The organism is Paenibacillus sp. 01T442 (assembly GCF_056398345.1).
The window spans coordinates 57,672-115,342 of the sequence record NZ_JBFTPF010000001.1; the positions used below are offsets into that span (position 1 = coordinate 57,672).

44 protein-coding genes (2 of these 44 cut by a window edge) are annotated in these 57,671 nt (G+C 46.5%); 38 read left to right on the forward strand and 6 right to left on the reverse strand.

Translation table 11 applies throughout. From position 1 onward, the window contains the following. The 3 genes in view from AC1DLM_RS00325 to AC1DLM_RS00335 are tightly spaced (at most 13 nt apart) and all read left to right on the forward strand, a layout consistent with a single transcriptional unit that may run on beyond the window. Positions 1-359: the final stretch of a LutB/LldF family L-lactate oxidation iron-sulfur protein gene (locus AC1DLM_RS00325; RefSeq protein WP_477568715.1), read on the forward strand. The gene continues 1,156 nt to the left of window position 1, outside the view; the window shows 359 of its 1,515 coding nt (coding positions 1,157-1,515); its start codon lies beyond the left edge, outside the window; its stop codon occupies positions 357-359. Then, the gene (locus AC1DLM_RS00330; protein WP_477568716.1) at positions 352-1,092 is read left to right on the forward strand and encodes a LutC/YkgG family protein; all 741 of its coding nucleotides are present in this window, start codon (positions 352-354) and stop codon (positions 1,090-1,092) included. The genes AC1DLM_RS00325 and AC1DLM_RS00330 overlap by 8 nt, the downstream gene beginning before the upstream one ends. 13 nt (positions 1,093-1,105) lie before the next feature. Further along, positions 1,106-1,813 (forward strand): FadR/GntR family transcriptional regulator, encoded by a 708-nt coding sequence (locus AC1DLM_RS00335; RefSeq protein ID WP_477568717.1) that lies wholly within the window; start codon positions 1,106-1,108, stop codon positions 1,811-1,813. A gap of 246 nt (positions 1,814-2,059) precedes the next feature. Here the strand turns inward: AC1DLM_RS00335 and AC1DLM_RS00340 are convergent, their stop codons facing one another. Genes AC1DLM_RS00340 through AC1DLM_RS00350 form a run of 3 tightly spaced genes read right to left on the reverse strand, consistent with a single transcriptional unit; the run spans position 2,060 to position 5,595 of the window. After that, positions 2,060-3,145, reverse strand: a complete 1,086-nt coding sequence (locus AC1DLM_RS00340; RefSeq protein ID WP_477568718.1) for a Ger(x)C family spore germination protein — start codon at positions 3,143-3,145, stop codon at positions 2,060-2,062. After that, positions 3,142-4,251, reverse strand: a complete 1,110-nt coding sequence (locus AC1DLM_RS00345) for a hypothetical protein (RefSeq protein WP_441987529.1) — start codon at positions 4,249-4,251, stop codon at positions 3,142-3,144. The genes AC1DLM_RS00340 and AC1DLM_RS00345 overlap by 4 nt, the downstream gene beginning before the upstream one ends. A gap of 3 nt (positions 4,252-4,254) precedes the next feature. Continuing rightward, the gene (locus AC1DLM_RS00350) at positions 4,255-5,595 is read right to left on the reverse strand and encodes a spore germination protein (RefSeq protein WP_477568719.1); all 1,341 of its coding nucleotides are present in this window, start codon (positions 5,593-5,595) and stop codon (positions 4,255-4,257) included. Positions 5,596-6,199: 604 nt separating this feature from the next. Between AC1DLM_RS00350 and AC1DLM_RS00355 the strand changes: the two genes are divergently transcribed. The 10 genes from AC1DLM_RS00355 (at position 6,200) to AC1DLM_RS00400 (ending at position 29,124) form a co-directional block, all read left to right on the forward strand. Beyond that, on the forward strand, positions 6,200-7,705 hold the full coding sequence (locus AC1DLM_RS00355; RefSeq protein ID WP_477568720.1) for a malate:quinone oxidoreductase: 1,506 nt from the start codon (positions 6,200-6,202) through the stop codon (positions 7,703-7,705). Positions 7,706-8,110: 405 nt separating this feature from the next. Continuing rightward, on the forward strand, positions 8,111-9,004 hold the full coding sequence (locus tag AC1DLM_RS00360) for an ABC transporter permease (RefSeq protein WP_477569053.1): 894 nt from the start codon (positions 8,111-8,113) through the stop codon (positions 9,002-9,004). A gap of 23 nt (positions 9,005-9,027) precedes the next feature. Next, positions 9,028-9,912 (forward strand): carbohydrate ABC transporter permease, encoded by an 885-nt coding sequence (locus tag AC1DLM_RS00365; protein WP_477568721.1) that lies wholly within the window; start codon positions 9,028-9,030, stop codon positions 9,910-9,912. Positions 9,913-9,967: 55 nt separating this feature from the next. Next, positions 9,968-11,515 (forward strand): extracellular solute-binding protein, encoded by a 1,548-nt coding sequence (locus AC1DLM_RS00370; RefSeq protein ID WP_477568722.1) that lies wholly within the window; start codon positions 9,968-9,970, stop codon positions 11,513-11,515. 117 nt (positions 11,516-11,632) lie between these two features. Then, complete coding sequence (locus AC1DLM_RS00375; protein ID WP_477568723.1) at positions 11,633-13,918, forward strand: helix-turn-helix domain-containing protein; 2,286 nt, start codon at positions 11,633-11,635, stop codon at positions 13,916-13,918. A gap of 428 nt (positions 13,919-14,346) precedes the next feature. Further along, complete coding sequence (locus AC1DLM_RS00380; RefSeq protein WP_477568724.1) at positions 14,347-15,999, forward strand: S-layer homology domain-containing protein; 1,653 nt, start codon at positions 14,347-14,349, stop codon at positions 15,997-15,999. A 2-nt stretch (positions 16,000-16,001) separates the two neighbouring features. Further along, on the forward strand, positions 16,002-20,393 hold the full coding sequence (locus tag AC1DLM_RS00385) for a 3-keto-alpha-glucoside-1,2-lyase-like domain-containing protein (RefSeq protein ID WP_477568725.1): 4,392 nt from the start codon (positions 16,002-16,004) through the stop codon (positions 20,391-20,393). Between the two features lie 170 nt (positions 20,394-20,563). Further along, positions 20,564-21,625, forward strand: coding sequence for a glycoside hydrolase (locus AC1DLM_RS00390; protein ID WP_477568726.1), 1,062 nt, complete (start codon positions 20,564-20,566; stop codon positions 21,623-21,625). Further along, entirely contained in the window at positions 21,610-21,987 is a 378-nt protein-coding gene (locus AC1DLM_RS00395; RefSeq protein ID WP_477568727.1) for a hypothetical protein, read from the forward strand. Before AC1DLM_RS00390 ends, AC1DLM_RS00395 begins: the two co-directional genes overlap by 16 nt. 213 nt (positions 21,988-22,200) lie before the next feature. Beyond that, positions 22,201-29,124, forward strand: a complete 6,924-nt coding sequence (locus tag AC1DLM_RS00400) for an Ig-like domain-containing protein (RefSeq protein ID WP_477568728.1) — start codon at positions 22,201-22,203, stop codon at positions 29,122-29,124. Positions 29,125-29,286: 162 nt separating this feature from the next. Here AC1DLM_RS00400 and AC1DLM_RS00405 read toward each other — a convergent pair whose 3' ends face one another. After that, complete coding sequence (locus AC1DLM_RS00405) at positions 29,287-29,559, reverse strand: hypothetical protein (RefSeq protein ID WP_477568729.1); 273 nt, start codon at positions 29,557-29,559, stop codon at positions 29,287-29,289. 612 nt (positions 29,560-30,171) lie between these two features. Between AC1DLM_RS00405 and AC1DLM_RS00410 the strand changes: the two genes are divergently transcribed. Then, positions 30,172-30,657, forward strand: coding sequence for a DUF2798 domain-containing protein (locus AC1DLM_RS00410; protein ID WP_477568730.1), 486 nt, complete (start codon positions 30,172-30,174; stop codon positions 30,655-30,657). Positions 30,658-30,754: 97 nt separating this feature from the next. On the opposite strand, the gene spoVB is transcribed toward AC1DLM_RS00410, so the two are convergent. Then, positions 30,755-32,305, reverse strand: coding sequence for a stage V sporulation protein B (gene spoVB, locus AC1DLM_RS00415; RefSeq protein ID WP_477568731.1), 1,551 nt, complete (start codon positions 32,303-32,305; stop codon positions 30,755-30,757). Positions 32,306-32,507: 202 nt separating this feature from the next. Between spoVB and AC1DLM_RS00420 the strand changes: the two genes are divergently transcribed. The 11 genes from AC1DLM_RS00420 to AC1DLM_RS00470 all read left to right on the forward strand — a co-directional run bounded on the left by AC1DLM_RS00420 (position 32,508) and on the right by AC1DLM_RS00470 (position 42,450). Beyond that, entirely contained in the window at positions 32,508-33,086 is a 579-nt protein-coding gene (locus AC1DLM_RS00420; protein WP_477568732.1) for a TetR/AcrR family transcriptional regulator, read from the forward strand. A 26-nt stretch (positions 33,087-33,112) separates the two neighbouring features. Continuing rightward, entirely contained in the window at positions 33,113-33,448 is a 336-nt protein-coding gene (locus AC1DLM_RS00425) for a DMT family transporter (protein WP_171631668.1), read from the forward strand. After that, complete coding sequence (locus AC1DLM_RS00430; protein WP_441987543.1) at positions 33,448-33,762, forward strand: DMT family transporter; 315 nt, start codon at positions 33,448-33,450, stop codon at positions 33,760-33,762. The genes AC1DLM_RS00425 and AC1DLM_RS00430 overlap by 1 nt, the downstream gene beginning before the upstream one ends. 353 nt (positions 33,763-34,115) lie before the next feature. Further along, positions 34,116-34,751, forward strand: a complete 636-nt coding sequence (gene hxlA / locus AC1DLM_RS00435) for a 3-hexulose-6-phosphate synthase (protein ID WP_441987544.1) — start codon at positions 34,116-34,118, stop codon at positions 34,749-34,751. Between the two features lie 4 nt (positions 34,752-34,755). After that, a complete protein-coding gene (gene hxlB, locus AC1DLM_RS00440) occupies positions 34,756-35,316 on the forward strand; it encodes a 6-phospho-3-hexuloisomerase (RefSeq protein WP_477568733.1) in 561 nt (186 codons plus the stop codon). 68 nt (positions 35,317-35,384) lie between these two features. After that, positions 35,385-35,756, forward strand: coding sequence for a winged helix-turn-helix transcriptional regulator (locus AC1DLM_RS00445; protein ID WP_171631661.1), 372 nt, complete (start codon positions 35,385-35,387; stop codon positions 35,754-35,756). Between the two features lie 141 nt (positions 35,757-35,897). Next, the gene (locus AC1DLM_RS00450) at positions 35,898-37,709 is read left to right on the forward strand and encodes a sensor histidine kinase (RefSeq protein ID WP_477568734.1); all 1,812 of its coding nucleotides are present in this window, start codon (positions 35,898-35,900) and stop codon (positions 37,707-37,709) included. Further along, positions 37,706-38,794, forward strand: a complete 1,089-nt coding sequence (locus tag AC1DLM_RS00455) for a response regulator (protein WP_477568735.1) — start codon at positions 37,706-37,708, stop codon at positions 38,792-38,794. Before AC1DLM_RS00450 ends, AC1DLM_RS00455 begins: the two co-directional genes overlap by 4 nt. Before the next feature lie 148 nt (positions 38,795-38,942). Further along, positions 38,943-39,926 (forward strand): ABC transporter permease, encoded by a 984-nt coding sequence (locus AC1DLM_RS00460; RefSeq protein ID WP_477568736.1) that lies wholly within the window; start codon positions 38,943-38,945, stop codon positions 39,924-39,926. A 10-nt stretch (positions 39,927-39,936) separates the two neighbouring features. Beyond that, entirely contained in the window at positions 39,937-40,815 is an 879-nt protein-coding gene (locus tag AC1DLM_RS00465) for a carbohydrate ABC transporter permease (RefSeq protein ID WP_477568737.1), read from the forward strand. A 63-nt stretch (positions 40,816-40,878) separates the two neighbouring features. Then, the gene (locus AC1DLM_RS00470; protein ID WP_477568738.1) at positions 40,879-42,450 is read left to right on the forward strand and encodes an extracellular solute-binding protein; all 1,572 of its coding nucleotides are present in this window, start codon (positions 40,879-40,881) and stop codon (positions 42,448-42,450) included. A 547-nt stretch (positions 42,451-42,997) separates the two neighbouring features. Here AC1DLM_RS00470 and AC1DLM_RS00475 read toward each other — a convergent pair. Then, positions 42,998-43,708 (reverse strand): polysaccharide deacetylase family protein, encoded by a 711-nt coding sequence (locus tag AC1DLM_RS00475; protein ID WP_477568739.1) that lies wholly within the window; start codon positions 43,706-43,708, stop codon positions 42,998-43,000. A gap of 150 nt (positions 43,709-43,858) precedes the next feature. Here AC1DLM_RS00475 and AC1DLM_RS00480 point away from each other — a divergent pair, with 150 nt between their 5' ends. The 13 genes from AC1DLM_RS00480 to AC1DLM_RS00540 form a co-directional block, all read left to right on the forward strand. Further along, positions 43,859-44,455 carry a stalk domain-containing protein gene (locus AC1DLM_RS00480; protein ID WP_477568740.1) on the forward strand — a complete coding sequence of 199 codons (597 nt, stop codon included), beginning with the start codon at positions 43,859-43,861 and terminating at the stop codon, positions 44,453-44,455. Between the two features lie 363 nt (positions 44,456-44,818). After that, positions 44,819-45,601, forward strand: coding sequence for an ABC transporter ATP-binding protein (locus tag AC1DLM_RS00485; protein ID WP_477568741.1), 783 nt, complete (start codon positions 44,819-44,821; stop codon positions 45,599-45,601). After that, positions 45,598-46,359 (forward strand): ABC transporter permease, encoded by a 762-nt coding sequence (locus tag AC1DLM_RS00490; RefSeq protein WP_477568742.1) that lies wholly within the window; start codon positions 45,598-45,600, stop codon positions 46,357-46,359. The genes AC1DLM_RS00485 and AC1DLM_RS00490 overlap by 4 nt, the downstream gene beginning before the upstream one ends. A 179-nt stretch (positions 46,360-46,538) precedes the next feature. Further along, positions 46,539-47,507, forward strand: a complete 969-nt coding sequence (locus tag AC1DLM_RS00495; RefSeq protein ID WP_441987556.1) for a lysylphosphatidylglycerol synthase transmembrane domain-containing protein — start codon at positions 46,539-46,541, stop codon at positions 47,505-47,507. Between the two features lies 1 nt (position 47,508). Next, positions 47,509-48,969: an alkaline phosphatase family protein gene (locus tag AC1DLM_RS00500; protein WP_477568743.1), complete on the forward strand. Its 1,461-nt coding sequence runs from the start codon at positions 47,509-47,511 to the stop codon at positions 48,967-48,969. Beyond that, positions 48,962-49,711: a glycosyltransferase family 2 protein gene (locus AC1DLM_RS00505; protein WP_441987558.1), complete on the forward strand. Its 750-nt coding sequence runs from the start codon at positions 48,962-48,964 to the stop codon at positions 49,709-49,711. The genes AC1DLM_RS00500 and AC1DLM_RS00505 overlap by 8 nt, the downstream gene beginning before the upstream one ends. After that, entirely contained in the window at positions 49,708-51,237 is a 1,530-nt protein-coding gene (locus AC1DLM_RS00510) for a hypothetical protein (RefSeq protein WP_477568744.1), read from the forward strand. Before AC1DLM_RS00505 ends, AC1DLM_RS00510 begins: the two co-directional genes overlap by 4 nt. A 125-nt stretch (positions 51,238-51,362) precedes the next feature. After that, on the forward strand, positions 51,363-52,403 hold the full coding sequence (locus AC1DLM_RS00515) for a hypothetical protein (RefSeq protein WP_441987560.1): 1,041 nt from the start codon (positions 51,363-51,365) through the stop codon (positions 52,401-52,403). A 47-nt stretch (positions 52,404-52,450) separates the two neighbouring features. Beyond that, positions 52,451-53,941 (forward strand): copper amine oxidase N-terminal domain-containing protein, encoded by a 1,491-nt coding sequence (locus tag AC1DLM_RS00520; RefSeq protein WP_477568745.1) that lies wholly within the window; start codon positions 52,451-52,453, stop codon positions 53,939-53,941. Between the two features lie 89 nt (positions 53,942-54,030). Then, complete coding sequence (locus AC1DLM_RS00525) at positions 54,031-54,954, forward strand: FTR1 family iron permease (RefSeq protein ID WP_441987562.1); 924 nt, start codon at positions 54,031-54,033, stop codon at positions 54,952-54,954. A 54-nt stretch (positions 54,955-55,008) separates the two neighbouring features. Continuing rightward, the gene (locus AC1DLM_RS00530) at positions 55,009-55,773 is read left to right on the forward strand and encodes a Rossmann-fold NAD(P)-binding domain-containing protein (RefSeq protein ID WP_477568746.1); all 765 of its coding nucleotides are present in this window, start codon (positions 55,009-55,011) and stop codon (positions 55,771-55,773) included. Between the two features lie 328 nt (positions 55,774-56,101). Beyond that, positions 56,102-57,037 carry an ABC transporter permease gene (locus AC1DLM_RS00535; protein ID WP_477569054.1) on the forward strand — a complete coding sequence of 312 codons (936 nt, stop codon included), beginning with the start codon at positions 56,102-56,104 and terminating at the stop codon, positions 57,035-57,037. Positions 57,038-57,050: 13 nt separating this feature from the next. Next, positions 57,051-57,671, forward strand: the 5' portion of a protein-coding gene (locus AC1DLM_RS00540; protein WP_441987564.1) for a carbohydrate ABC transporter permease. The gene runs 261 nt beyond the window's last position; 621 of the gene's 882 nt are visible here — the first part of the coding sequence; its start codon is at positions 57,051-57,053; its stop codon lies off the right edge, out of view.

The following is a 57,671-nucleotide window of genomic DNA, read 5'->3' on the forward strand; positions in this document are numbered from 1 at the left end:
CGCTGCGCCGCCGCAAGGTCGAAAGCGGCCATGGTGATAAAATCGAGGCCGCGGGGATGAAGGGCTTTGCTGCCTTGATGGGGAACTCGAAGCGTATGAACGCTGTGCTCAAGCTGGGCAGAATTGGTCAAAAGCTCGTCGTTCGTGACGGCGGCATTCGTCTGAAAGTAGGACCTCTCAAAGGGTGGAACTCTTACCGCGTGACGCCAAGCCTGCCGAAGGCATCTTTCCGAGATGGCTGGAAAACACTCGAGCAGGAAATTCGCCATKGGCTTACAGAGGCAGACCCTGCCATTCAAGCAAGGTTAGCAGAAGCGCTGGCGGCACGAGGCAAAAAGGGAGGACATCATCATGGCTAAACGCGACATAACGCCAGAGTGGCAGGAGAAATTAACGAAGCTTGACCAGCAATCGCTGGCCCAGCAGGAGCGTTTTATCCAGGGCATCGCCCAGAAGCTGGGGCGTGCACGTGTAACCGAGAAGCCGGCCCATCCTTTTCAAGGGGCTTCGGATAGCTGGAAAGCGTTCAACTGGTCTCCAGAAGAACGCATTGAGAATTTCACGGCGAACTTCCATGCCGCAGGCGGGCACGTCGTCCGAGTACCTTCGATGGAAGCGGCGAAGGCAAGTATTCAGGAACTCGTGGGCACGTTAAGTATCAAACGAGTTATCCACCAGGATCAAGCGGAATTGCATGAGCTGGGACTAGACGAAGCTCTTCCAGGCGTGAACCTCTCGGTTTGGAACACCGACGACGATACGAACTGGAAGGCCAGTGCAGCGAATGCCGATCTGGGGATTGTCCTAGCCGATCATGCGGCGGCTTACACAGGCTCGCTAACTGTGTTATCATCAAAAGAAAAGGGCCGCTCGGTGAGCTTGCTCCCTACAGCACTGATCGTCTTGCTGCCGATTGAACGATTGAAAACGAGACTAGGCGAAATTCTCGCCCCACTCGATCAGATAGCAAGGAAAGATCTGCCTGCTGGCGTTCACTTCATCTCAGGTCCAAGCCGCTCGGCGGATATTGAGAACGACTTGACGATTGGTGTTCACGGTCCAGGGATTGTGCACGTGCTACTTATCGGATAGAAGAGGTATTCATATGGAAGTTACGAAGCTGCAGAAACAGAATCACTATGATGAGATCGCTCAGCAGATCAAAGAGATGATCATTCAGGGGCAGTTGAAGATGGGCGATAAGCTCCCTTCTACCAAAGAGCTGTCCGAGCGCTTCGGCGTCGGCCGTTCCACGATGCGTGAGGCTCTCAGCGCCTTGAAGGCGATGGGCCTCATTGAGATTCGGCAAGGCGGTGCTTGCCGTGTTATCCGGCAGACGCCAGCGGAGGTTTCTTTGCCCGAGTGGACATCGCTGCGGATGAATCGAACCACGCTCCTGGAGCTCATGGAGGTACGTCAATCGTTGGAGGTTTCGATTGCCTCGATTGCTGCACGGAAACGAACGCCCGAGGACTTAGCGCAGTTGCAGCGCATCATGCAAGACATGGGGAGCTCCGTAGGTAATGATGCGGAGGGGGAAAGAACGGACCTCGGATTCCATCAGTTGCTCGTTCAAGCGACGCATAATAGCATTATGGAGCAAACCTTCGACTCGATCCGCAACGCGATGGAAATGATGATTCGCGATATCCGACGCGCAGAATTGTATGCGAATCAGGAAGTAGCGGTTCAGCTTCTGAAGGAGCATAAAGTCATCTATGAAGCGATCGTCAGCGGAGATCCGTTGCTGGCATCCGAGGCGATGCGTGTTCATCTGGAGCATGTGGAAAGTATTTTGACCAAATATATATGAATTGCCAGAGGGGCTTTCCCACAACTCGATGAGGTGAGGGGGAGGGCCTCTTTTTGGTATATAAGGGGGCGTGCAGTCGCGAAGTCGAAAAAATCGACTTGCGCGAGAGAAACAGGGCCCCTGCAATCGCATAAGTCGAAAAAACCGACTAACTCGGAAGAAACAGAGGCCCTGAAGGTGGAGTTAGTCCATGAAACCGACTAACTCGGAAGAAGCAGAGGCCCTGAAGGTGGCCTAGCGCTCTTTTTAATGCACCAATCCCGTACTCTCGATTTTCACATGCGTTTCAACTTCGAATTTAACCTCAGGATAAACAGACTGCCAATGCTCCCAATCCTTCTCTTTGCCAAAATGCTGGCCCAAATAATGAAGACCAAAGCCATATGGATCAACATTCGCATCCCTGATTTTGTAGAGGAGTGCCTCTACGGACTGATTGACTTGCTGTTCAAGTTGCGGCTGAACTTTGTGAATGTCCAAACCTATAGCACCTTGTTCAATCATGCCTGTAAGACTGAGTGTCAGTTTGACGACAGGCGTAGTTTCTTTGGAAATCGTAATATGCTTCGTGACACGCGCTACATAGAAGCTCAGTGGCTCTCCACTATATGTGATCATAATCCCTGCCTTGCTGAACTTATTCGCACTCAAATTATAAAGCTGAGTCTCCTGCGGGTTGAGGACGGTGCGTTGCGTTTTTTTATTAAGCAAAGCAAGATGCTCAACGACATAAGAATTACCATCAAAGCTAATAATCGGAAAATAGGGGTCTAACCCGGTTTCTTTGAAACGGCGGAAAGTGTCAAATAAAAGCGCGGTTACCGTATAAGGAGAAACCGTTCCTTCCTTCCCGAAGGTGAGAAAAAAAGAGTTTCCAGCAAGTCTCTCGGTAGTTGGGATCGCTTCAAGAAGCTTACGTGCAGTAGGTTCAGCCACGGCTGTATAAGAAATGAGTTGAATGTCACGTCTTCGAGTAAGCCAATTCAATGGCTCTTCTAGGGACACTTTCGCTAAGCTTTCGCCAAAAAGGAACATACGGCAATGGCCGAAATCAAGCTCTTTATCGACGTGTGCTTTGAGATTTCTTACAGCTTCTGCGATGCTCTTGGCTTCTTGATATTCGATCTGGCTTTCAGCCAGCCCCTCACCTACCTTCGAAGCGGGGATGGCCAGCCGCAGGGTGACGAGATAAGGTTTATCCTCCTTACCTGTCCAATCGACACCCATGGCAACGACAAAGAAGCGCTTGTCAATATCMTTGAAACCGCATCCGGAAAGACTTGTACAGATAAGCAGAAGGGATAGACAGGTGAGAAATAGTTTTATTTTCATAGGTGATTTTGTTCCTTTTTTTGCTTTCTAACGAAGTAAATCATCAGGAAAAGGAAGTAGATTTCAACGAAAAATCGAAGCACTAACCAGCCTTCGGAGAAATACTGATTTCTCTCCAGATTGACAACTCGCATGAAAAGGAGGGCAATTAAACCGATGCTGACCCCGAGCCATACGTTCATCCAAGGAACAGGGTCTTCTTCTACTTCTGTCGCGCCATTGATGGCGTAGCGGAGCAACATAATCGTCGTGTGCCAAGTATTCATGACGAACAACAGCGATAATCCTATGAAGAGGAGCAGAAAGACGAACAAAACACGGTTAATAAACCCGTATTCCGTCATCATGGAATCCGCCGTCATGCTCCATAGGTAAACATAATTTTCAACGCCAACCGTCCCATGAAAGCCGATAGGCACAAAAAAAGTAATCAATAAGAATACAATGCCGAATATCGGCACAACCCAGCGAAAACGGAATTTAAAACCCACCGTATATAGCCGATTGAAAATGAGGAGGCTGAGATAGCCAGAGAATAAAAAAGTAGAAGCAGCGATCGTATCGAAAGAAGGTGGCTTATTGACATAACCTGCCACATAACGAATCGCATCCCAGTTAATATTTTCATTGGAAATAGCTTTCACGATAAATAAAATAAGCAAAGGTGAGCTGAGAATCACCATGACTTCATGAATGAATTGGACCGTACGTGTCGATCTGCTGCATGCCCACACAGCGGCTGTTGCCATGAGAGATAGATTCAGATAGGGGTTGATGTCTGGATAGAAAAACATACGAACGGTTTCGGAGTAAGCAAAAATAACAATAATGCCAGCAGGCAGCCAAAGGCACAGCGCAGCAAATATGATGTTGGCTTGGCTAAACCAGCGAGGGGTATACCGGTCACACAGCTCTGGAAAGCCGAGTCCTGGAAACCGCTCAAAGCAAGCCATGGTGCCAAGAGAGAGGATCGAGCCAATAACCATCGCGACAAGCATGCCCGATACGGCGCCATTGAAACGGTCACGGATCAGTAAAGAGGGGACAAACATCATGATATTAATCATGCCGACATAGAGCACATGATAGTAGGTATACCGTGACATGACTTACTTTGCCCCCTTTTTGAAGTTATGGTGTGCTTTCGCCTCAAGTTTGGGGACGTATAGGGCTAAATAAGGTTGACCAAAGCTCCTAAGACTACACCAATAGGAAATTAAGATGAAGCCCAAAACGACAACACCAAGCAATCCAAAGAAAATTGAAGCTATCACAAAGATATATTTAACGAAACGAACCGAGTAGCCGAAACCGTTATTCGGAATCACGAAATTAGAAATCGCGACAACGGAGGTCACAATAATCATAATGCTGCTGACTAATCCTGCTTGTTGGATGGCCTGACCTAGAATGAGACCTCCAACTGTTGTTGCGGTCGATCCCACATAGCGCGGCAGCCTGAGACTAGCCTCGATCAAGGCCTCGATCATGAATAACATGATGAAGACTTCGACAAAGGACGGATAGGGGACGACGACACGGCTTCCTGCGATCGAAAGCGTCAATTGGACGCGGAGAACTTCAGGATTATAAGAGACAATCGCAATATAAAGAGCAGGTAGTGTAATGGTTAAAAACATAGCGAAATAGCGGAGCAGGACGAGGCACTTGCTCATCCAATAGGATTCATAGTCATCATCCATGGCATGCAGGAAGTCAAAGAGCCGCACTGGAAGAACGAGCCCGAAGCGACTTCCATCCTGAAGGAGAGCAATTTTCCCTCTTTCGAGCATGGCTGCGATACGGTCAGGTCTCTCTGTTTGGAGGATGATAGGGAAAAATCGATGTCTCCGTCCCGAGAGCGACTGCAAGAGCTGGCCGGAAGCTTGGAGAATTTTTATATGAATGGTGGACATCCGCTCGTTTAATAGTTTAAGTACCTCTTCATTGACAAGATCCTTGTCATAAAGAACGCTGACTCGCGTTTTCGAAATTTGTCCAATCGTATGCGTTTCCACGCAAAGGGAGGGCGCATTATAACGCATCCGAACGAGGCTAATATTTAAATCCAAATCTTCGTTAAGCGCACTCTGAGGCCCCTGAATGGCAACTTCAACCTGAACGGTATCAGGTTTGTCTTGAAACTTCCGCTGCACGTCGAATCGGTAGACCTGCTCTTCAATTTGAAAGAGGACTGTACCTTTGAGCAGCAAAGACGTCCAATGCTCAGAGTGATCCGCTCTGCCGAAGGCAGGGTTCGAATGAAGCATACGATCGAACTCTTCTGGATTAAAGCAGTAAGAGTAAGGAACGGTCAATCCATTTTTGATTAGAGCGAGGTCACAAAGAGAAGGGAAGTAAATCACTTCCATTTGCATATAGCCATTGTCTAGGGTGTCATAGAATAGGTCAGCTGGATTATTCAATTCAGCACGGATGCGTTCGATCATGCCAATCCCCCCAATTCCCTTACATTACCATGCGGCTTAGCGTGCCCTGAAAGGGAGGAGAATAATCAGGAATTGATCGGTAGGCAGAGCGAAACTTATACCAAAATCAAAACAGCTATATTTCAGGAACCGTAACAGCCCTCGGAAAACGATGGATGGATTCTAGGTAGGAGGAGCAGGATATAGAGATAATGGAAATTATGGAGGAAGTCATTGTATGACTATGGGGAGAAGTATTGCTGTAGGGCACGGTTTCGATTATAATGAATTGCGCGAAGTTGGGCTCGAGGCCCATCGGAGCTTAAAAAATAACGGATTTCGTCATCGACGGGAGTAAATATGTATTGAAATTTCTTATCTATGGACCTACAGCTGAATGCTGCAGGTCTTTCTTAGTAGTTATTCGCTTATTCGACAAGACTTCTTCGACACACTTCTTGTCGTAGTGCTTATAACTATCATATAATAGTAATAATATTTTATCGATTGGCTTATTAATTGATCCAGAAAAGGTGTGTGTCTAGGCCGTGACTTGGCTTGCTGTAACGCTAAGCAGGCGCGCCTATATCCTTTCTGCAAATTTCAGGGTATAAGGATGGTAAAAATGAGTAACATACAAACGAAAACAGACGTCATCTTAATCGGTGCTGGCATCATGAGTGCGACTTTAGGGACACTTCTGAAGGAATTAGTGCCAGAATGGGAAATTAAAGTCTTTGAGAAACTCGAAAATGCTGGAGAGGAAAGTTCTAACGAATGGAATAATGCAGGTACAGGTCATGCGGCACTGTGCGAACTTAACTACACTTCCGAGAAACCAGACGGATCTATAGATATCAGTAAAGCTATCCAAATTAATGAACAGTTCCAGCATTCCATGCAGTTCTGGTCTTATCTTGTAAACAGTAAGCTAATCCGTGATCCGCAGGACTTTATCATGCCATTGCCTCATATGAGTATGGTTCTAGGGAAACAAAATGTATCGTTTTTGAAGAAACGCTATGAAGCGATGTCGAAGAACTCCCTATTCCAAGGGATGGAATTTTCCGATGACCCTAAAAAGCTAATGGAATGGATTCCGCTGATTATCAAAGATCGTCCATCGAATGAACCGATCGCGGCAACCAAAATTGACTCCGGTACGGACGTTAACTTTGGCGCTTTAACGCGTATACTATTCGATCACTTAAAGAAGAAGAACGTTGATATCAAATATAAACACAGCGTTGATAATTTGAGACGTACTAGCGATGGCTCATGGGAATTGAAAATACGCAATATTAATAGTGGCAGTGTTGAGCGCCAAACAGCTAAATTCGTCTTTATTGGCGGCGGCGGCGGAAGCCTGCATCTGCTGCAAAAATCCGGTATTCCAGAAGGTAGAAATATCGGAGGATTCCCGGTAAGCGGCATATTCATGGTATGTAACAATCCAGCTGTTGTCGCGGAGCACCATGCCAAAGTATACGGCAAAGCGAAGCTTGGCGCACCGCCAATGTCAGTTCCGCATCTGGATACACGATTTATCGATAATAAAAAATCGTTGTTATTTKGACCATTTGCCGGGTTCTCGCCTAAGTTCCTGAAAACCGGTTCCATGTTCGATTTGGTAACTTCCGTTAAACCGAATAATCTCGTGACGATGTTGTCGGCTGGCGCTAAGAACATGTCATTGACGAAATACCTGATCGAGCAAGTGATGCTGTCGAAAGAAAAGCGGATGGAAGAGCTGCGGGAGTTTATCCCAAGTGCCAAAACCGAGGATTGGGAGTTAGTTGTAGCGGGTCAACGTGTACAAGTTATTAAAGACACGGCTGCTGGTAAAGGAACGCTGCAGTTTGGTACGGAAGTAATTAGTTCGGCTGACGGCTCATTAGCGGCTTTGCTCGGTGCTTCTCCTGGAGCTTCTACCGCGGTATCGGTCATGCTTGAGCTTGTATCGAAATGTTTCCCAGAACATATCAAGGAATGGGAACCGAAAATTAAAGAAATGATTCCGAGTTACGGTGTGTCGCTTCTGAAACATCCAGAGCTTATTGATGAAATCCATTCGTCAACTTCTCGGATTCTCGGTCTAAGTGGAAAGAAATCGTTAGAGGTATCACGTTAATAAATAGTGGGGAGTTTGGCTTCGCGGCGGAACTCCTCTTTTTGTTGTATATAGCTCTATCCACCGGCCCAACCGCCCATCGGATAGGGCTTTTCCTCGTCTATTCCTCGTCTCCTCGTCACCGTGTATAACAATGACTATACGGTGTTCGATGATGACTATAATGCGGCGGAAACCCATGGTATGACGGGCTTTGCACGCTCCTATGAAACACGTGCAGGAATGACTATGGACGGCAATAGCGCGTGTTCCCTATGATGCAGAGGTAGCAATTGACGTGTTCGAACATGAACATCACCACTTCAGTCTGATAGGAAAGGAAGTGCAGTTATGCACACGGAATCAGCCGTAGCCGCGACCAAGGCGTCCGCGACATCCGCGAGAGGGATACATCGGAAGCAACATATGAAACGCATGCTGCGTAACCGATGGCTGTATCTGATGCTGCTCCCTGGCATCTTGTATTTTCTCATTTTTAAGTACGTACCTATGTACGGCGTTCTCATCGCTTTCAAGAATTACCAGCCGTTCCTCGGTTTCTGGGATAGCCAATGGGTAGGGATGAAGCACTTCGATCGGTTCTTCGGAGACCCGCTGTTCTGGCGGCTGCTCAGCAACACGTTCATATTAGCCATCTATAATATTGTGTTCTTTTTTCCATTACCCATTATTATTGCGCTGATGCTGAATGAACTTCGTGTTGAGTTGTTTAAAAGAACGATTCAAACCGTGGTATACATCCCACATTTCATGTCCTGGGTCGTTATTGTATCCATTGTCTACTTATTCTTTACTACCGAAGGTGGACTGGTGAACGAGGGAATTAAGTCGCTTGGCGGTGAAAAGATTAACTTCTTGCTCAGCGCGGACTGGTTCCGAACCTTCATCACAGCAGAGGTGATCTGGAAGGAAACAGGCTGGGGGACGATCATTTTCCTAGCGGCGTTGTCGGGTGTGGACCCACAGCAATATGAAGCTGCTCGCATCGATGGTGCGAACCGCATGCAACAAATGATGCATGTAACGTTTCCCGCTATTCGCTCCACGATTGTGATTCTGCTGATCCTGCGGCTTGGACATTTTCTTGACACCGGTTTTGAGCAAATTTGGCTCATGCTGAATGCGATGAATCGCGAGGTTGGCGAGGTGTTCGATACGTATGTGTATTCGACAGGGATTTCGGAAGGACAGTATAGCTATAGCACGGCTGTCGGCTTGTTCAAATCAATTGTTGGGCTCGTGCTCGTGGCAGCTTCGAACTTTATCGCCAAGCGAATGGGCGAGGAAGGTGTTGTGTAAGACAATGGAACGGAGGTTATCCCATGGTTAAAGATCGTTCGTTTGGCAGCAGACTGTTTGATACGGTCAATATCACCTTGTTAACTGTGTTTGCATTAGTGACATTGATCCCTTTTATTTATATCGTTGCGGGCTCGTTTGCGACCCAAAAGGAATTACTGCAAAGAGGCTTCATCCTGTTCCCGACGGAATTTTCGATGAGTGCCTATGAATACATCTTCTCTACTGGTACGTTGATGCGCAGCATGGGCGTTACGATTTTCATTACGATTGCAGGTACGTTGATCAATATTATGATGACGTGTTTGATGGCCTACCCGCTAGCGCGGAAAGATTTGGATTACCGCAAACCGATTCAGATCGCTGTGATTTTCACCATGTTATTTAGCGGCGGTATGATCCCAACGTTTCTGGTAATTAAGCAGCTGGGCATGATTGATACGTATTGGTCTTTGTTGATTCCCGGTGCGATTAGCGCGTTCAATCTCATTATTATGCGGAATTTCTTTCAGCAGCTGCCCGACGGCTTGGAGGAATCGGCCAAGATCGATGGCTGCTCGGATCCGGGAATTTTGTTCCGCATCGTCATTCCGCTTTCCCTGCCGGCCATTGCCACTTTCTCACTGTTCTACGCGGTGGGCCATTGGAACACTTTTTTCAGCGCCGTGCTCTATATCAATGATTCCACCAAATGGCCGATTCAGGTGCTGCTCAGACAGATTGTCATCATGTCAGATGGCGGTGGGCTAGGCGATTCGACTTCACTCGCAGCTGATTTCGTGCAGCCGCCTGAGCAAAGTGTGAAGATGGCTGTCATCGTCATTTCCACATTGCCGATCCTGATTGTGTATCCGTTTTTGCAAAAGCATTTCGCCAAAGGCGTATTGCTGGGTTCCGTTAAAGGGTAAACTGTTTCCACAGTTTCTCGATAGATGTATCATATATAAAGGGAGGACGTTTATCATGAAAAAAAAGTTACATCCGCAAATGAGCAAGTCCATCGCATTAGCTTCTCTTCTAACACTGACTGCTGGGGTTGCTGCAGGTTGTGGAGGAGGAAGCAAGGAAGCAGCAAGCGCTGATGGAAGTGCGAAACCATCCGCTGCAACAACGGAAGCCGCGAAGCCGGCAGCTCCTTATAAAATGTCGATCATGATGCCAAGCTTCAATCCAGAGCCAATGGCAACTGACGGCGAGATTTCCAAGAAAATTCAAAGCGTGACGAACACGGAACTGAAATTGAATTGGGTGCCATCTGCGACCTATTCGGATAAATTGAGCGCAACGGTTGCCTCAGGTGAGTTGCCGAGTGTCATTACTGTTTTGAATCAAAAGGTACCTTTCATTGTGAATTCCGTTCGCTCAGGCATGTTCTGGGAGCTCGGACCTTACTTGAAGGATTACAAAAACTTGAGCCGAATGAACCCCATTGCCTTGAACGCGATTTCTATCGACGGGAAAGTGTACGGGATTTATCGGGAGCGTGATTTGGCGAGAGACGGGATTACCCTGCGTAAGGATTGGTTAGACAATTTGGGCTTACAGGTACCGAAGACGATTGATGAGTTCTACAATGTGCTGAAAGCTTTTACGAATAATGATCCAGATAAAAATGGTAAAAATGATACGGTCGGACTCGTTGAGCAGCAAACTCCTGCGGGTTGGAGAGACATGTTGGCTTGGCATGGTGGACCAGCAGACTGGGAATTAAAAGATGGTAAGATGAGCCCCGCGCACCTGTCACCGGCGTATTTGGAAACGATGAAGTTCTACAAAAAGCTGTACGATGAGAAGCTGATCAATCTCGATTTCGCAGTCGTCAAAGACGGTCGTCAAGTGATGAACAAAGGAACAGCAGGAGCTTGGGTTGCTAACTTGAATGATGCGAACGGCATTGAAGAGCAAGCGAAGAAGGTAGATCCGAAAGCTAAAGTCGCCATCATTGGTGCATTGGAAGGGCCGAAGGGACTTCGCAGTATTGCTGGAACAGGATCCTATGGGATTTTCATGATCCCTAAGACATCTGTAAAAACAGAAACTGAACTGAAAGCGATTTTGAACTATTTTGATAAATTATCCGATAAAGACATGCAGAATATGCTCTATAACGGTATTGAAGGCCGTCAATACACGGTTGAAAATGGTGAATACAAGAAAACAGCAGATCCTAAATTACTCGTCGAATACGGGATGGGCGATTCTTCTCAGCTTGCGGTATTGAGAGATCAAGTGACAACGTTCGGTCCTGAGCTTGTGCATCAACGGGACAATGTTTGGAAGGAAAATGCGAAAATCGCCATTGAGAATCCAGTAAACGCTTTTATTTCGGACACGGCTAGCGAAAAAGGCAAGGAACTGGATAAATTGATCGAGGACGGAAGAACCAAATTTATTATGGGCGCGATCGATGAGAACGGCTGGAACAAAGTCGTGGAACAATGGAAGCAAAATGGCGGCAGCAAGGTGATCGAAGAGTACACAGCCGAATATAACAAATCAGCCAAGAAGTAAACCGTCTTGTGCCCCGCTGTCAGGGTCTGTGTTTTTCCCCATGACACAGATCCTATTTGTTATACTAGACGAACGGACAGTAACCAAAACAAGCCTGCTGAAGGAGACAACCGGGGCATGAAGACACATACTTACTTACGCAAATTAATCGTGCTGACGCTCGTTGTGGGGGCTTTTCCAGTTCTTATTTTGGGATGGTACTCGTATACATATTCCTCTCATACCGTTCTGGAAAAGGTGAACGAAAGCAACGCACAAATCTTGCGTCAAACGCAGCTGCGCGTCGAGCAAACGTTGAAGACCATTGATTACACGGCATCGCAATTGCTGAATACTCCGCTCATGACGAGCGCGATTGGCAAGCGACTTACCATCATGGATTCAGAGCTCATTAACGATCTCTATGATAACCTTCTGGGGATACAGACCTTCGAGCTTGGGATCAAGGACGTCTTCCTGTTTAGCCTGGAGAATGATTGGTTAATTAGCAATTCAGGTTTTAATGAATATAGTCATGTGAAAATGAAAGATCTGTTGCGTGAGTTCGCCACGATGCAGCCTGGCTCCAAGTGGGTCAGCATGGACTTATCCGAGCGTTATGATGCGGAATCATCGGTTGTGAGCAATAACTACACGATTATGAATGTTAAAAAGTGGCCGATCAACTCCCTGAAGCCTCAGGGGATGATGGCGGTCCTGTTGTCAGGCAAGGAAACGAACAATCTGATCGATTTAGAAGATGACAACATGGGACAGATCTACATCTTGGATGAAATGAACAAGCTCGTTGCTCATAGGGACCGAACATTGATCGGTCAAGATATGTCGCAAGAGGCGTTCATTCGTCACATCGCGGAATCAAACGAGTCAACCGGGCTGTTCAAATCCAAAATGCAGGACGAGGACATGTCCATTTCTTATCGCAAATCGGCTTACAATGGTTGGACGTACGTAGCTGTGCTACCGATTAGTGAGATGACGAAGCGGGCCAAAAGCATTGCATGGACATCCTTGTGGGTTAGTGTCATCGCTTTGTGTACATCCGTTATCATCGCGGTACTTGGTACACGCAGTGTGTATAGACCTGTAAGGAGCATTTATCGCTCCCTTGCCGATGCCAAAACTTCGCGTGAAGCGAAGGACGAATTAGGCGTCATCAGCGAAGGCATTCAATCGCTTTTATCCAATCAATCGCGGATGCAATTTCAGTTAGAAGGCCAACAAGAGCATATGACCGAGCTGCTCGTTCGCAAGATGCTCACGGGTGAGGCGAAGTCATCAGAGATTCAAGAGCGACTCCAGTATTATGGCTATACCTTGGAGTGGGATAAAATGCGCGTGCTGCTTTTCCAAATCGATGATTTAGCGGAAAGTCGGTTTGATGAGAAGGACCGTGATTTACTGCTCTTCGCTATCAGCAATATCGTTTCGGAACTGGTGCCGAGTCAAGAGCGGTTGGCTCCGATCGTCTTTCAAGACGCGGTGCTACTGATTGCGGGTACGCAAACAGGCTCTGAAGAATCCTTCAAGGATAAGGTGTTCGATATGGCTGTTACCATTCAGGAAGCAGTGAAAGGCTACCTGTCTGTAGAAGCGAGTGTGGGCATCAGTCGGAGTTTCACACATTGGATGGATGCAGAGCAAGGTTATGCGGAATGCGTAGTGGCGCTGAAATATCGCGTGCAGCTTGGGAGGGAGGCGGCATTGTTCATTGAGGACGTGCAGCCTAAGAAAGGCAAGGAGAGTCAATATCCGAAGGAAGCGGCAGCGCAATTAATCGATGCGATCCAGTCGTCTGATAAGACACGTGCACATGTGGCGTTAGCGATATTCATTGAGAATGCCTCCAAATCCGTCGATAATCACAACGATTATCAGCTTTCACTCGTGCGTTTGTTGGTCGATTTGATCCGTCTGCTGCAAGATTCCGGCATCTCGTTATATGCGCTGAATCAGAAGGAGCGCTCCTTGTTCGACGAGTTGCTGCACCTTCATGCTGCCCGGGAGATCGAAGCTTGGTTCTACGAGCAAATTGTGGAGCCTAGCATCGGCTTGCTGGAAGAGCGGAGGGATACGCAATTCCGCACGATTTCGGATGAGGTGAAGCGACTGATTGAGGAAGCGTTTGATACGGATTTAACGTTGGAAAAATGCGCTGCACGCATTAATTATCACCCGCAGTACATCAGTCGGGTGTTCCGTCAGGAGACGGGGATTAATTTTGCCGAGTATTTGGCGCAATACCGTCTCGATATTGCCAAACGCTGGCTGCGCGAGACGAATATGACGGTCACGGATATCGCGGAGAAGCTCAAATACAACAATCCGGCGAATTTCATTCGCTATTTTCGCAAAATGGAAGGCATAACTCCCGGACAGTATCGGGGGAAACCAGAGAAGTGAAGAAGAGGACTTTAGGAACAGGCAATTTGCGGACCTAAAGTCCACCTTACCGCATAAGAATTTATAAGTTTCCGGTACTAGGAAGAACAAATTCTTATTGGCGATAAAAACGACATTTTTAGGTAAGTGAAGCTTAATTACCCGTGGCAAAAATGCAAAAGAGCATCCTTTCCGGGGGAATACTCTTAATTATTATAAATAAATGCAAAAGAGCATCTATTTGGGTCGAAAAAGTTAAAAAAGAGCTGAAAACACAGAAATTGATGCCTTCTCGCATCAAATTTAGCTGAAATCGTTTATTTATTAGAAAAAGTTGCACTTATGCATTTCTCAGCCCATGGCGAGTAGGATGGTTGTCGTTAGCAAAATTAGAAAGCGCTTCCTCAATTTATATCTGACTATTTCCATTGGAACAGGAGGTAATATTGGTGTTGATAAATCGCTTAACAAGCATGCTGTTGGTCTTGGTATTGCTTTTCACGGCAAGCATCGTCGATGCAGCTGAACCGTCAACGAGTCTTGCTGCGATCGGACAGAAAAAGCAGAGCGAATCATTGACGATCCAAGGAACAACGAGCTTGCAGGAAGTCATCGTTCAGATTATGCGACCCAACAATACAATGTTGGAAATGGACCAACTGACGAAGGCGGAGCTGCTCACGGGTATGATGATAACATTGCCGACGAATGCACCACTGGGGAGCTATACGGTGAAGGTTGGTTCCGGAAGTGATGTCTGTGTGGCAACGTTCGTAGTTATTGCAAGCGGGGGTGGTGGTCCGGGGACAGAACCGGGGACGGATCCTGGCACAGATCCTGGCACAGATCCAGGGACAGAGGTTCCGCCTGTGGGGGAGGATACCCCGACAAATCCTGAGCTTCCTACCGTGAAGCCTGGCATCGGTGAACTTGYGCTGCAAGCTGTGAATGGGCAAGACGCAGCTGGCGTGGCGAAAGCGGCTGTGACACTGGAAGCGCTAGATCAGGCCTTCGCTAACTTGCAGGGCACTGCTTCGTCTAAGCTGACGCTGGACGTGCAGAAAGTGGAAGGGGCAGTTGCTTATGAAACGAGCCTTCCGGCGGCAGCCTTAACCGAAGGAGGCATGAAACGACAGCTGACGCTTCAAACCGAGTTCGGCTCGTTAACCTTGCCGAGCAACATGTTTACAACAGAGGTCATGGCAGGGAAAGCGAATGTGTCTATCACGTTGCGCCATGTCCAAGCAGATAGCTTCTCGGAGAAAGTGAAGACTGCGATTGGCAATCGGCCCATTGTGGACATTCATGTGAAACTTGATGGTAAACCGGTGCCCTGGGCCAATGCCCAAGCGCCAGTTAACGTATCAATCCCATACCAACCTACATTAACGGAGCGGAATCATCCTGATAACATCACGATATGGTATCTCGACGAGAGTGGACAGCCCGTACCTGTGACGAGCGGCAAATACGACGAGAGATCAGGGACGGTGACGTTTACCACCACACATTTTAGCTCATATGCCGTCGTCTATGTGTCGAAGACATTTGGAGATATCGCCAAATTCCCATGGGCTCAGAAGCAGATAGAGGCTCTGGCAGCTAAAGGAATCATAGCAGGAACATCGGAGCAGGCATTTTCTCCTGCGGACTCGATTAAACGTGCTGATTTTGTCTTGCTGCTCGTGCGGACTCTAGAAATGAATGCGTCAGCAGGGGAAAGCTTCGCGGATGTTCATGCTAGTGATTACTATCACGAGGCGGTTCAAACGGCAAGAACGCTCGGCATTACGCAAGGCTTTGGCGATAACCAGTTCAAGCCGAATCAAATCATTTCCAGACAGGAAATGATGACGTTTACAGCGAGAGCACTGACCATCGCCGGTAAGCTGAAGCCTACTGGAGCCGGATCTGGCACGGATTTGGCAGCTTTCAAGGATGCAGCTGACGTAGCGAGCTATGCGTCAGAGAGCATCAAGGCGTTGATTCAGCAAGGGATCATCGAAGGAAGCAACGGCTTGCTGCAACCGTTGGCTAGTACGAGCAGAGCGGAAACAGCCGTAATGCTGTACCGGATTTATCATTTATCGGGAGGTAGGTAAGGATGGGATCATTTAAAAAGCATTGTGCTGCACTGACTGCAGCCCTCATGCTCACTTCAGCCGCCGTAAGTTTTGCCCCGCAATCTGCGCATGCAGCGAGCGTGAACATGGAGGCGGACTATGCGGTCTCAGAAGGATCGCTTGTGCGAACGGAGCAATTTAACAATACGAATTACACCCCACTGCCTGTTCATGTCGTGGATGAATTGAAAGGGATTAAAACGAAGGTCGTACGGGATTTTGTCAAAATCAACTGGTATTACAATAAAGATAGTGCGAACAGTGATTATTTGGCCTACTCCATTGACGATGCGCGAAATGCGAACAATCCAGATTTGCTGAGCGCACGCAAAGAAACGTATGACTTCATGTCTCAATTTTCCGATTCCCTGCTGATCTCCCTTGCGTACTCCTATGGCGGCGACGCGAATCCGGAGAAGAACCGTTTGATCGCAGGTGAAACGACGATGAATTGGCCGGAATTTGATAAGGCCATGAAGAAAATTATTTATACGTTGAAGGAGAAAAATCCAAAGCTCGAATACATCGAGGTCGGCAACGAACCGAACTTGGAGCCGGCATTTTACGGGCATACCAAGGAAGACATTCCCGGTTATATGCGCATGTATCAAGGGATGTCAGAAGCTGTGAAATGGGTCAATACCCAAGGGCTCACTGGCCAATCCGTTAAGGTGGGGGGACCGGTTTTATCTGGATATAATTTTGACAAGCAGAAGCAGTTTGTCGATATCGCTTATGCGAATGGTTATCAAGTGGATTTCGTTTCTTGGCACCGCTACCAAGAGGATGTGCGGATGAATGAGACACAGGAAATTGAGATGAAAGGCTATCTGCACAGGTTTTATCCGAATGCCACCACCATTGTGAGTGAGTACGGTTGGAAAGGCGGTGGCGGCTTAAGCGATGCGACGAACAATGTCGGTCTCGCCAAGCAAGCGGCTTTCATGACGGATTCGGCCTACTTTTATGCGCGTGGAGGCACCGACATCCCGATGAATTGGGTCGCGGTGCATACGCTCAACGCCTATTTCAAAAACCAATTTGATGTCGACTATGCGTTAAGCAACGGGGATACGACGAATTGGCAATCTTTTACCAATAGCAATCCGCGATCCTTACAGTATTTGAACTTGCGCGGTTGGCGTGAATCCGCTTCGACGTCGAAGCCGATGAAAATCAAAGAGATTCGCTTCTTTGACAGCAGCAATAATCCCATTCCAATACCGAATGCACTTAATGATCCTAGCATTGCAGCTGTAACAGACAATGATGATGCAACTCAATTTACGCAATCCGACTATTGGACGTGGTTGAAGTTTGATTTAGGCTCGAATGCGCCAGCGATCGCGCGAGTGGATATCAAATGGGGGAACACGGACATCAACACGTTCCAACTCATCGGGACGAGTGATAAGCTGAAATATTACGAGGTGCTCGGTCATACTTTTTTCACACCATATTTCAATACAATGCGCATGTTTGCTCAGTTGGGGGATACGCGCGTTAAGACAAGCGGCGGCAGCACGGACATCTATGGTACACGGATGTTAGCCACGAAGAACAGCGATACGAAAGCTACGATGATGGTTTGGAACAAGCAAGGTGACGGGACAGCATCCGCCAATGTGGATATTAGTGTGAAGAATTTACCTGCGGGCTTTCAAGGGAAAAGCGTACGCTACAAAAAGCTGCTGGTCGATGAATCCCACAGTAATCATGCTTATAACAAAATAGATGATCTGCAAATGGTCGACGAAGGGATCGTCAATCTCACCGACACGATCGTGCTAAGCCAAACGCTGGAGAAAAATGCGGTCATGCTCATCGAGCTGGAAGCCGTAGATCCGAGCATCAAAAATATCGTGTCCGCAGGTAAAACGGTGACCCTATCACAAGGCATGAAGGGCGGAGCCAACCTCGTGGATGGCTATGATACAACGGCAGCTATTGCTGCGAATAACACGTATCCGCAAACAGTGATAGTCGATTTAGGCAAGTCCTACCAACTCGCGGGTATGGGCATCGATTGGACGAATAGCGCTTCCAGAGGGTACACGTATAAAATCGAGACCAGCCTGGACGGTGTCAATTTTGTACTAGCATCGGATATGACATTTAGCTCGAACCCGGCCTACGTACCGCCTTTGGGAAATAGTCTGGCTTGGTTCACCGGGAAAGCACGCTATGTGAAACTAACGGTAACAGGCTCTACGTACGATGGCCCGCTATCGATCAATGAAGTGAAAGTATTTGCAGATGGGATGTACAAAAACGGGTTCGAATCCACCGCTGATCGGGATACTTCCGCTTGGACGATGATCGGGTACAGCAGCGCCTCTACGCCATGGACATTCGCAACCGACAGTGTGACGAACAACACTTACGCGATTCCGGTAAATACGTACGGTACAACACCTAGTTTTGCCATCCTTGKGGAAGACTTAAAGGACTATGGGGTCGAAGCTCGTGTTAAGGTGGCGAATAGCAGCTACACAGGTCAAGTACAGATGGGGTTGCTGGCTAGAGCGAGCACATACAATAGTCAGTATTATTTTAAAATAATGAGAACGAGTACGACCAATCAAGCTATTCTGGAAAAAAGAATCAGCGGAACGACGACGGTTCTTGCAACGGTTGATTTGCCGACAGCAATTGATTCGTCGAAATGGTATAAGCTCAATCTAGAAACGATTGGCACAACATTGAAAGGCTATGTCGATGGTGAACTTGTCATTGAAACAACAGATGCAAGCCGTACGAGTGGTAAATTCGGCTTACGCAGTCATGACGCCTTAGCAAGCTTCGATGATGTGAGGGTATATCCAATTGTACCTTTGCTCGGCAGTATCAAAGTAGACGGCGTGGCGATCAACGGATTTGATCCAAAGATCAACAGCTACACCGTGCTTGTGCCTTCGACGACAAGTACCGTGACGGTTACTGGATCAGCCTATGGGACTGGCAGCATCGCCGTTTCGCCAGCTTCAGGGCAAGTGACGTTTGATGCGGTAGGCCAAGAGAAAACCTATACGATTGCGGCTTTATCGAGTGAAGGGAATGGGGCGAATTACTATTCGCTTAGACTCAAGCAAGCCAGCTCAGATGCGACGCTAAGCAGCTTAAGGCTGTCCGTGGTCACTGACCCACTGACAGATCCAGGTCAGAAGCTGCCAGCGATGAGTATTGCACTTATCCCAGGGCAAACGGATTATACGATTCACGTACCTTCCAGGACGAATTATGTCAAAGTCGTTGAGGCTGTGCCGACAGCGAGCAATGTGGCAACCGCGCAGATCTCCGATGCCGTTATGGTGAATGGAACAGGTACTGCGAAGGTGACAGTTACCTCAGAAGCTGGTACATCTACCGTATATACGCTGCATTTGGTAGCCAATGCTGAAGCTCCGACTGGTGCGGTGCTGTACCAGGAACATTTTGAAAATGGCAGCTTCAATGTTGATCCTACTACAGGGTGGAACAATGGGGCATCGCCGAATGGCGCTTCCTCACATCTGCGAGTCGTGGATGAAGAGCAAGGTAAGGTGCTTGAGAAATATACAACGACAAGCATGGCGTTTACCGTAGGTCAAAGTGCATGGAAGAATTACGATGTGCGAGCAAGGGTCAAAGCGCAAGTCGGAACCTCACTGCCAGGTGTGATTGCGCGCGCTTCCGATGATGCGAAGAACTTCTATATGCTGCGTATTCATAATGGCACCAATGGCTTAGCGGGCGGCAGTACAGGCTATGTGGCCTTGGGCCGTATGGTGAATGGCAGTTTGAAGGAACTGGACAGCAAAAAAATTCCTTATCCGTACATCGTCGGGAACTGGTATCAATTGAGACTGATCGTGGATGGCAATCATCTCAAGGGCTATGTGGATGATAACCTCATTTTCGATGAAATCGATAATGGCGCTTTGTTCTCCTCGAATCCACCTGCCTTAACGCAAGGGAAAGCGGGTATTCGAGTCGCTAATCAAGTAGCCAGAATCGACGATTTCGTCGTGACCGAATTGACAGATGACGTTGTCGTCGTGCCGCCGGTGGATACACCTTTACCTTTTTCCATACAAGGTCAATTGAACAGAAGTAATGGTCTAAGTGCGAGTGTACTTGTTAACCGTACGGCAAATGCAGCTGATCATCCGGGAACGGAAGTTGTCTATTTCCAATTGCTCAAAGGGACAACACCTATTTCTTATGTTGCTATGGAAGGCGAAGTGGGAGCGGGTCATCGTGTAGTCGGACACTTCGATGTAGCGGACCCTGAGAATTTAAGCTATCACGTGCATGCTTTCGTGGTTAGTTCATTGGATCTCTTGAACGAAAGTTTGCCGCTTGCGCTATCGAATAAGCTGGACMTTGAATAAATGAAATAGACAGGCTGTAATCCGACTATCGCGTCGTGGTTACGGCCTGTTTTTGATAGAAAGTCGAGATATGACTATAGACGACAACATTTGAATCCGCTTACAATTACGTTGTCTTCAGCGGTACGCGCGGCCGAGGGAGCATCTTATAGGTGAGGAGTGGTACGCAGTTGAACACGAATTGTTCGAGCTTTTTGATCAAGGTAGTGATGATTCTTTTAACTGTGGTGATAGGCCTTACGTGCTTACCGCTCAGCATTCCGATTGCCGCAGCGGCCGATACGATTACCCTTACGAAAGGGACGACTTACCAATCGATTGATGGTTTTGGAGCGGCGGCGAATAAGCCCGTCTACGACTTGCAGCACAATATGAGCACGGGGAATCAAAGTGCTATTCTGGATAAACTTTTTCTCAACAGTGGCTCTAATGCTGGACTTACGATGATTCGTTGGGAAATTAATCCCTACAAGCTAAGCGAGGACGCATCGGGCATTGAGATTTCCTACTGTGGATGGAACAATTGCACAGAAGATTGGACCACGGATTCGCACCAAAGATGGTTTGCAGACCAGGCCTTGTCCCGTTATAGTGCAATGCAGTTCTATGCCGTTCCATGGAGTCCTCCTTCGTGGATGAAAGACTCAGCTACTGTGAAAGGTGGCCATTTGCTTTCAACTCGCTATACGGATTATGCCAACTATGTGGCGAGATGGGTCCAGAAATATCGGGGGGATTTCGGATACAATGTCAAATGGCTAAGCATTCAAAATGAACCTGATTACGAGAATCCCCTATGGGCTACCGCTCGGTACTATAACGCAGAAATGGACAGTGTCATTGGTGAGGTTGATAGCGCTCTAACCAGCAAAGGGATTAGGTCGCAGGTCAAGCTAACGTCCCMTGAGGCCACATCGGAGAATGTCGCGATGAATTTTCTGAACAATATGCCAACGAACAAGAGCCTCGTGGACTATGTGGCTTATCATAATTATGGCAATGACAATAGCACGCTTTATGCGGAAACAAAGCCAAAACTAATGACGGAATATAATTTTAAGGATGAGACGAACAATCTCTGGGATCCTGCCAATACGACCTATGATAACCAACAAGCAATCGATTTAGCAGTCAAAATTCATCGTGCACTGACAACCGGCGGCTCGAAGCGGCCAAAGGGTTCTTGTATTGGTGGAGTGTTGGCAGCAATGAGAGCTTGGCGCAACAGTTGATCAATCTGGATACGAGCGGAGGCACGTATGCAACGAGTAAGGTCTTATACGCGATGGGGAATTTCAGCCGTGTGATGAGGCCAGGTTATGTTCGCATTCAATCGACATCTAGCAACCCGTCCTTATTGGTCGTGGCGACAAAAATCAATTCTACCAGTAAAGCGCAGCTCGTCGTCATCAACACCTCATCGTCGGATATCACGGCTACCGTGAGCGGGTTCAGTACAACCTCAACCGCAGCGTCCAAGCTCAAAACCAGTGCCACCGATAACCTTACCAACATGAAGGATGTCACACTCTCAGGGGGATCGTTTACACAAACGTTTTCAGCCAAATCTGTTTATTCTTTTTCGGAGAAATAGACAAGGAAAATTAAAAGAGTATGTCATATCAAAGAAGCCACTCCATTGGAGTGGTTTTATTTTTATATACGCATGATGTGAAAAGTCAAAATTTTGGAGTGAAATGTCATATTATTGGAGCCTACCAGGGAAAATCATAAAATATAATGAAAAAGCGTCATAGAAAGCGCTTTCTTACTTGGGGCGATATCAACATTTTAGGGAGGGGAAAAATTGAGCAAGAACTTACAGCAGTTATTCGCATTCATCCTCATCATAGCGCTCGTGTGCAGTGCTATTCCGGGTGGCAAAGCTAATGCTTTGGAGAAAAGTGAGGAGCCAGGTTTACTGGCTTGGTACAAACTGGATACGCCTTATGAAGTTAGCGGCAAAACCGTGGCAGAGGATTCCTCCGGTCAAGGCCATCATTCCATCAGTGCAATCGGCACTTGGGTCGAGGATGGCGGGGTATACGGAGGGGCCCTATCGTTTAACGGCATCTCTGATCTAATTCAGCTGAATTTGGGATCGACGCCAGCAGGATCATACCTGAAAGATGCCTTCACTGAGCATTCCGCTTCGTTATGGTTTAAAGCCAACGACACGCAAAAGCTGCAGGTGCTGTACGAACGCGGAGGCAATGCGTCGGGTATGGCGTTGCAATTGAATGCGAACAAGCTGGAGGCTGCAGTTGCGAGCGCTGACGTGAGGGGAATTGTATCGGTTGATTTTACGGATACCACCTCTTGGCACCATGCGATGATTACGTTCAATAACGGCGTGTTCACGCTGTACCTGGATGGGAAGGTCGCAGCGACGAAGACTGTGCCGTTTACTAAAGTAAACACGGCGCTTAACGAAGCGGCCATCGGTGCAAAATATGCGGTCTATGCATTCGGTGGGGATAACCAGACTGGAGCTTGGTTCAACGGGATGATCGATAATGTGCGTTTGTACGACAAAGCGGTTACACCGTCTATTGAAGTGACCGGGATCAGCTTGAATAAGGCACGGTTGACCACGACGGTCGGCGAATCGGTGTATCTGGACGCTTCTCTCCAGCCGTCTTTCGCTACCAATCGAAATATCACCTGGACGTCCAGCGATGAGTCTGTCGTGACGGTTGCTGTTTATGGTCCAACACAAGCAGCGATCGAAGGAAAAAAAGCAGGCACTGCAACCGTTACGGTGACAACGGAGGATGGACATTATACGGCTGCAAGCGTTGTGACCGTGCTTCCTGCACGGATCTCCATGCCTTTTGAGGGATTAGACGCTTGGTACAAGCTGGATGCGCCATTCAGTTATAGCGGCAAGCAAGTTGCAGAGGATTCCACAGGTAATGGGCATCATTCTGTAAGCGCTATCGGGAGTTGGCTGCCAGATGGTGGTGTTGATGGAGGAGCCTTCTCCTTCAATGGATTGACAAGCACCATTCAACTCAATACGAATACAATGCCCTTCTTGAGGGACGAGTTTTCCGCATTCACCGCAGCGATGTGGTTTAAGCCGACAGATTTGAATACCAGACAGGTATTGTTCGAGCGCGGAGGCAATGGGGCAGGATTGGCGATTCAAATGAATGGGGGCAAGCTAGAGGCAGCGATTGTGAATAACAAACCTGCCATTGATCGCGTCATTCTTTCCACAGCGCTGACTGGTGCAGACCAATGGCATCACGTAGCTGTCTCATTTGGCAACAAATCCTTTAAGTTATTCCTAGACGGACAATTGGCGAAAGAAACCACGACGTCCTTCGATAAAGTTGCCGCAGCCGCTAACGAAGGGGCGCTCGGTGCAAGATTCGCAGTTGACGCTTTCGAAGGGCCGACAACCGGGGCTTATTTTAGCGGGGTTATCGATGATGTACGTTTGTACAATGCCGCTGTCGAGCCTATCTTGGGTGCCGTCCACCCGCAAAGCGTCAGTCTGGATCGGGCTGCGGTCACGATTGGGGCTGGCCTTACACAGGAGCTGACTGCAACGGTTTTCCCGAAGCACGCAACGAATCAAGATCTGATCTGGACTTCCAGCAATGAATCCATTGCGAAGGTGATGTCGAAGAGCAATTTGAAGGCATCTGTGCAAGGGGTATCGGTAGGTACGGCGACCATCACCGTGACGACGGTCGATGGGAAATACTCGGCGCAGAGTAGCGTGACCGTTGAGAATATTCCGGTAGCGGGGGTCGGTCTTACACCTGCGGCAGCAGAAATTCTGATAGGAACGACACAGGCCTTAACATCGACATTCACACCGACGAATGCGACGAACCAGAGGGTGAATTGGTCTTCTGACAACCCGACTATCGCATCGGTGAACGAAGCGGGTGTCGTTACGGCACTTCAGCCAGGTACAGCGATGATTACCGTCACGACCGTAGATGGCGCTCATACGGCTTCTGCGGTTGTGACAGTAAAAGGGATCTCGGTCTTGACGGTCTCACCAAATCACTCAAAAGTTGAGTTAACGTTGGGGGGGACACATTTGTTGTCAGCCGTCATCTGGCCTAAGAACGCCACGAATCGGAATGTATCCTGGTCAACCTCCGATGCTTCCGTAGCAACGGTTGATTCGAACGGCCGGGTGACAGCTGTCGGTCTGGGCAGAGCGTTCATTACGGGAACAACCGAGGACGGAGGCTTGTCGGCGAGCAGTGAAGTCACCGTCATCCCTTCCGCCATTGAGAAAGTAGATAACCTGTTCAGAGTCGATTCGGGGTCTGACCTTGGCAAGAAGGCTACCCTCTACGACGGAACGATCGAGAAGTATAACGGTTACTATTATGCGATGGGCACCGGAACTTTGGGGAAAGTGTATCGCTCGAAGGATATGATCCACTGGGAAAGCCCGTATCGGTTAATTTCGAATGACCCGAGTACGATGCCGCAGGCGGTGACTCCATCCGATCACAACGAATTAGGCGCATCCGATTTGTTTTTCCATAACKGGGTGATGTTCTATATCTACAATGGTACCTCATTGATCTACGGGGACCCTAGCAAGATGAATACGTCACCGAATTTCGAGTACGCCCTCAAAGATAAGAAGTATGATGATGGGATTGACCCTCAATTATTCGTTGCGCACAACGGAGATTTAATCTTACTGCGCAAGGTAAATCCGGACGAGGTGGATCCTAATACCGGGGCAGCCAAGCCGGCGAATGCCGGTGCATGGCTCTGGGACGTGCAATCCTTCTTCAACGAGAAGGGCAATCCGGGCAGAAGCAAAGCGATCGAAACGGTTCATACACAGAAGGGCCACTGGGCCAATGTGAACTTCGTCAATTTCGAAGGACCGGAGTTATTTTACCATAATGGCGAGTATTACATGCTGTATGTCGGCAATCAGATGTTTCCGGAAACAGGACTTTATGAGACCGGGGTAGCGCAAGCCGATAGCTACGATAAAATAACGAACGATTCCAAATACCCGGGTAAGCTGCTGGCACGCAATATTGAGGGGCTGCTGCTGAAATACAACGTCATCCTGCCGACGGCCGAGCATGGCAGCCAGCCATATCAATATACCTTTAATGCGCCTCAGGCAGGCTGGAACGCGATTGGCTCCGATTTGAACGGTTGGATGACCGGGGAGGGCGGCTTCGGCTGGCCGGATACGAGAACGGGGAAAATCCCGACCATTTACAACAACGGGAAAACGGCGCCATCCGAGATTTGGGCGCACCCGAGCGGTCAAGCCTCTATGTGGGCGAAACGCTCCTTCCATTTGGATGCTGTGCCGGAGACTACGGTCCTTCGCTACCGTCTGGAAGGCTATGGAAAGCTGTATGTGAACGGCAAGCCATTCTACACTTTCGGTGGTCAGCAGCGCGCCTACAAAATGGTTGAAGTTCCCGCTGATTTGCTTCATGCCGGCGAGAATGTGATCGCCGTAGAGATCAGTAAAAATGGCGGGGCCTCCTTGAATTACTACCATCTAGATTTTGGTCTGTATGATACGAACGGGCATCCTGTGGAACCCGACATTATCGGACCATCGCAGCCGAATATGATTAAGGGGCCGAATGGTTTTGAGGATTGGGTCACCTATAAAGCTTTTTGGAACAGTGATGAAGGGCAAGGGAAGGATCGTGTCTATTTCTGGGATCAAGAGATGGTCGTTGACGGACCAACCTCCTATGATTCGGAAGGCATTCATCCGGAGGCCTGGACACCAACGTTCCAAGACAGGTTCGATTCGGAAGACAGCTTGCAGCATTACGAAGTGCCGAGCGCCGGCGGCCTATCAATTGATAACGAGGCTTTGTATGTTAATGCGCCTGGCGATTCGAAACAAGTGCTGCTGAACGGATACGAAGCGGAAAATGTGTTTGTGGAGGCCAATCTTCGATTCGACGACAAAGATTTCGGAGATGAGGGGCAAGCCGGTATTGTTGCCTGGCATCAGGATGAGAACAACTATGTGAATGTGTTGATCGACCGCGATGACCGGAAGCTTATCGTCCAGTCCCGCATAGACGGTGTTACGGAAAGCGCGGTCACAGATTTACCTTCAACGTTCGCGTTCATGGAGAATGACTCGCGTGTTAAAGATTACGCGGAGCAATATCATACGCTCAGAGTGTACAAGAACGGGTCCAAATTGTTTGCGGAATTGGATCACTACACGCTTAACGATGATCGGCCGGTGTTTGAGCAGGAGGCAATGGCTGCTCCAGGGCGAATCGGCTTAATCAGCAACAAGGCGAAGGTTCGGATGGATAACGTAACCGTAACGACCGGTTGGAGCGAATACGGTACGTACATCAACGGTTGGGATGAATCATGGTCGGTTTCGGAGAAGGGCTTGCAGTCCCCTGCGGCCGGGGAAGCGATCACGGTCAAGGGTGATCGGACGCTTGGGCATGAATTTTCGGTCAATGTAAATACGGGGGCCTTGCCAGACACTGGTAAAGCGGGCGTCATTCTTGAGTATGTTGACGACCAGAACTACGTGACGGCAAGTACGAATTATGCCACGAACGAATTCGAGTTGCGCAAGATCGTGGATGGTCAGGAGGAACTCATGGCCGTCGCTCCCACAGCGAGAGATACGATCTATGGGCACAGCAACTACGCAGAGAACGGCCAGCGCGAGTATGTGTACGATCTGCGTGGCGAAGCGGAAGTTTCATCGGCCAAGATTCTATGGTTCAATGGTCTGTTCCCGTACATGAACAAGAACTTCGAGCTGCCCGATTCGACATCGGCAAATTTCAAGTTCGATAGTCAGAAGGACGGTTGGAACTCGGTACCGTTCGCATATCAGGACAAGGGAAAAGGTGCTTATCATATCGCCGACTTTACGAACCCTGTAAAAACTAGTCAACTTCGACTGAGCGTACCTTCAGATTTGAATCGCCCGTTCTCCTTCGCCCTTCGTGAAGAGATCAGCGCGCAAAACTTCTATAAGGTTGTTCGATCAAAGGGAAAAATCTACGTTTGGGTGAACAACAATCTGATCTTTGACGCAGAGGATCCTTTCGAAAATAGACCCGCACAGGCAGGCCTTTATTCAGATGGGATTCAGGCGACATACAATGCCTTTACCAGCTTCGACGTATCGGGACAACTCTCCGCTAGCGACAATGGCGGCGATTCTCTGATCGTGAAAGCGGAGGTGGCAGGCCAAGCAGGTAGCAATGGATGGTACGTTTCGGATGTACAGGTTACTTTGCGTCCAGAAGGCGAAGGCTTGGGTCATGCTAACATATCCTACAGCCTGGATGCGGGGGACACATGGCACGCGTACAGCGAGCCGATTGTGATTTCCGCTGAGGGTCGAAGTGAGCTTCGCTATCACGCCGACGATGGGGCTGGGAATACGACGGAGACTGCAACGTTGACCATCAGCATCGATAAGACGGCACCGGTCATCGCGTTAAATGGAGCGTCCAAAGTGACCGTGCCATTCGGCAGCACGTATCGCGATCAAGGCGCAACGGCAACGGATAATATCGGACCTGTGGGCAAGATTACTGTCACAGGTGAAGTGAATACCAACAGGGCAAGTACCTATACGCTGCGCTACAATGTGTCCGACCAAGCGGGGAACGCTGCTACGGAAGTAGTACGCAAGGTGACGGTCGAGGAGGAAGAGGATTCTACCGGAACCGAGGAGCCTGTCGACGAAGGCAACCAAACGGGGGAAACCCCTGCTGGAGAAAGCACTGCGCCGCCATCTTCCGGGAGCAAGGAACAGCAAACGGATGTGAGCCCCGAAGAAAATAAGCAGTTGGAGCTGGAAGGCGGAGTAAAGATTCAAATTCCTGCCGGCGCCGTGTCTTCGAAGGGGACGATTCATATCGCGGTCGTTGAACCCGACCAGATTCCCGCGAATGGCGATCTTCGATCGGTTAGCCAGATTTTCGAATTATCAAGTACGACTGGCGATCGGTTTTCAAAACCGCTTGAGATTTCATTCGTCTACGAAGCCAAGCAATTGAAGCCGGGGAGCCAACCGGCCGTGTACTATTATCAAGAAAGCCAGAAGCGTTGGATCTTCATCGGCGGAACCGTAAATGAAGATGGAACGATCCGGGTGAGTGTCGATCACTTCACGAAGTTTGCTGTCTTCTCCTATGAACCGGCAGAGATGAAAGATATGGCGAATCATTGGGCAGCAAGCTACGTTCGACGCCTCACAGGGATGAATGTCACAGCCGGATACACGGACGGAAGTTTCCAACCGGAAGCAATCGTAACGAGGTCCGAATTCGCTAAGATGCTGGTTTCGGCCTTAGGTCTTAAAGCAGCTTCCCGCAAAACGAACTTCTCGGATGAAACGGATATCCCTTCTTGGGCGAAGCCGTACATCGTGGCGGCAGTGGAAGCGGGCCTGATTAAAGGCTACGAGGAAGCAGGCACGACTAGCTTCAAAGGTGAGCTCACAGTGACCCGGGCCGAAGCAGCAATAATGACGGCAAGAGCTTTGCAGAACTACGGAAACAGTAAAGCTGGCTTGACGAGCAAGGCACCGAGTTTGAAAGACGCTTCGGATATTCCGTCTTGGGCGAAACCATCGATCGATAATGCTCTATCTGCGGGCATCCTGAATGGTTACGAGGATGGCACTTTCCGCGCTGGCCAAACAACAACGAGAGGCGAAGCAGCCGCTATGATTTACAAATTGCTGACCGCGTTGGGCATTTAGCTTTAAGCACGAGGAGAAGGTTGGAATCTGGCCTAATTTGCTCCCGTCAGAAGCTATCCGCAAAAACGCAAAGGAGCTAAGCGCAAACACGCTTAGCTCCTTTTTTATTTCTATTTTTGGCTTTTGCATACATAACAAGGGGCAAATACAAACTGGATTATCCTAGTTTAAGTAGACAGAACCCTCAGGTAAAACAGTATCCTTATCGACCGCAATGATGCCTACTCCTCCGGGGATGTAAACTGCGACTGTATCCTCATCAATTAAATAACGGCCCGGCACATAAATATCATGGACAAGGGTGTAAACATAACCATTCATATACGTGTAGGATGGTGCCTCCATTGCTGTCTCGGTTGCGGCGCTAATGACGCTCGGAACCATTAGACACGAAGTTGCAAGAAGCAAAGCCAATTTTGTTTTGAGAAATTTCATTTGTACCACTCTCCCAGTCTGTATTATTTATTTTAACTTTATAAAATATATATAAACGATTTCCATATATTTGAATCAGCCCATGATGATTTTATTGTTGATGGAGCAGGTCCGTCGCTTTGAGCGTTTCATGGTGTACAAATCTCATTAAACATATATTAAGTCTGCAAATTTAATTTTGCAGGCTTTTTGTAATATGCGGGTTGCGAGTTAGGTTGGGATGTGGGGAGTGGGAATGGTGTAGGAGTAGTTGAAGGAGATTAGATGGATTTTCTGTAGTTAAATTATAGGATTTTTCGATCAAACGCAGTTTAGATGGATAACGTACAGTTAATTTTAACCATTTTACCCGATCTGAGAAAAAGAGTCAGTTTTACCTACATGTTTTACAGTTAATTCGAGTTTTTGAGGAAATTTCGTGTAAATAGCGGTATCTTTTCCAGTTAAAATGTTTCACAGGGTAAGGTGGCTATATCTCCCCATTAACACATTCATCCTTTGACGGCAGTGTACTAATAAACCCGTGGAACCCCAAAAATTCACAGACTGTTCACTTATGAAGAGGGTACTGCAGCCGCTATACTAACAAGGAAAAAGAAAGGATGATAGAACTTGCCAACAACGAAGAAAGAAGAATTTTATTTTGGATTGATGATGTGCTTTGGAATGGTTGTATTTATGACAATGTATAATCTATTTACACACGGCTTGATGGGGAGCCTATCAGTGTGGGAGATTTTCATTCAACTTGTTCAAATTTTTATTATTGCAACCTTATTGGAATTATTTGTTGTTGGTCCTGTGGCCAAGAAATTGGCGTTATCAATACCCTATGACAAATCTAAAAAGGTGTTTGTGATTCTCTTCTTAGCATTTTTCATGGTGAGTGGAATGGTTCTCTGTATGTCCTTGTATGGATTGGGAAATGCTTATTTTTCTGATAGCTTGCATGGAGATTCATTGCTGGAGAGTTACTTTACTCTAGTCTTTAAAAATTTTATTTTCGCTTTTCCTCTTCAACTCATTATTGTGGGGCCGCTTGTTCGGTATATATTTGTTAAGGTAGTTAAGAAAAGAATTGCGGTATCTTTGCGCTAGATGAAAAACGAAGCCCTAGGGAATGAATCCCAGGGCTTTGTGTCGTTTGTTAATCACATTAATATGTTTATAGGCAGAGTTATTTTTCTTGACAAACTTACCAGGGAAACGAAAATCGGTGCCGAGCACTTTTCCGACTCAATGTACCCGTAAGTACGAGTGTGGCGAAATAGAGAAACAGKGAACAGACGATGGAAGTGATCACGCACCATAATTGTGGCATACCATTGCTGACAAAATAGTGATAGGTCCAGTTTCCGCAAAGCATCATCAGTATCATGGAGATCGCAACCTTGACATAGGGACGAATACTCCAATAAAATCCGATCGAGCTTGAGATGGAAAAGAAGTTCAACAATGTTTGTATCACAATACCGATACCGATACCGTAAGCAACGCCAATAATCCCGTATTGGCTGCCAAACACGAAGATCGCGACACTTTTGAATAAGGTGGCTATGACATAATTCCACAGGGTAGCTTTCGCGCGGCCGAGCCCAAGTAGAATCGCATGAAGTGGCGCGTCGAAATAATGCAGGAAAAACATAGGCGCCAGTATTTGTAGTAGTACGCCTGCTTCCGGCGCATGATAGACAAGTGTCGTTAGTGGAGTTGCCCACACGTACAAGATAACGGTCGCTGGGGCGCCGATCAGGAGTCCCAAGATCATCGCTTGATTCATCCGCTCATGGATGAGCAGACTGTTCTTGTTCGCCGCGGCCTCGCCAATTGCAGGAATGAGCGCGGTGGATAAGGACTGCGTGATGAAGCTTGGCATGAACAGCAGCGGAAACGCATAGCCAGCCAACATCCCGAATTGCTTCGTGGCTAACGCCGTGCCGATGCCGGCCAGTGCCAAGCTGGTCGTAATAAGCAGCGGTTGGAAGGTGCTGTACAACGAATGAATCACACCGTGACCGGTCGTCGGCAATCCGATCTGAAGCAGTTCGCCGAGCGTGCTTCTTCCTTGTTTCAAGTGGCTTGCCCAAGTCTCGCCAGCCATCTTCGATTCGCCGTAAAGCTTGTAGCTTGCCACTAGAAATAGGAGGCTGATCGCTTCGCTGACGACAGAGGCAGCCATAGCTCCGGCAGCCGCATAAGCGACGCCATAAGGGAGCAAGAGGTGGACTAGCGCGAGTACGCAAGCAATTTGAACAGTATGCTCCAGTACATCGGAAGCGGCAATGGTTTTCATTTGCTGCATACCACGGAAATAGCCTTTTAAAACAGCGGAAACAGCGACAATCGGCGCGATCGGCGTAATGGCCAGCATCGCGTAATACGCGCGTTGGTCGCTTAGCAGAATGGATGCAATCCACTCCGATCCGAATAACGATATGGTCGTGAGCGCTACACTCAAGAAGCCTGTGACAGCAAGTGAGACATGCAAGATGCGCCTCACTTTCATCCGTTMGCCACGAGCGTTGGCCTCTGCGACCAATTTGGAAATGGCCACCGGCAATCCAAGCTCCGTAATCGTAATGACGAGCGGGACGAGCGGATGAGCCATCATTAAGATGCCGATTCCCTCTGCGCCCAGTACGCGAGCGATATACATGCCGCTGATAAAACCGAGAATACGGTTGATGAAAGCAGCGACAGACAAGACGAACGTTCCTTTCATGAACGATTGCCCATGTTGTGACATGACGTGTGTCCTCCTGGTTATCGAATACTTACATATGTATTCAATAATTGGAAAAGCATGCGAACAAGCTGATGATGATGCTTTTTTGCAGGTGACAGCGCTTCGTATATTGGTTCTTATGTATGTACAACGATTCGCAGGTTGCCCTCCGAAAGATAACGTGCTATCATTATCCTGACGAACGTTCGGAAGGGATGATGATATGACGGCAACGCGGATCAAAGAAGTAGCGCGCACTCATTTCGCTAAAAATGGCTATGAAGGTGCATCGCTTGCAGATATTGCTACGGATGTAGGGATCAAAAAACAATCCATTTACACGCATTTCAAAGGAAAAGATGAACTATTTCTTGCGCTGTTTGATGAGGTGTTGGCGAAAGAATTGCATTTTGTTCAAACGTATCTCGACAACAATAAGCATCTTTCAATAGATCAACTACTTTATGAATTTCTGATTCAATATCAAGATCGTTATGAACAGGATGATAATACGAAATTTTTCTTGCGGGTGGCGTTTTTCCCACCGTCCCATCTCTATGATGAGATCGTTAAGCAAGGTTACGACTATATAGATACGATTGAAACCATGATAATGCCGCTATTTGATCAGGCTTTGCACAATGGGACCATTAGCCCTGAAGTTAGCAGCGATACGGCCACGGTTGCTTTCTCTGCGGTATTAGATGGCATGTTTGTGGAATTACTATTTGGAGGTTCTGCTCGGTCGATGAAAAGGATTGAATCTTCCTGGTTCGTCTTTTGGCGTGGTATCAAAAAGTAAAGTAAAGCAGCAGGAGGGTTATACACATGAATCGTTATTGGATCTATATTTTCGTTGGTGTCATTTTTGAAGTGATATGGGTGACAGGATTAAAACATTCAGATACGACATGGACGTGGATTGCTACGGTCATTGCTATGTATATTTCATTTCATCTCGTTATTAGTGCGTCTACCAAACTGCCGGTGGGAACCGTATATGCCGTCTTTACAGGCATGGGGACAGCGGGAACCGTCATCGTGGAAATGTTATTTTTCGGAGAGCCATTCCAGTTACTTAAAGTATTCCTAATTCTACTTCTATTATCCGGTGTGTTTGGATTGAAATTTGTGACAAGCGGTGAGAAAGGAGCTGCAGTCTAATGGGTTGGTTTTTTCTCGTTTTTGCAGGGATGTTTGAAGTTGTAGGTGTCGTCGGAATGAATCAAATAAATAAAGCGAAGAATATTCGTAGCTTTGCTATTTTCATCGTAGGTATTGTTATGAGTTTTGGATTTCTAAGCCAAGCGATGAAAAGCTTGCCAATGGGTACCTCTTACGCGGTCTGGACTGGGATTGGGACGGTTGGAGGTGCAGTCGTAGGGATGTTGTTCTATGGGGAATCTAAGAATTGGAAGCGAATTGTGTTCATCGCGATGGTGCTCAGTGCTGCAGTAGGATTGAAATTAATAGCTTAATATATAATCGGCGTGGCCGAAGTTGCGGCAGGTGAGACAGCCACTGGACTGTCGATTCATGTTTAGATGGAGAAAATCCAGTTAGTTTGCGGGGAGCAGGTTTACTCATCGGTGAATAACGAGAAAAAGGCTGTCTCGAAAAGTCATAAATTGACTTTGAGACAGCCTTTTTAATCTTCATACAAAACTACATCTATGTAAGAAAAATCACTTTCATCTGCACGAATTCCCTCGCATCTAGTTACTTTCAAGTAACTACGCACATTGAAGTGCCTACTTTTCTGATGAGCGGCATGGCCCTACAATGGGTCTATGGCATTCACCAGAATTGCAAATAGAGGGAGAGATTCTAGATGGAACTGCAATTGGCACTAGATTTAGTAGATATTCAAGGCGCGAAAGAGATTGTAAATGAAGTAGCAGCCTATGTAGATGTCGTGGAAATTGGTACACCAGTTATTATTAATGAAGGTTTACGAGCTGTCAAAGAATTGAAAGCCGCCTATCCTCATGTCAAAGTACTGGCAGATCTCAAAATTATGGATGCTGGCGGTTATGAAGTCATGAAGGCATCTGAAGCGGGAGCCGACATCATTACGGTGCTGGGCGTTTCAGATGATACGACGATCAGCGGAGCCGTCGCTGAAGCAAGAAAGCAGGGAACCAAGATTATGGTCGACATGATCAATGTGCCCGATATGGCCAAACGAGCACAAGAAATTGATGCACTAGGCGTAGATTATATTTGCGTTCATTCCGGTTACGATCACCAAGCGGCTGGAAAGAACTCGTTAGAAGACTTAGCCACAATTAAGCGAGTGGTTAAACAGGCTAAAACGGCTATCGCCGGAGGAATTAAGCTGCACACGCTCCCCGAGGTATTGGCTGCAAGACCTGACTTGGTCATTGTCGGAGGGGGAATTACGGGGCAAGAAAATCGACAAGCAGCGGCTGCGGAAATGCAGCGGCTGGTGCAAGCGGCAAGGTGAGTTCATGATTCCTTCTAAAACGGCAGGGTCATCAAAGGTAGCAGCTGAGGTTTATCAAGCATTTCAGCAAATTAATGAAGATGAAGTTACAGGGCTTGCCGAGCGGATCATCCAAGCGAACAGGGTTTTTGTAGCGGGAGCGGGAAGATCGGGACTAATGGGGCGTGCTTTTGCCATGAGACTTATGCAGCTGGGTATTCCCGTCTATGTTGTTGGCGAGACGGTTACACCTGCGATAAAAGCCGGCGATCTACTCGTTATTGGCTCAGGCTCAGGGGAGACTACCCCGCTAGTCGCCTTTGCCAATAAATCCGCTTCGCTTCATGCGGAGGTTGTCTTGATTACGCTGTCTGCACACTCGACCATCGGGCGAACAGCGAATCATACGATTACGCTGACTGGAGCTCGCAAAGATCAAATTGATGCCGATGTTTCCATACAGCCTATGGGGAGTTTATATGAGCAAACGCTGCTTTTATTTTACGATGTAGTGATCGTAAGCCTCATGCAAATGCTAGAGATGGATACGAGCAGGATGTATGAAAATCATGCAAATTTAGAATAATATCATGAGGTAGAAGGCTTCTTCCTAACTACTGTATAATGAGTATGTAGAGAGGAGGCCGTGACAAAGTGGCACTAGAAGTCAAAGAACGCATTAATTTACAGGATATTAATTGTGAGAAAGAACTTACACTGGCCGTTATCGGAGGAAAGTGGAAGTTAATCATTATGTGGCATCTGGGATTGGAAGGGACGAAGCGCTTCGGAGAGTTAAAGCGGCTCATCCCCGGCATTACTCAGAAAATGTTAACGAATCAACTTCGCGAGCTGGAAGAGGACCTTCTTATTTGTCGTGAAGTATACGCGGAGAATCCTCCTAAAGTGGAATATTCCCTGACTGGGTATGGGCAAAGTCTGATGCCTTTACTGCAGATGATGTTCGATTGGGGTAAAAGTTATAGAGAGAATGTCATTCAAAAAGACGATTCAGTCAGAAGCTAAGAGAGGTCAGTTACATGACTTCTCTTTTTTTTGTCGTTGTAGGTGGGAACAAAAATCTGGTGATCGAAGGTTATATTTGGTAACATAAACCTTGAAATAGGAGTCTGAAAGCGCAGACATCTGTCCGAGGAGGAAATGAGCATGATTCAAGCGATCCGGAGTTCATTGGAATGGAAGCTTATTCTAATTATCTTTGCCACTATTTTTATAACGGTAACCGGGGTCAGCACATTCAGCTTCATTAAAAGCTCAGAGGCGATCGATAATGATGTGGTGCGTTTCAGTAATCAGATTCTGAAGCAAGCGAACCTGAACTTGAGCCGATATATCAGGGATAATGAACAGTTCTTTCGCACAATTAGCGGAAGCAGGGAGTTTCAGGATTGGTTAAAGACAGGACCTGATGATCCATATGGCCTCTTTGATAGCTACCAAAAAATAGAAAAAACATGGATTACCCCCTTCACCACCTATCATCCAGAGACCTTGTCCATCAAGTTGTATAACGAGAATGGGAACGAGAGCACATATCGTAACGAATACATGTGGGAATCGATTCTGGCACCTTACTATTCGATGAAGAATGAATCATGGCTGGGTAGTATGGAGCTGACAGGGAAGTTTTCACGCTATTATGGTATGGACGACAAGTATACCGATAAAGCGGGAAGGTCGAAGAGCATCCCTATTTTAACGTATGCGCAAAAGTTTCGTTTTGCCGAACAAAACGGTTACTTGGCGATTGATATTTCCCTTCTGGCTACACAAGAAATATTAAATGAAATACAGCTGGGCGAGCACGGGCTTGGCATGATTGTTGATCAATTTGGAACGATTGTGTCCTATCCCGACCCTGGGCAAATCAATACAAAGCTGGATCCGGGCATTTTTACGAATATCAGTTCCAACCTCTCTGGTTCCTATTACAGCGCCAAATCGAAACAAATGATCGTTTATCAAACGATCACAGGTACCGACTGGAAAGTGATTGTTATTGTACCTTACGGAGATTTGGCTAAAAGTATATCTAATATTCGTCATTTGACGATAACGCTTACAATTGGGGGGCTGTTGATTGCTTCCATTCTTGCGTATTTAACCTCTCATTCCATAACTCGAAGACTGAAACAACTGCGCAGAACGATCAAAATGACGAAATTGGATCAATTCGATGTCCGTGCTCAGGTGAGCGGGACCGATGAAGTGGCCGAGCTTGCATCAGCCTATAATTTACTTCTAGATCGCATAGAAAACGCCATTATTCAGCTCGCTGAGACCCGTCTTGTCCAGCAGCATGCTGTATTGTCTGCCCTGCAATCACAAATTAATTCCCATTTTTTATATAACGCACTGGAATCGATCAATTCTATGGCTCATTTGGCCGAACAACCCGATATTCAACAGACGACGATTGCCTTGTCTAACATGCTGCGGTACACGTCTAATTATCAGCAAACCATTGTTACAGTAAAGGATGAGTTTGACCACTTAAAAAATTACTTTTTTATCATTCGTATTTTGTACGGTGACAATATATCGTTAAGTCTTGAACAAGATAGTTCCGTAGAGGATGCGCAATGTCTTAAAGCCATTATCCAACCATTCGTTGAAAACAGTGTGAAACATGCTTATGAAGTGACAGGGGATCGTTTGCTGATTCGGATTTCGACAACACGTTGGAAAGATCGATATGTCCAAATCGTCATTGAGGACAACGGGATCGGATTTTCCGAGGAAAGGCTGAATACGATCCAGCAGGCTTTGAGCATGGGGGAGAAGGAGCAAGACTATATGCGTTTTTCCCGAATTGGTGTACTGAACGTTCATTATCGGTTGAAAATGTTTTATATGGAGCCGGAAACAGGCGTTTCTGTCGAGCCATTATTGCCAGAAGGCGGGACGCGTATTATTATTCGTTTTCCGTACCGATCCTTAGAGGGGGTTATAACATGATTCGCGTGCTTATTGTAGATGATTCCATGTTAATCTGCAGCAGTTTGTCTAAATATGTATCAGGCTATAACGATACAACGGTCGTGTCGGGAACGGCTTCAAACGGCGTTAAGGCGTTGGAATGGCTGGAGGGAAATTACGCGGATTTGTGTATTACGGATATCCGAATGCCAGCTATGGATGGATTAGAATTGATTGAACAAATCAATCGGCTTTATCCGTGGATGAAATGCATGGTCGTTTCCAGTTATGATGATTTTCAATATGCACAACGCAGTATCAAGCTCTTTGCACTGGACTATATTTTAAAACCGATTGATCCAAGAGCCTTTAATGAGTCTTTGAGCTCGGCGACGGATCGCATTATACAGGAACGAAATCACGAGGCTGCCCAATTGATACTGCGCAAACTGCCGATGAACCGATCGTGGATGGAACGATGGATCGAGCATATCCAAACGCTGCGGAGTGACATGATGCCGTTGCTCATTGTCGAAACGCTTGAGTTACTGGAAGGATGGGTGGCAGGCAACTACTATTTATTACATGTGCTTTCCAATCTATGGCTGCAAACTGTCATTGAAGAGATGGCGAAAGACAAGCTTCGACTGGAGCTGGATGAGGGGAAGGATTTGGGGCTTGGGGAGCATTTGCTGCGCCTTTATGCTATTCGCAGTTATTTTCGCTTATGCGCAGTTAGAAGGCTGGAAGAGGGTGCCAATAGCTTGATGTCCGTCATGCGCGGCATCCGTGATAATCAGTCAAGTAAGGTTGTAGACATGATGAAACAATATATTCGGGGACATTACGGAGAAAAAATCAATTTACAGGATTTGGCCGACTTCGTTTCGCACAATAAAACGTATATGTGCACCTTATTCAAGCAGGAAACAGACATGACCGTTTGGCAATTTATCGTGGTGGAACGGATGAATCATTCGCGTGACTTCTTGCTGAACTCCCAATTAAAAGTGTACGAAATCGCAAATCGTGTCGGCTACGAAGACGTCGACTATTTCACGAAATTATTCAAAAAACATTTCGGTTTGAATCCGCTTGATTACAAAAAGCGAATGGAATCATAGTTCATCATTATCCCACACACCGAACGGTGTGTTTTTTTTGCCCAATCTCCCGAATATCGTCAGGTATAAACGAAAGCTTATCCGGTATGAGGTACGTTTCCAGTCCCTTATAATAAATTCAGATAGATAGTGAAAGGAATGGATTGGATTGAACAATAAGTTGCTACCAATACCAAAGCGTGAGGCCATACTTACAGAAGCGTCAGATGTTTCCACGGGTGTTGTGAAGTCATCGCTTTCCCGATATCTAAGGAGAAATCATCCGTTGTACCTTATGCTGCTGCCGGGAATTTTGTATTTTGTTATATTTAAATACATTCCATTGCTCGGAAGTGTCATTGCGTTCCAGGATTACAATATTTACAAAGGATTCCTTAAGAGTGATTGGGTTGGATTTCAATGGTTCGAGCAGCTAGTGACGTATCCACAATTCAAGCGACTAATTGCTAATACGATCATCTTAAGTTTTTATCAAATTATATTTTCGTTTCCTGCTCCAATAATACTCGCTTGTTTGTTGAATGAACTGAGACATCTCGCGCTTAAACGCATGGTTCAAACGTTGCTTTACTTGCCTCACTTTTTATCCTGGACAATCGTTTACGGCTTAGTTTATATGATGTTCTCTAGTCAGACAGGTTTAGTTAACCTGGTGTGGACATCGCTAGGACATGAGCCAATCAGTTTCCTGCAAATGCCGGAATATTTCCGCACTTTGCTTATCAGTTCTGGCATCTGGAAGGAGATGGGGTGGAGTACAATCATCTTCTTGGCAGCCTTGGCGGGGATCAGTCCTTCCTATTATGAGGCAGCGAGAATTGATGGGGCAGGACGATGGAAGCAGTTCGTGCATGTCACATTTCCAGGACTTTTGCCTGCTATTGTTATTCTACTTCTGCTCAAAATTGGCCACGTGCTGGATGTTGGCTTCGAGCAAGTGTATTTATTCTTAAACCCAACTACGATCAGGGTAGGTGAAGTGTTGGATACTTATGCCTATCGGCAAGGTATCTTAGGGGGTCAGTACAGCATCACAACTGCGATAGGGCTGTTTAAATCGGTTATCGGATTCGCTCTTTTAATCACGGCAAATCGAATCAGTAAAAAAGTTTCTGGGGAAGGGTTATTCTAGGTGGTCGTATATGAAAATTAGAAAATCATTCGGTGAAAAAGTTTTCGATTTCTCTAACGTTAGTTTTCTCATCCTGATTACAGTTACAGCCATGCTCCCGATCCTTTACGTTATCGCAGGCTCGTTCAGTTCCTCGAACGCTCTTATTCATAATAGKGTCCTATTATGGCCGGTAGAAGCGACCCTTGATAATTTCAAGCTAGTCGCGAATAATAGCACCTTCTGGAAGGCAGGATGGATGACTGTCCAAATCGTAGTGATAGGTACCTTGGTCAATATGGTATTCACGATGATTACGGCTTATCCGTTGTCCAAGATGGATTTAAAAGGAAGAAAGTATTTTATGCTGTTAATCATCTTTACGATGATTTTTAATGCCCCGATCATACCGTCGTATTTGCTTGTGAAAAACTTATTTCTGTTAAATTCCATATGGGCTCTCATCCTGCCGGGTGCCATTAGTGCCTTTAATATGATTCTATGTATTACTTTTTTTCGGACGGTTCCCGATGATTTGTTCGATGCCGCTCGTGTGGATGGCATGAGTGAATACGGCATGGTATGGCGAATCGTTGTACCCTTGTCCATGCCGATTGTCATGACACTTCTTTTGTTTTATGCCGTCGGCCATTGGAATAACTATTTTGGGCCGCTACTGTTTATAAATGATCGCAACAAACAAACGCTGCAAATGTACCTATACTCGCTGATTGCTAATGGAGATTCGGACTCGACAGCGGGGGCGGCTGCAGAAGGCGGCATCAAACTCTCTCCGGTCGCCATCCAAATGGCCACGATTGTATTAGCCACCGTGCCCGTTGTACTGATATATCCTTTTTTGCAGAAGCATTTTGTTAAAGGTGCGTTGCTAGGTTCTGTCAAAGAATAACTGAATATTCAGGCATATGCCTTTATAGATCATTAAGAAAGAAAACCTAGGGAGGGTAAGAATATGAGTTTCAAAAAGAAATGGGGCAGTACGGTTTGCCTAACGTTGTCTACAATCGTGCTTCTCACTGCATGTTCTTCGGGTAATGAGGGCAGTAGTTCTAGCGCAACGCCGAGTCAAACAAGTACGCAAACAAGCGCTTCGCAAGCGCCTGCGACACCAGCAGCACCAGTCAAAATCCGCGTGTTCGCAAGCGATGTTAACCAGCCGATTCCAGGTGGGAAGTCGATGGATGACTCTACGATGAAATACCTGGCTCAAAAGTCGAATACGGATCTGGATTGGGTATTCCTTCCGCATGGGCAGTATGGGGAGCAGGTTAGAATTAAATTTGCCAGCGGTGATATCCCTGATGTCGTCGGCGGTTGGGGCATTAATTATGAATTATTGCAAAATGAACAGATTATCCCATTAAACGATTATATTGATAAATACGGCCCCAATCTGAAAAAGGCGATATCGCAAGCCGCTTGGGACGAAGTCACAACGGGTGGGAAAATCATGGCGATTCCAGAAGGACAGCTAGGAAATAATGTTCTATATGTCCGTAAAGACTGGATGGATAAGGTTGGTATTGCCACCCCGCCCCAAACGCCTGATGAATTGTTGACAATGCTGCGGGCATTCCGTGATAAGGATCCGAATGGCAACGGCAAAAAAGATGAGATGCCGATCTCGGGTCGTGAAAAGTTCAGTTGGGTTGACAATGTGATGACCATGTTCGGTGTGGATGCTTTCAACCGTGTATTAGTTAATGGGGAGGTAGTGCCATCGGTTATTAGTCCTAATATGAAGCAAGCGCTTGGATTTTTCCGAACATTGGTTGAAGAAAAGCTGATTGACAGCGAGTTTCTGACAAACAAACGGAATGTCTGGGAGCAGAAGATCCAGAATAACTTGGTTGGTGCTTGGGTGCACACACCTTCGCTTGCTTGGGATTGGCAGGACAAATTGAACAAGTCTCTTCCGGGTATAGGAGCGAATGTGATTGCAATTCAAACTCCGAAAGCGCCGGGTGTAGAAAGTTCTGGTACTTCGGTTCGTGCATCTAATAAGTCGTTCATGGTCACCAAAGCCGCGAAAGATCCAGCTGCGATCGTGAAAATGTTTGATTGGCTCGTTAGTCAGGAAGGTCAAGAGTTTGTTAATTTTGGGATACCAAACGTAACGTACAAGAAGGATGGCGGCAAAATTTCCTATGATATCAAAAAGGATACAGATGACAAAACGGCACTTTGGCGTCCGAGTACCTTCAATCTGGTCGCCTACAACAGAGACTTCCTGGAAATTCAATTGGGCAGCAAGGAAGCAGCCGACAAAATGGATGCGGCTTATAAAGTCGCCGCTTCAGAAGGAATGAAGAGTATTGTAGCGGGTCTCCCTCCTTCAAAATTACCCGCAAAGCCTGAATTGGAATTCAGCGGTACTCTTTTCCAAGAAGCAGCCGCTCAGATCATGCTTGGCAAACAACCGCTCGATTACTTCGATACGTATGTGAAGCAATGGAGAGCACAAGCCGGTACTGAAAGAATCAAATATGAAACTGACTGGTATAACAGCAATAAGAAGAAATAATTTCTGTAAAGTTGTGATCATATAAGCAAAGGCTAAGACGGAAGAAAGGGCGGTATGGCGTGCCCTTTCTTCCGTCTTTTTTTATCTCTAGCCTATGGCGTCGGCCATCGCGCGTTAGCGCACAAATATTGTGCGCAAGTGAAGCCGCCCTGCCGGCCATCGCGCGCTAGCGCACAAATATTGTGCGCAAGTGAAGCGGCCCCGTCGGCCATCGCGCGCTAGCGCACAAATATTGTGCGCAAGTGAAGCGGCCCCGTCGGCCRTCGCGCGCTAGCGCACAAATATTGTGCGCAAGTGAAGCGGCCCTGTCGGCCATCGCGCGCTAGCGCACAAATATTGTGCGCAAGTGAAGCAGCCCCGTCGGCCATCGCGCGCTAGCGCACAAATATTKTGCGCAAGAGAAGCGGCCCCGTCGGCCGTCGCGCGCTAGCGCACAAATATTGTGCGCAAGGTAAGCGGCCCCGTCGGCCGTCGCGCGCTAGCGCAMAAATATTGTGCGCAAGGTAAGCCGCCCTCACTTGTGTTTTTGTGCGCCCAGCATGGGCGATTATTTTATGTAATCTGGCAAGATAACCTCGCGGTTCGTACCATAAAATATATCATCATGTCCGCCTATTCGTTGACAAAACTGTTCGAATTTATCCCATGAATCATGGATATCGAATTCATAACTGTGTCCCCATATATAAAAAATTTGCGGCTTATCAGGCTTTAAGGCAATAAAAGTTTCAGCAAGCTTCTCCATTTGCTCCCATTGTTGATGGTGATAAACGGTTGGATTAAATCTAAATAGGTTGTCTTGCAGGTCAAACTGATAGGTAGACGTTGTTGTTCTTGCGTATTGGAGGGCTGTATGGTTTCTTATGACATTCGCAACGTAATCATTGTTGTTCACACCCCCACCTGGGTAGGCCATGCCAACCACATCATAGCCCACGATTGCCTCCAAATTTCTACGATCTTCTTCCACCTGCTTCACGATCTCGGTTTCATCTAATTGGGTAAGAAGTGGATGAGTTAAGGTGTGCGCTGCGACTTCATGTCCGAGATAAACTTCTCTTACATGATCTCTATGAATTTTGGTATGATTAACAGTTTGTCCTTCCCTGATAAGGGTGTTGTCCAATCCGAGGAGTTCTGAGTTAAGATTAAAAGTTGCTTTAAGTCCGTACTTATTAAAGATTTGAATCAAACGTATATCTTGGGTCACACCGTCATCGTAGCTGAATGTAACAGCCTTCATTTTTCCGTTAAACATGTACATCCTCCTTAACTTCTTGCGCATTTCTCCGACCGTATCATCGAAAGAAATCCCTGTCAATCCTAACTTTCCTATTGAACCATAATGCGAGCTTGTCCGTCTAAATTCTATAAAACATACAGATAGCACTTACAGGAGGAAAGAGAAATGAGATTCAACAAAGACACAGCAAAAGGCATCGTAGCAGGTACATGTTTTACCTTGGCTCTAATGGCAGGAGTAGGCAGTGTATCCGCTGGGGGATTTACCAGAATGTTGAAAGTAACATTTAACGATATTAATATAAATGTGGGAGATAAAAGTCTGAATTTGGTAGATGAATCAGGCACCGCCATAGAGCCATTCAACGTGGATGGCACGACATATTTCCCAGTTAGAGCAATTTCAGAGGCACTAGGTAAAACGGTGGAATGGGACAGCGAAACGAACACTGTATATGTTGACAAATCAAAAGCACAAAAAAATAACGACATTCACGTGCTGAAACCTGAAATGGTTAAAAACGCAGATTTGGAAAAGGTGATCATGGCGACGCTTGAAATGGATGATAAGGACGTGAAAGAAACCCAATACTACTATAATTATATTGATTTAAATGGCGATGGGAATGAGGAGGTATTCGTTCAATTGACTGGACCTTATACCAGTGGGTCGGGCGGAGATACCGGTTTACTTTTCCAACAGGAAGATCATACTTTTAAATTTCTTCAAAAGTTTACCTTATCCGCAATCCAATTATCGTAAGTACGGAACAAACGAATGGATGGAATAATCTCATACTTCAAGTGTCTGGCGGTGGGGTTGCCTCCCACTACGTTCAACTGAAACATGATGGTACCCAATATCCCAATCCGTCAGATGCTGTTGAAATGGATGCAAACGCAAAAATAGAAGGTACAAGCATAATTAACTTGGATCATATCGCGTATGAGAATAGAGAAGGATTGCATTTAAAATAAGATAAACGCTCCCCACATGGAACAGTCAATTATGGTCAGATACCACCATGATTGAACTGTTTTTTTGTTTTTCCCGTTTTCTCATCAAGTGAAACGGTTGGTTCTCCTTTCTCTTTCATGTATTGACCCAATTGGAGCAAGTGCTACAATGAGTGAAGATCTCATCGGACCTGAAAGGATACCCATTATGTTTGAACTAAATAAGTTAGCCAAGCTTTCATATAATCAGGATAATCCCAAATCTCCTTACCTATTTTCGGGCATTTCAGTACAGATTCAGCAAGCGGAACGTATCGCCCTTATCGGTTCATCAGGGCAAGGGAAAAGTACATTTCTACGTACCTTGGCCTTACTGAGCTCACCAGATGAAGGAATGATGCTATTGGAGGGTGCCTCCTATCAAGAGGTTGGGGCACGAAACTGGCGGAAACGAATTTGCTATGTTGCTCAGCAAGCGGTCATGCTGCCTGGGAGCGTTGAGGACAATTTGCGTACAGCAAGCCGATTGCATGGCAAGTCATATGAAAGGAAGCTAGCTGATGAATTGCTAGAGACATCGGGACTGAGCGAGTTGGATCTTCAAAAGAATGCCCGTGAATTGTCTGGTGGAGAAATGCAGCGGATTGCTTTAATTAGATCTATGCTACTGCGCCCAGCAGTACTGCTTTTAGATGAAGTGACATCTTCCTTAGATGCGATGAATACAAGGGCTGTCGAGCACTTACTTCAGAAGTGGCATGAAAAAGAAGGAACTACCCTGATAGGGGTCACGCATGAGCTTGAACAAGCGGCGCGTACGAGTGAACGTGTATGGTTTATGTCAAGCAATACGATACTTGAAGATGCGCCAACAGCGCTTTTCTTTAGCGAGCCGTCTACAGAGGCAGCGAGAAAATTTATAGGGTTAATTAAAGAAGAGGTTCAATTATGACGATGTTATCACTTAGTTTTACCTTACTATTCATACTGGCAACGATGTTGATATCATTTTGGCAGAAGCTTGGATTGGAAAAAGAGATCGCAATTGGCACGATACGATCAACTCTGCAATTATTATTTATTGGATATGTGCTGCATTACATTTTTCAATCGCAGCATGTTGCGTACTTGATGCTCATTATTACGCTTATGATTTCTGTAGCCTCCTGGAATGCGGCCAAACGCGGCGGCGGCATGCCTGGCATTCTATGGCGAATCGCCTTGTCGATCATGACGGTGGAGATTCTTATGATGGGTATGCTTCTGGGGCTGCATCTCATTGAAGCCACACCGCAATACATCATACCGCTAAGCGGCATGACCATCGGAAATGCTATGATCGTATCGGGCTTGTTTATTACTCAACTTAAGAGAGAAGTTCTTGCATCGAAAGGCGAGATTGAGGCGCTATTGTCACTTGGTGCCTCCGCAGGACAGGCACTGCAAGACGTTAGGAAACGGGCGGTTAAATTCAGTATGATCCCGACCATTGACGGCATGAAGACAGTAGGGCTTGTTCAGCTTCCAGGGATGATGACAGGTATGATCGTGGCTGGAGCTGAGCCAGTGGAAGCTGTGCGTTATCAAATTTTAATCGTATTCTCCTTTACCGGCTCCGCTGCAATTACTAGCATACTGTTAAGTGTCCTCATCTATAAGTTAGTGTTCTCGGAACAGCTGCAATTAAAGGTATTTCACGAGGGAAGATAAGTAGTTATTGTTTTGGATAAAATAGACAGCACAAGAAACCTGAGGAATTGCTGCCCTCAGGTTTTTTATGCATTCTGGTAAATCTTCGATTGACGTAAAGGTGTAAACCACCTATACTGACCATGATTCTCATTCTCATGCTTGTATTTAACTTCATTCCAAAGAAGGTCTCAACAAATATGCTGACAAAGAAACGAATGATCCAATCTATAGCGATCTTTCTGGTCGTTTGTTCCATTGTTATCACATGGCAATGGTTCGATTCAAAGGAATGGATTCGCGATGTAGGGCTGCTCTTCCACCGGCCCAAGTGGTTGGTCTTTATGGTAATCGCATACCTAGTTTCCTTTCTTCTCAAAGCGGCAGCTTGGCGAATTTACGCGGGACAAGATGTCAAATTCGCGGTCTATTTTCATGCGATTAGCTACAGTTTGCTCGTAAACCATGTGCTGCCGATCAAGGTGGGAGATGGGGTTCGAACCGGTCTATTAATGAAAAATGGCGGAAAGTCATGGGAGGATGCACTCCATTCCGTAGCGGTTATGCGCCTGCTGGATATGCTTGTGCTGGCGGTCATTGGAGGCATTGGTATCGTCCGCATGGGTCTGCCTTCTTCTTGGATGTGGGTGACGCTGCTGGCCTCTGGCACAGCGATTCTCGCAACGGCTCATTATTTACCTGTGATTCGCAAATTCCCATTTGTCGTCAAACATTCTGCCTATTTTCATCTTAAAATGCTTTCGGGCAAAGGGCTCGCCATTCTGGGCTTCATCACATTCAGTTGGGTACTAGAAGCGGGAGTCATTCTCGCAGTCTCCCAAATTATTAATGTGCAATTAGGAAGCATTTCGCTCGTATGGGCCAATAGCATGACGATTGCTGGGCAAATTTTTCATATTACACCAGGGGGCATTGGCACCTATGAAAGTACGATGAGCGGCTCACTTGCCTTATTGGGTGTGGATGGGAAAGACGCTTATCGAGCGGCGCTATTGTCACATACGTTTAAATTTCTATTTGCCTATGCGTTAGGTGGCTATTCTTTGTTGCGGATGCCGCTGCACTTTCGAGAAATGAAAGCTTGGATTAGCCGAGTCACAAGTCAAACTAAATCACAATCCTATAACAAAGTGCGGAAGGAAGATTAATATGAAAAAGGCATCATCTTTTGAGATTGTTGCAGCCCGCTGTTGGAACCTATTGAATGAGGGGAAACCGTTTACACCAATTTTCGTTGTCGGCGTTTTTCTGCTGTACCATATCGGTGTATGGTCTGATTCTAGCTTTTGGAGCGCGGCGGGTCTAGGGCTAGTGATAACCATGCCTCTATTTGTACTATATTATTGCTTCGATTTTCCGCTCTTTTTACGCAATTATTTATGGTTGCCACTTATTGCCGCACTTCTTATTTGGGAACGAAATGAACTAACTCTATATGTGCTGGCGTTAGGGGTGTTTTATTTCTTTACGATTTATTTCTGGGGCACGTTTTACTACCATTTGCGAATTGGAACGACCTGGTGGAATTTCACACGCTTCTGGAAGCTTGTCCTGAAAAATAGTGACTCTACAAGCGGCAATGCGCAGGAGCAGATGCCTAAGTTTCTGCTGTTGCTGTTTGTATGGAGTCATTACTATGGTCAATTCGAGGCGGATGTTTCGGCTGATGTGGGTACAGGGCTGCTATTTGCAGGCGGTTTGTTGATCTACAGTTTTATTCTGCACCGTAACTTATTCGACTGGAAGCCATCTGAAATTCCAACGTATACACGTGATTCAAGCCCTGTACAAGCAGGCGGTAAAGCATTGAACCAGAATGTGATCGTTATCGTTGTGGATGGCATGCGCAAAGAACGCTTTGAGGAAGCGAATGCCCCATTTATGAAGAAACTGCGAGCAGAAGGAACCGAGTATGCGCAAATGGAAACCGTATATCCAGCGCGTACCGTTGTATGCTTCTCCTCGATGTTTACAGGTACATATCCACGTGAGCATGGGATTCGCTCCAATATGGTGTGGAGGCTGGGTATTCGGGTTGAGAGTATTTTCGATTCCCTGCGTAAAGTGGGCAAAAAAGGTCGCTTGCTGGGCATTGCACACTTGATTGACTCCATGGGAGACGATGTGGAGAGTGTGACGGCTGTCATGCACAACGATGTTGCCGATCGTAATATCATTGAGCGAGCGAAGAAGATTATGGCAGAGCAAAATCCTGACCTACTCGTTGCCCAATTAATTGGAGTTGACCAAACAGGTCACAGCCGAGGTGTTCTCTACGATGATTACACGCAAAAGATTGCCGAAGCGGACCAACTTATTGAAGAGTTCGTCGGTTGGCTCGAAGAGCGCGGTATGATGGCGAATACAACACTGATCATCTGTGCCGATCACGGACAAGCAGACGGCATTGGCGGACATGGGCATCTCGACGAAGGCGAGCGTTATGTGCCTTTCTTCCTGCACGGTCCAACCATCGAAGCAGGCCGTCGCATTGATGAGAAGCATTCACTCGTCTCTATGGCGCCGACGCTGGCTTATTTGCTGGGAGCACCCTTCCCAAGCCATAGTCGTGGACCTGTTCTAACGGAGGCTATTAAACATCATGACTAAGAAAAAAATCATCGTTTTCATGCCTGCACATAATGAAGAAGAGAATATCAGCGGGGTCATTGCCCGCGTTCCGAGAGATTTCCACCCGCAGTATGAGGTGGAAGTACTCGTAATCGACGACGGGTCTAAGGACCTCACCGTCCAAGTTGCGCGCGAAGCGGGGGCCGACCACATTGTGTCGTTTCCGCACAATCAGGGGCTCGGCGCAGCCGTTCGCGAAGGGCTGAAGCAATGCTGCCTGCTCGGCGGCGACATTGGCATCATGATTGATGCGGATAATGAGTATCCGCCGGAGCAAATCCCGGACGTCCTTGCGCCCATTATCAGCGGGCGCGCGGACTACACCTTTGGCTCACGCTTCAAAGGCCACATTCAAGGGATGAAGTTGCATCGCCGCTTAGGCAACTATACCTTTACCCTGCTGCAGGCGATTTTACTACGCAGATGGATTTATGACGGCCAGTCAGGGATGCGTGGATTCTCACGCGATGCCATGGAGAACGCCGTCATTATCCATGACTACAATTACGCCCAGGTGCTCACGATTAATCTGGTTCGTCAGGGCTACCGTTTAGAGGAGATTCCGATCTCGTACCAAGTACGGACCAAGGGCCAATCCTTCATCAAGTTCAGACAGTATGTGTCTTCCGTAATTCCGGCGATTTACAAAGAAATGAGACGTCCCGTCTCCCGCAAGCGCAAGGCCACTGTCCAAATGCATCGGGATGAACCGAGCTTATGACACGCAACGCGTTAGTAATGGCGCTTTTTGCAGCTGTGGTTATAGCCAGTGTGATCTGCCTTAGTCTGCTATATGCGAGTCCTTATGTGCGCACATGGGACGAGGTGGACTTCACACTCGCATTGCATCGGTATGATTTACTGGCCATGCAGCCTCATTTTCCTGGATATCCCTACTTTATTCTGGGTGGTTGGTTTATTAACCACTGGATGAATAATCCCGCTATAGCCTTATCCGTCTTCAATACCTTAGCGGCATTAAGCTCCGCGATTCCTATGTTTTTATTAGCACATCGTCTGACGGGCAGCGGCATCAGGAGCCTTTTGCTGCCCGCACTCGTTTTAAGCAGCCCCTACATTTGGCTTATGTCCTCGCGTCCCATGTCGGAATGCGCAGGCATGGCCATGCTGTGGTGGTTTCTTTGGAGTATCCGCTTTGCGATGGATCGTCCGCACGCTGTGCTGCGTCACGGGCTAGCGCTGCTGATGTTCAGCTTCTTAATGGGGATACGCCTATCTTTCTTTCCTTACGGTTTAGCCTTAGTTCCCCTCTGGTATTCGCTTTGGCAGCAGGGGGCTACCCGTTGGAGGAGATGGCTCCGAGTAGGAGGTTCAGCTCTGGCAGCAGGGCTGTTTCAATTGATTTGGGTAGCTGGCTTGGTACTTTCGGAAGGAAATGTGGCTGGCTTCTGGAAGTTGTCCCTAGCTTTTGTAGAGGGGCATTTCTCTGAGTGGGGCGGTGGCGTGATCTCAACGCCGATGCCCATGGGGGAACGAATCATCCTGCTATTCGGGCAAAATTTGCTAGGTTCTGCCCTTTTCGGTGGTTCCATTCTTATTGGTATGAGTCTCGCGATTTTGGCTGTCATAACGTTGATCGTGCGAGGATTCGCCGCATCGACAGGGCATCTTAATAAAGAGAACAGGAATTACTTACTTTGGTTGGTCGGTTGTGCTGTTCTTTATTCCGTATGGGCGTTAATAGGTCAAAATATCGAAAAGCCTCGACATATTGTTCCAGTGGTTTCGCCAATTTTATGCCTCCTGTTTGTCTACATCATTCGAACGGCAGATGCTGTGAAGGCCTCAGATCCTAAGTCGCGTCTGTTGAGACTAGCACCAAAGTTACTATACACGCTCTTCATTAGTCTCATCGTCGTACAGGTTTTCTATGGCTCGCAGCTATTAAAAAGGCAGGCTTTGGACGAACCAGCGATTTATCAGCTGCATGACTATCTGAGTAGCTTGCATGAGCCACTCATTCTATTTACATGGGAAGAAACGAGAGTCMTACAGTACTTACAAGCAGATTACGAACATGAGCGCATCTATACGTATGGGTATTTTCAATCATTGGCAGGAGCCAATTCGGAACGACGCGTTTTTCTAACCGATCATGTTGTGCAAGGTTTTGCGGCTCAAGGGAAATCGGTGGAATCGCATTTAAAACAGATTGCCGAGTTTACATCCGATACGTTGTTTGACCCTGCCTATGGACACGTGACTTTATTTGAATGGGTTCGTTAGTTACCACTATGAACGGACGATGAACAATGTGTGATCAAATTGTAAAATAAAGGTTGACATAAAAATGGACAATGATTATCATTATCAATGACATTGAGAATCAAATTCATTGCAGAGGTGAAGTTATGAAAAGATGGCTACTAGCCGGATTGACTCTTGTGTTTGCGGCATTATTAATCCTGCCGACTTCCGCGCTGGCCTACTCTTATGGTGATGCGAATACCGAAGATGTAGCAGAAACCTTTAAACTGGTGCAAACCAGTATTGGCGAGGGTGCGAATGATTGGGGAGCAGCCGAAGGTGCCTACAAAGAGCGAAGAGCAGAACTTGTAGCACACTTTGGTGAAGAGGTCGGTAAGACATTAGATGCAAATTTCCAGGCGAAGGATAATAAATTAGTCATTGCTAATTTCAAAGCTGTCCTGGTTATGAACTTAGATCGTCGCTTTACCTATGCTGGGCAAGGTATTTCTGACTATGCGGAAGCAAAACTTCTGTTGGCTAAGGCCAAGGCAACCTATGATTCCCTAGAGCCTTACATGGGATCAGGTAAAGCGGAAATTGATAAAGCATTTGATGCTGCTTTGGAAGCACTGGGTAATCCAGGATTGTTCGGCGTTGGGAAGAAACCCGTGCAGCCTGCTGTATTTAAGGAAAAGGTTGATTTTATTTTTGGTAAGGTAAAGCCGCTATTTCCTTATAAAGCTTACAGTGCACCAGCACCAGTTGCCACAAGTACACCGACGCCTACTGTCAAGCCGGTAGAGACGACAAAGACAGACCCCGTTGTGAAGGCGGAAGTTAGCCCTAAGCAAGAACAGCCTGCTGCAACAACGGATGCCAAACCAGCAGAGACGAAGGCACCAGACGCAACGGCAACAGTTGCGACAAGTTCTCCTGAACCGTCTGCATCAGCATCAGCGAGTCCAAGTCCAACACCGACTACCGAAGCTGCTAATCCTACTGCAACAGTAGAAGCACCTGCTAAAGCTACGGAGACAGCTAGCACAGCTGTGAAAGCTGAGCCTGCGAAAGAAGCAGCCGCTCATGCACCTATGCAACGCACAGACAAAACGAATCCGTGGGTCAGCGTGTCCGTGATTGGTGGAGTTATCGTTATACTGGGCGGGGCCGTATGGTTTGCTCGCAAAAGAAAGTGGATTTAACCGTTAGGTCAACCTAAAAATTGAGATGAATAGAGGAGAAAATTATCATGCGTAAATTTCTATCTGTCGTATTAAGTGCTTCAATCGCTCTATCTAGTGTTGTTACTGTTTCATCCGTTGCTTTTGCAGAAACGAAATTCCAAATCAAAGAAGATCAAACGATCTCCGCTAGCCTTAAATCTTTCTCGGATATTAAAGCACTCTTCACAGATAAAACCGATAAAGCCGTTCTTGCTGATATTAAGAAATTATATGTAGATAAATTCCAAACCGATGTTAAACGTCTGGATGTCAACATCAAAGCAGATGATCCTAAAATGGATGCTAACATCTTGCTTATTTTGGATGCTGCCATTAAAGGTGACTTGCCAGTAGGTCCAGCGAATGAAGCAATCGATAAAGGTTTGCAATGGTATTACTTCTTCGCACTTCGTGATTTGATGAGCAACCAAGTACGTCCTGCATTGACGAAAGGCGACATCGCTGGAGCGACGGCTGCTTTCGATAAAGTCGTTCAAATTTATGAAGGTGCTCTGCAAGCTAACGTTGTAAAACGTGATACGAAGTATAACTTGAACATGGTACCACTTTTGAAAGCAACAATTGAGCTAATCCAAAAAGATATCAAAGACAACAACGTGAATGACTTTAACTTCCACCGTCAAATTCTTGACAAAACATTGATCAAAAACTACGCGCTTGCAACATATACATATGCTGAAAATGTTGGTTTGGCTGCGGCAGCTGACCAATCCAAAGCAATCACAGAAGGTTACTTCCTCTACATGCCTGTTTATACATACCTCAAAGGTGGAAGCCCTTCTGATGCTGACTTCGTGAAGAATGCCTTCGCTTCAGGTGATGCTAGCAAAATCAAACAAGCTGAAATCGGCGATGCCCTTCAACGTACGATGATCGGTAAAGTATCTGAATATCTTAACCAAATTCTAGTTAAACAAGAAGCTGGTGACCTACAAGGTGCACGCGGATATGTTGCTGAAGGTACCATGTTCCTTGCTAGCCAAGAAGTGTTCTTGGGTAAAGAGAAATTTGCAGCTGCAAGTGTTGCAGCTACGAAGTTAAATGAAGCTGTTGATAAATCCGATGCAGCAGCTACGAACGCAGCTATCTTTGACATCGTAAAATTCCTCGTTGACAAAGATGGTTCCAGCTTAAAAGTGAATGACAAAGGATATAAAGTAAATGGCGCTGCTTTCACAGCTGAGAATGCTCCGTTCGTTAATCAAGAAAGCGGCCGTACGTTAGTGCCGGTGCGAGTTATTGCACAAGCGATTAATGCGCAAGTTGAATGGGTTGAAGCAACGCAAACGATCGTGATCACGAAAGATGGCAAGAAAACAGAAATCAAAGCTGGTTCCGATCAAGTTGTTGAGAATGGTAAAGTAAACGAGAAAGTTAAATTGGATCAGCCGGTTGTTCTTCAAAACGGCAGTTCATTCATCCCATTGCGTGCAGTAGCTGAGTTGTTCAGTTATGGCGTATTCTATCAAAATGGTGATATCATCATTCTTCGTTAATCATCTCGTTCGGAAGGGAGACACTTGTGCTGTATAAGCACAAGTGTTTTTCAATGTTCAGTGCAAGGAAAGAGAACAGGAGGCAGATCATGGATTTACAGGCATTTCTCATTACGTTTCGCGAGGCACTGGAAGCCATTCTCATTGTGGGTGTCATCCTTACTTATTTGACTCGAATTGATGCGATCCATTGGCATAAATGGGTATGGGTTGGCGTGTTTTTCGCCATAGTTGTCAGTTACGGCTTGGCTCTTGCTTTCCAGGTTTTATTAACTGGTTTTGCAAGTATGGGTAGTCAGAATTATTTGAAGATCGGGATTATGCTCGTCTCATCTGGTTTATTGACACATATGATTATGTTCATGGGCAAACAAAGCAGTGAGATGCAAGGCAAGGTTCAGAGCAAGGTAGCTCATATATTGACCATTGGCGGCGCTATTAATATGGTTGTTCATTCCTTCTTGGTTGTTGTGCGTGAAGGCGTGGAGACGGTATTCTTCTTCGCTGCTATTACGGGTGGCGACATTCAGAAAGCGCTTGAAAGCTGGGGAGCTTTATTCGGTCTGGTGCTAGCCGCAGTGGTAGGACTTCTCTTTTTCAAAGGGACAAAGAAGATTCGTTTGAGTACGTTCTTCCGGATAACCGCTGTCTTCCTCATGATGATTTCGGCTGGACTGTTTGTTCAGGCGATTGGGATTATGCAGGATTTAGGGATTATTGGCAGCCTATATCGAACAGCTGGTCACCAGATAGGTGAAATTTACAATATTACAGCCTTTATGCCAGAACATCCTATTGACGGTGTACAATATCTGCGTGATTATGGGAAAGAGCCGCTTATTAACGGCCAAGTCGGTATTTTCTTTAAAGCTTTCCTTGGTTATACGCAGAATCCTTCGCTGGAAGAGTTCGTAGGTTACTGGGGATATTACTTCTTAGTATTCATTCTTCTAGCTGTTCAGAAGAAGCGTCAGGAACAGCAACAGATCCAAGAAGATAAAGTGGCCGCGTAATACATAGGAGATACGACTGTTAATTGATTATCAACATGAGGAGCGAGGATAACGATGAAGATAGGAATTGTTGGATATGGCCATGTAGGCAAAGCGATTCATGCTTTATTTCCCAAKGCTGTTATATATGATGGACCTCTACAGATGGGCAGCCAAGATGAGGTGAACGCTTGTGACATGGTGTTCGTTTGTGTTCCGACACCCTCGCTTCCGAATGGTAAATGCGATACATCTATTGTGGAAGAAGTTATTGTATGGCTGACATCTGAAGTGATTGTTATTCGTTCTACTGTACCAGTTGGCTTCACGGATGAGATGAAGGAACGAACAGGGAAGAGAATCGTTTTCCAGCCTGAATATTACGGTGAAACCGTGGATCACCACTTCGCGGACTTGCGTCACCGTACATGGCTTACACTGGGCGGCGCATCTGCCGATGCTAGCCTTGTGGTTCGTGCGTATCAGCAGGTGTATAACGCGGAAGTGAGAATACGGTTGACAGATGCTCGTACAGCGGAAATGGCGAAGTACATGGAGAATTGCTTCCTTGCGCTGAAGGTGTCATTTTGCAATGAGTTTTATGATATCGCTGGTGCTTACGGCATTGATTACAATGAATTGCGTGAAGTTTGGCTCGAGGACCCTCGAATCGGGCGAAGTCATACATTTGTCTATGAGGATAATCGCGGTTATGGCGGCAAATGCCTGCCGAAAGATGTTAACGCACTCATCAGCTTCGCTGAGGATAAGGATGTTAACGTCGATCTAATGAGAACGGTACAGCAGAAAAACAATCGACTTCGGGATTTGAATGAGTAGAGAAATGAAGGAGAACTTCACATAATTAATGCTATACTACCGGAAAAGTTCATAACGAAGCCCAGTAAATTAGATAGTTAATTTACTGGGCTTTTTTGTGCAATAACGGAATGAAGCTAAAAGCTAAATCATTACGATGACAGCAAAGAATGATTACTTGAAGGTTACACATCCGCTAAACGCCCGTCATGTAAGGGTTTTCAAGGTTGAGTAAAAGAAGTTAAATGAGTACGATAGCCTGATATTCATTTCATAACTTATGATACGAGGGAAGCCAAACACATACCAGTCAGGAGGAAGTCGAGTGCCGCAACCCTTGGAAGCACAAATGCAAAGAGCTCGATTAAGCTCATTTAAACGATCACAGCTAGTGCGAGATCTCTTAAGAGATCGATGGATGTATCTACTTTTGTTTCCCGGGATCTTATATTTTGTCGTATTCAAATATGTTCCGATGCTTGGTCTGGTCATGGCGTTTCAGGACTACAAGCCTTTTACCGGATTTATAAACAGTCCATGGGTTGGCTTTAAACATTTTGAACGATTTTTTATGGAGCCCCAATTCTGGTCACTATTTCGAAATACTTTGTTGTTAGCTATCTATAATTTAGTCTTCTTTTTTCCACTTCCGATCCTATTAGCTCTTATGATTAATGAAGCGCGAAGAGAGATGTTCAAACGAATCGTCCAAACATTGCTCTATTTACCGCATTTCATTTCGTGGGTAGTTGCTGTAGGTATATTTTATGTGTTATTTACGACAGAGGGTGGCGTCGTTAATGAGTTGCTGGCACAATTCGGGATTGAGAAAATCCCTTTTATGCTAAGCGAAGAATGGTTTAGACCCATGATTATTGCGCAATCGATTTGGAAAGAGGCAGGTTGGGGGACGATTATCTTCTTAGCTGCTTTGTCTGGGGTCGACTTGCAATTATATGAGGCTGCTCGGATGGATGGGGCTGGTCGCTGGCGTCAACTCTGGCATATTACGATACCTGCGATCCGCAGTACGATTGTAATCCTGTTTATTCTACGTTTGGGAAGTTTCCTGGATACAGGCTTTGAACATATCTTCCTGATGTTGAACTCGATGAACCGTGAAGTGGGCGAAGTGTTCGATACCTATGTGTATATGAAGGGTTTGACACAGGCGCAATATAGTTACAGTGCTGCAGTTGGTTTGTTCAAATCGTTAGTGGGGCTGATACTTGTCCTCGGTGCGAACAAGCTAGCGAAGAAGTTTGGCGAAGAAGGCGTTTACTAGGAGGTGTAATCAAATGCCAACGAATGACAATACATTAAGCAATAAAATATTTGATTGGGTTAACTATGCCTTACTAACTCTTGTTTCCTTGATTACGATTATACCGTTTGTCTATATTGTTTCGGTATCCTTTGCAGCCCCTTCAGAGGTTGTCAAAGGCGGATTGCTCTTGATACCTACCAAATTTACGTTTAGCGCGTATAAATACATTTTTTCAACAGACACCATGATTAGAAGTATCGGAGTATCGATATATGTAACCGTTTTAGGAACATTGATCAATCTCATACTCACCTCGTTTACAGCGTATCCATTGGCTCGGGCCACGTTGCGTGGGCGTAAAACCTTTATGCTATTAATCCTCATTACGATGCTTTTCAGTGGCGGTATGATTCCGACCTATTTCGTCGTCAAATCGGTTGGTCTAATTAATTCGTATTGGTCTCTTATGATTCCAACAGCCATTAGTGCATTTAACTTAATCGTTCTAAAAAACTTTTTTCAGCAAATTCCAGATGGATTGGAAGATGCTGCGAGAATTGACGGCTGCAACGATATCGGGACTTTATTCAGAATCGTGTTACCCTTGTCCATGCCAGCTATGGCGACTTTCGGACTGTTTTACGCTGTGGGA

Bases quoted from the DNA above. Each gene is read 5' to 3' on its own strand.
- AC1DLM_RS00335 (WP_477568717.1), top strand. From the start codon at position 1,106: ATGGAAGTTACGAAGCTGCAGAAACAGAATCACTATGATGAGATCGCT.
- AC1DLM_RS00425 (WP_171631668.1), top strand. From the start codon at position 33,113: ATGAATCGTTATTGGATCTATATTTTCGTTGGTGTCATTTTTGAAGTG.
- AC1DLM_RS00505 (WP_441987558.1), top strand. From the start codon at position 48,962: ATGACTAAGAAAAAAATCATCGTTTTCATGCCTGCACATAATGAAGAA.
- AC1DLM_RS00485 (WP_477568741.1), top strand. From the start codon at position 44,819: ATGAGTGAAGATCTCATCGGACCTGAAAGGATACCCATTATGTTTGAA.
- AC1DLM_RS00450 (WP_477568734.1), top strand. From the start codon at position 35,898: ATGATTCAAGCGATCCGGAGTTCATTGGAATGGAAGCTTATTCTAATT.
- AC1DLM_RS00515 (WP_441987560.1), top strand. From the start codon at position 51,363: ATGAAAAGATGGCTACTAGCCGGATTGACTCTTGTGTTTGCGGCATTA.
- AC1DLM_RS00345 (WP_441987529.1), bottom strand. From the start codon at position 4,251: ATGTCACGGTATACCTACTATCATGTGCTCTATGTCGGCATGATTAAT.
- AC1DLM_RS00375 (WP_477568723.1), top strand. From the start codon at position 11,633: ATGAAGACACATACTTACTTACGCAAATTAATCGTGCTGACGCTCGTT.
- AC1DLM_RS00420 (WP_477568732.1), top strand. From the start codon at position 32,508: ATGACGGCAACGCGGATCAAAGAAGTAGCGCGCACTCATTTCGCTAAA.
- AC1DLM_RS00475 (WP_477568739.1), bottom strand. From the start codon at position 43,708: ATGTTTAACGGAAAAATGAAGGCTGTTACATTCAGCTACGATGACGGT.
- AC1DLM_RS00470 (WP_477568738.1), top strand. From the start codon at position 40,879: ATGAGTTTCAAAAAGAAATGGGGCAGTACGGTTTGCCTAACGTTGTCT.
- hxlA (WP_441987544.1), top strand. From the start codon at position 34,116: ATGGAACTGCAATTGGCACTAGATTTAGTAGATATTCAAGGCGCGAAA.
- AC1DLM_RS00430 (WP_441987543.1), top strand. From the start codon at position 33,448: ATGGGTTGGTTTTTTCTCGTTTTTGCAGGGATGTTTGAAGTTGTAGGT.
- AC1DLM_RS00535 (WP_477569054.1), top strand. From the start codon at position 56,102: ATGCAAAGAGCTCGATTAAGCTCATTTAAACGATCACAGCTAGTGCGA.
- AC1DLM_RS00495 (WP_441987556.1), top strand. From the start codon at position 46,539: ATGCTGACAAAGAAACGAATGATCCAATCTATAGCGATCTTTCTGGTC.
- AC1DLM_RS00455 (WP_477568735.1), top strand. From the start codon at position 37,706: ATGATTCGCGTGCTTATTGTAGATGATTCCATGTTAATCTGCAGCAGT.
- AC1DLM_RS00330 (WP_477568716.1), top strand. From the start codon at position 352: ATGGCTAAACGCGACATAACGCCAGAGTGGCAGGAGAAATTAACGAAG.
- AC1DLM_RS00480 (WP_477568740.1), top strand. From the start codon at position 43,859: ATGAGATTCAACAAAGACACAGCAAAAGGCATCGTAGCAGGTACATGT.
- AC1DLM_RS00490 (WP_477568742.1), top strand. From the start codon at position 45,598: ATGACGATGTTATCACTTAGTTTTACCTTACTATTCATACTGGCAACG.
- AC1DLM_RS00520 (WP_477568745.1), top strand. From the start codon at position 52,451: ATGCGTAAATTTCTATCTGTCGTATTAAGTGCTTCAATCGCTCTATCT.
- AC1DLM_RS00525 (WP_441987562.1), top strand. From the start codon at position 54,031: ATGGATTTACAGGCATTTCTCATTACGTTTCGCGAGGCACTGGAAGCC.
- AC1DLM_RS00365 (WP_477568721.1), top strand. From the start codon at position 9,028: ATGGTTAAAGATCGTTCGTTTGGCAGCAGACTGTTTGATACGGTCAAT.
- AC1DLM_RS00405 (WP_477568729.1), bottom strand. From the start codon at position 29,559: ATGAAATTTCTCAAAACAAAATTGGCTTTGCTTCTTGCAACTTCGTGT.
- hxlB (WP_477568733.1), top strand. From the start codon at position 34,756: ATGATTCCTTCTAAAACGGCAGGGTCATCAAAGGTAGCAGCTGAGGTT.
- AC1DLM_RS00350 (WP_477568719.1), bottom strand. From the start codon at position 5,595: ATGATCGAACGCATCCGTGCTGAATTGAATAATCCAGCTGACCTATTC.
- AC1DLM_RS00500 (WP_477568743.1), top strand. From the start codon at position 47,509: ATGAAAAAGGCATCATCTTTTGAGATTGTTGCAGCCCGCTGTTGGAAC.
- AC1DLM_RS00370 (WP_477568722.1), top strand. From the start codon at position 9,968: ATGAAAAAAAAGTTACATCCGCAAATGAGCAAGTCCATCGCATTAGCT.
- AC1DLM_RS00360 (WP_477569053.1), top strand. From the start codon at position 8,111: ATGAAACGCATGCTGCGTAACCGATGGCTGTATCTGATGCTGCTCCCT.